The sequence below is a fragment of the Mesorhizobium sp. AR02 genome, from assembly GCF_024746835.1.
Lineage (GTDB): Bacteria > Pseudomonadota > Alphaproteobacteria > Rhizobiales > Rhizobiaceae > Mesorhizobium.
The window spans coordinates 7,250,176-7,306,545 of record NZ_CP080531.1; the positions used below are offsets into that span (position 1 = coordinate 7,250,176).

The following is a 56,370-nucleotide window of genomic DNA, read 5'->3' on the forward strand; positions in this document are numbered from 1 at the left end:
GCTATGACAACTGAGCCCATGGGACGGCTTTCCTAGCCTTCCACATTGTCCCGCAATGCCGCCAGCACCTGTGCAAACTCGGCCAGGCGATCGTCGGGCAGTCCTGTTCGAAGCCGCCTGTCGAAGACAAGTGCGGCTTGTCGCAATGTCTCGAACAGCGCTTCTCCCGCCTCCGTCAATTCGACCAGATGAACCCGGCGGTTAACGGGATCGCGGCGCCGGGTCAGCAGGCCCTGCGCCTCCATCGCGTTGAGGTGGTGGGTGAGCGTCGCGCCCTGGATGCCGATCATGCTGGCGAGCTCGCGCTGATTGGCTAGCCCATTCGACTTAACCGACAGCAGCGTCAGCCAGACCGGCAATGTACCGCCGGCCTCGACTAGAGCGGCGTCGAAGGCCTGCGCAACAAGCTTGGCGGTGCGGCCGAGATTCATGCCGACTGGCGGGCGTTCAAAAGGCGTCATTGCTGGACACTAGAGCCTTTCACGTTTTGACGGAAGCGTATCCGGCATTTACGAAGTAGTTCTTGCATTCGGCTGCCTCGATGGTTTCGACGAGGTGGCCGATGTGGCGCCACGTGTCCTCGATGGTGCGTTTCTGAGCTTGGCGCATCCAGTGTTTGATCTTGGCGAAGGCCTGCTCGATCGGATTGAGGTCCGGAGAGTAGGGCGGCAGGTACCAAAGCCTGGCGCCGGCAGCCTTGATCATCTGCCTGATGGCTGTCGATTTATGACTTCCGAGATTGTCCATGACGACAATGTCGCCAGGCTTCAGCACGGTGAGGAGCTGCTGCTCGACATAGGCGCGAAAGCATTGGCCGTTGATCGGTCCGTCGAAGACGCAAGGAGCCGCGAGCCGATCCCAGCGTAGCGCGCCAAGGAAGGTCAGCGTGCGCCAGTGGCCGTGCGGAGCCAGGCCGCGCAGCCGCTTGCCCTTCGGCCCCCAACCTCGCAGCGGAGCCATGTTGGTCTTGATCCAGGTCTCGTCGATGAAGACCAGGCACTGCGGATCGAGGCCGCTCTGCCAGGATCGCCATCGCTGGCGCCTGCGGGCAATATCAGCCCGCGCCTGCTCGAGGGCGAACAGCGTTTTTTTTGAAGCTCAGGCCCTCGCGGCGCAGGAACAGCCACACCGCATTGTGCGAGACCTTGACCCCGCGACCGGCCAACTCATCCTTCAGACCGTGCAGTGTCAGATGCGGCATCTCACGTATGCGTGCCTCGATGAAGGCACGGTGCGGCTCCAGCACCCTCTTACGATGTCCACCCATCTTGCCTGGTGCCACCGAGCCCGTCGTCTCATGGCGCTGCAACAGCTTCACAGCGGCTGAAATCGAAATGCCAAACCGTTTGGCGGCCGACCTGCGGCTCTCGCCACCCAAAACCGCAGCCACAACCCGCTCGCGAAGATCATTGGAAAGAGGTCGAGTCATCAGATGCTGGCCTCCACTCCAGCCAGCATCTTGAATCACAAAACCCACAAATCCGGAATCCCCGTCGATTACATCAAGGCGTGAACCGCTCTAGACGGTGTTTTTCCCAGATGGAACTGACTCCTTTCTTATACATTGACATCTAACAGTTAGATATCTAACTGTTAGCGCACCATCAGGCGAGCGAGGAGAGCCGGCATGCAATATGTCTACATCGTGGTCATCGGTCTTCATGTCCTGGCAGGCGTATTCTGGGCCGGCACCACGGTCACGCTGGCGCGCGATCCCGAGATCCGGGCCGAGCGCTTCATCCGGCCACAGTTGGGCGCCGCCGGCATGGTTTTCCTGACCGGGGCGCTGCTGTGGTATTTCTTCCACGGCGCCTATTTTGGCTCGACGGAGATGGTACTGGCGCTTGGCATTCTGACCGCCTTCGCCGCCGCCGGCGTTCTCGGCGCCATGGTCAGGGCGCCCAGCCGGCGGCTTGCCGGCGCCAATGCGGAAATCGAAACGCAACTGCGCGCGAGAATGGCGACGGGCGAACGCATCGCCGCGCGGCTGCTGGCCATCACGGTGCTGTGCATGGCTGTCGCCAGGATGTTCTGAGACGCAGCACCAGCTCACGAGACCGTACGTCGTCTGGCATCGAGCCAATGACGTGCGGGCGCGCGGTCAGGCCAACGTACACGGGCTCTCGTACGCAGGCTCGGCCGCGCGCCACCAACGGTGCGAATTGCAGCAGCTGCCTTTCTCAGGTCAGCTTCTGGCGCGCCTGCTTCTCGAGCGCCTCCACGAAGACGGCCGGTTCCCAACCTGCATCCAGTGCGCGATGGAAAAGCGCCTGCTGTGTTTCCGGTGCAAGGCCGCCGAGCGGCGGGTCGCGATCGAGATTGGTCGGAAAAGAATAGCCTTCCGCCGACGACGCTATAGCATTCTCAGCCGCTTGCCTGGTCAGGCTGCCATCGCCCAGCATGCGCTGGACAATTGGATAGAGGGCCGCGCTCATGCGGGTCCGGTCCACACTCTCCATGGCGCGGCCATAGGCCGATGAGACCTGCAACAGGTTCGCCATGCGCTGGATGTCGGCCGACCGGTTGGTGCCAGCGGCGTGGAACAGCGCCGGATTGAAGAACGCCGCATCCCCTTTCTTCAGGGGCAGTTGAACATGATGCGAGGTGAAATAGGCTTGGAATTCGGGGCGGTTCATTGCCAGGTATCCAGGCAGATAGGTCTGCGAATAAGGCAGGTAAAGCGTCGGACCGCTTTCCACCGGCATGTCGCAATGAGCGACCGCGCCCTGAAGCGTCAGCACAGGCGAAATCCGATGGACATGCACCGGATAGCGTTCGATGACCGATGCGGTCTGGAAGCCGAGATGATAATCCCGGTGCGCCGACTGGGACGCGCCGCCCGGCCTGACATTGTTCACCTGCGATGTGACTTGATAGGCCGGACCGAGCCAAGCCTCCGATATCAGCGCGATAATGTCGTTGCCGTAATAGGCGGCAAAGGTTGCGGGGTCGCGCAGGCAAAGCTTCTCCAACGCGTTCCACACCCGGTCGTTGGCGCCGGGCTTGGCAAAATGATCGCCGCCGCCTGCCCCGGCCGCGCGCTCCTCGGCGATGATGGTGTTGAAAGCCTCGGTGGCGGCATCGACTGGAGCCACATCTTCGAAAGCGCCGCGAAAGACGACGACACCCGGGCCGTCGGTCATCGCCTCGACCCATTCGGCGAGAAGCGCCTTGCGCCGGGCCGGATCGGCAGCGGCCGCGCGCACCGCCGCACCGTCATAGATCAGGACGTTCTTCTTCACCTCGGACGCGAACGGATAGTCCGCCAGATTTGTGGTCCGTTGCGTGGACGCCGCAAAATCGTCGATGCTGCACATATCGGCGGTTAGCCAGACACGATCGGATCTGAGCTTGGCAAAATTGTCGGCCTTCACGGCATCCTCCCCATGGTCTTGTTTCGACTGGATGGCGGAAGTATAGCTCCGGCTGAGAGGTGTCATATCGCTGAAACACCTCAAAAACACCTCAGGATTGATCGAGGCAGCTGATGTCGCATCCATTCCTGGTGAAGGACATCGCCCAGCAGGCCGGCGTCAGCATCGCCACGGTCGACCGCGTCCTACATGGGCGCAGCGGCGTGCGTCAGCACACTGTTCGCCGCATCGAGCAGGCGATCCGCGACCTGGAAACGCAGCGCTCCCAGCTCGGCTTGTCCGGCCGCAAATTCATTCTCGATCTTGTCATGGAAGCTCCGTTGCGCTTCACCGAGGCGGTGCGCGCCGCGCTGGAGGCCGAGATGCCGGGCCTGCACCCGGCCGTGTTCCGGTCACGCTACCACCTTGCCGAAATGAGAGCGGCTTCGAACACCGTCTCCCTGCTCGAAGCGATTGCCCGCCGCGGCAGCAACGGTATTTTCCTGAAGGCACCTGATATTCCGGAGATAGCAGCCGCGGTGGATCGAGTCGTTCAGTCGGGAATACCTGTTGTGACGCTGGTCACCGATCTGCCGAACAGCCGGAGGCTGGCCTATGTCGGCGTCGACAACCGCGCCGCCGGCGAAACGGCTGCCTATCTGATCGGCGCATGGCTTGGCGGACGTCGTGCCGATGTCCTGGTCACCTTGAGCAGCAACCGCTTTCGGGGCGAGGAGGAGCGCGAAATCGGCTTTCGCCGCGCCTTGCGCGACAACCTTCCCGATCTTGGGATCGTCGACATCAGCGAAGGGCACGGCATCGATCGCGCGACGGGCGAGTTGGTCCGCACCGCGCTGAAAAATCATCCAAACATTGCGGCTGTGTATTCCATCGGCGGGGGAAACGCCTCCATCGTGCAGGCATTCGCCGAGTTGAAACGGCCCTGCCGGGTGTTCATCGGCCACGATCTCGACGCCGACAATCTCGACTTGCTGCGAAGCCGACGCATTTCGGCCGTGCTGCATCACGATCTCAGGCAAGACATGCGCACGGCCTGCATCCACATCATGCGGGCACAGGGCGCGTTGCCGAAATCGGTCGCGCCAAGCGCGTCCAACATCCAGATCATCACGCCGTTCAACATGCCGGCCTGAGTGGGCCGTGCGTTAGATCCGCAAGCCGAACCTTATCCCGTCATAGATGGCGGCATGGATGTTGCGCGAAGCGACCGCATCGCCGATGCGCAGCAGCACGAAGCCGGCCTCTGGATTGCGTGCCGGGAAAATGTCGCCACCGTTGACCAGACGTTCGTAGTCAACCGCGCCGCCATTCTTCGACGGCGGTTTGAGGCTGAGGTAGAGATCGTCGAGCGGCGCTGTGCCATGCTCGACCACCACCTGGTCGACCCTGCGCTCCCCGCGCCAGCCATCGGCAAAATCCGAAGCGAGTTCCGCAACCAGTTGATTGCCCTCGCGCCGCACCGAGCGCAGGCGCGTGTTGATGGTGATGGTGACGCCCTTTTCCTGGAAAGCGCGCATATACGGCACGTGGTTCATGCCGCCCATTTCGGGGGCGAAGAAACGCTCCGGCGACACCAGTTCCAGCCTCACGCCGCTGTTGGCGATCAACTCGGCCGCGCCCATGCCCTGATGACCGCCATTGTCGTCATAGAGCAGAACGTTCTCGGCCGGCTTGACGCTGCCGGCCATGATGTCCCAGCTCGACGTGACGAGATTGTCGCCCGCTGTCAGCGGCGGGTTCTGCGGCAGGCCGCCGGTGGCGATGACCACCACATCGGGCGCCAGCGCCAGAACATCGTCCTTTTCCGCCCAGGTATCGTAGCGGATTTCGACGCCGAGCCGGTCGAGTTCGGCCAGCCGCCAGTCGATGATGCCGATCAATTCCTTGCGGCGTGGGTTCTGCGTCGCCAGCCGCACCTGGCCGCCCGCTTGCGACGATGCCTCCAGGATCGTGACATGATGGCCGCGCTCGGCTGCGACACGCGCCGCCTCCAGCCCGCCGGCGCCAGCACCGACGACGACGACTTTCCGCTTGGGGCCTTCGGTCTTGACGATGATGTGCGGAATCTCGGCCTCGCGGCCGGTCGCCGCATTGTGGACGCACAGCGCCTCGCCGCCTTCGTAGATGCGGTCGAGACAATAGGTGGCGCCGACACAGGGGCGGATCTCGTGCTCGCGGCCCTCCATCACCTTTTTGATGATGTGCGGATCGGCGATATGCGCACGGGTCATGCCGACCATATCGAGCTTGCCGGTGGCGATCGCATGGCGCGCGGTGGCGACATCGGAAATGCGCGCCGCATGGAAGGTCGGGAATTTCGTCGCCGCCCTCACCTCGCCGGCGAAATCGAGATGTGGCGAAGACCGCATGCCGGTCACCGGAATAACCTTGGTCAATGCCGCGTCGCTCTCGATCGACCCGCGGATGATGTTGAGGAAATCGACCTTGCCGGAGCCGGCCAGCCGCTTGGCGATCTCGACGCCCTCTTCCTTCGACAGGCCCTGCGAAAAGTCCTCGTCGGCGACCATGCGGATGCCAACGACGAATTTCTCGCCGACCGCCGCGCGCACGGCATCCAGTACCATATTGGTGAAGCGCAGGCGGTTGTCGAGCGAGCCGCCATACTCGTCGTCGCGATGATTGGTGGCCGGCGACCAGAAGCCATCCATCAGATGGCCGTAGGCCTCGAACTCGATGCCGTCGAGGCCGGCGGCCTGGCAGCGCTGGGCCGCCGACGCATAATCGGCGACAATGCGTTCGATGTCCCAGTCCTCGATGGTTTTCGGGAATGCGCGGTGCGCCGGCTCGCGCACCGGCGAGGCCGAGAGCACCGGCAGCCAGTCGGCCTTGTTCCAGCCCGTGCGGCGGCCAAGATGGGTGATCTGGATCATCACCTTGCAGTCATGCTCGTGGCAGGCCTCAGTGAGTTCGGCCAGCCACGGCACGATGCGGTCGTCATAGACATGCAAATTGCCGAAGGCAGCCGGGCTGTCGCGCGAAACGATCGCCGAGCCGGCGGTCATGGTCAGCGCCATGCCGCCTTTGGCCTTTTCGGCATGGTAGAGCCGGTAGCGCTGTTTCGGCATGCCATCCTCGGAATAGGCCGGCTCGTGGCTGGTCGACATCACCCGGTTCTTCAGCGTCAGATGCTTGAGCTGGTAGGGCTGGAGAAGCGGGTCGTTGCTGGTCATCGTCTTCCTGCTGTTTCAAATTGTGTGAAGCAGCATGTGCTGCTCCTTTTCCCATTCAAGCACCGGATTTGTCCGAAAACCGCTGCGCATTTGTCGATCCGATGCTAATGAGCGGCAAATTCGAAGGAACCCCGCTCATGATCGATACCAAAACCCTTACCCAGCTCGGCGCGCACGTCGAGACGCCACAGAGCCCCGAAGCAGCAGTCCTGGAGACCGTGCCGTTTTCACGCGGCGACGGCCCGCCGGCGATCGTGCGCTTCACCTGTCCGGAATTCACCTCGCTGTGCCCGGTGACCGGCCAGCCGGATTTCGCCCATATCGTCATCGACTACGCACCCGATGCGGCTCTGGTGGAATCGAAGTCGCTGAAGCTGTTCATGACCTCATTTCGCAACCACGGCGCCTTCCATGAAGATTGTACCGTCATGATCGGCCGCCGCATCGTGACAGCAACCAAGCCGCTGTGGTTGCGCATAGGCGGCTATTGGTATCCGCGCGGCGGCATTCCGATCGATGTGTTCTGGCAGACCGGCGCGCCACCGGAAGGCGCCTGGCTGCCCGACACCGGTGTGGCCCCCTATCGCGGGCGCGGCTAACTCGGCCCCTCATTCGCACTGATACTGGCTGAGCGCCCACTCGCCGGTCACCGAAAGCAGGTCCGATATCTTCCAGTCGCCGTCGACCTTCTTGAGTTTCCATTCAAGACGGTGCGGGTTGCCGGCGACGACGAAAGCGACAATGACCTTGGCCTGGTCGCCATTGATCGCTTCGAGCGTCTTCAGGCTCTTGTCGATCTGGTCCTTGTCGTAATCGGCATTGTCCAGCGCCATGTTGGGATCGAGGCATTCGCCCTGCCCGGATTTGCGCAGCGCGTCGCTCTTGTCGAGCACGGTTTTCGCCGGATCGGTGAAATGGCTGCGCTGCGCCGGATCGATCTCCAGGCCAACCTGATTGTAGAACGGCTGCACCACCGCCGTCGGCGATCCCGGCTGGATGGGTGCTGCAGGTTCGCTGGGCGGCCAGGCAACCGGCGGCGTTGCCGGCTCCACCGCACCGCCCGGTGCATTGGCGGGCGGCGTCCCGCTGTCGGCAGGAGCGCTAGCCGAGGGCGCGCCTTCGGCCGGAGCGTTTGCCGGGGGCGCGCCAAACAAGCCTTGCGCAGCCGTGCCGCTCAAACCCGCCAGCAGGCAAATCGTCGACAGCGCCAAGACCGGGCGACAGGCCATCGCATCACTCCTGGCCGGCCACGCATTCCAGCGCACTGAGCTTCCAGTTGCTGGTCTTGGAAGCAATGTCCGATATCTTCCACTTGCCGTCGATCTTCTTGAGCGACCAGACCATTTCCCGTTTGGAGTCATCGCCTTCCGAGAAAAGGCTGAAGGACGCAGTAACCTCAGCATTGTCGCCATCCACCGTCTCGGACAGTTTCAGCGTCTTTGAGACCGTCTTCTGGTCGAAATCCTGCGCATCCAGACCAGGATCGAAGTCGATGCAGGCAACCTGGTCCGGATTCTTCTTGGTCGCCTGGTCGTTGAGATCGAACAGTTTCGTCACCGGCTCGGTGAAGCGATCCCGGTATTGTGCGTCGGCCTCGAATTTGACCGCCGGAACATAGAAGAACTTGACCGCGTCGGACGCCGGACCGGCAAAGGCGACTGCGGGCAAGGCTGTCGATAGGGCGGCAAGGAGCACTGTCAGTCGCATGCAGAATCTCCGGCTTTTGGTGGCTTGAATCAATCAACACCACGCATCCTGCATACCGGCTTTTTTGCCGCTCATGAAGCCCCGGGACGCCAGCCTCGCATGCCCAGCCAGATGTTCTGGAGGTTCGCAATTGCCGACGATACTGGCCCGATACAATCGCCGCGCGCGTCACAGGATCCTCAGCCTCCGAAAGTCGCGATCGGCGTTTTGAGTTGGGAGCGCTCAGGCTTGACACCGAGCCCTGGCATCTGCGGGACGCGTATATGCCCGTTTTCGATGACGATGGGATTTACGGGATCGATATGCCCTTCGATGTATTCCTGGGCGATCCAGGCCCCCTCAAAGCGTCTCGGCTCGACGGTAGCGGCCAGATGCACGCATGCCGCGGCGATGACGTCCCCACCCCAGGCGTCGTCGCAGCTGTGCGGAAGAGATCGTATCGCACACAGGTCGCGGACCGTGGCCATCTTGGTAAGGCCGCCAAGGCGTGTGACCTTCAATCCGAATCCGTCCGCGATACCTGAACAAACCGCCCGCAGGACAGCATTCAAATCCTCGGTGTTCTCGTCGAGGTAGACCGGGTGGGTAACGCGTCCCTTGAGGCTCGCGACTTCCTCCATGGTGTTGCAAGGCTGTTCGAAGGCGAACGGGATTGCCTGGCAAAGCCGGTCGATGTGCAGCGCCGCCGCGGCGGTGAGGCCACGATTGGCGTCGACGGCTATCCGGGCCTTGAAGCCAACCGCTTCCCATACCTTGTGCACGGTGGCGACGTCCTGTTCGAGATCCCGTCCGGCTATCTTGATCTGGAGCCGTGGGTATCCTGCCTTGACCTTGTCGACGGCAACACGCGCGGTTTCATCCGGTGCGTCGACAATAGTCGAGTAGTAAGAGGGCACACGATCGGTGAGCGCACCCCCCAGAAGTGTTGAAACCGGAACGCCCAGCCGCTGCCCGGCGAGATCGAGGAGAGCTATGTCCAAGGCCGCCTTGGCATAGTTGTGACCGTTCAACCGCTCGTCCATTCTTTTCGCGAGGCGGCGCATGGACGTAGTGTCCTCACCAACGAGCCCAGGCGCTATTTCGGCAATTGCCGCTCTCGCGCCCAGAGCATGTTGGGGCTGATAAACAGGGCCGACCGGGCAAGTCTCACCCCAACCTGACAGCCCGTCCTCGGTGGTTACTTCAACGAGCGTGCTGTCCAGATCCTGCACGGTATCGCTAGCCATCCGGTAGGCACCGCCTTTGACAGGCAGAAGCATCTGATAGACTTTGATCGACTCGATACGCATACGGACCTCAGCCCCTTCGAGCCAAGCGATTCTGGCCATCTTGCCATCCCGGTGCATTACCGCACTCTCGGTCACGAACCTGGATCGAACTGCCCTGCTCAAGCGCGGACGTTGTGCTTGCGCTTCATGAAGTCCTTGGCGGTCTCGACCGCCACCGCGGCATCGCGGCAATAGGCGTCGGCACCGACGGCCTTGCCGAATTCCTCGTTGAGCGGCGCGCCGCCAACCAGCACGACATAGTCGTCACGGATGCCCTTTTCCTTCATCGTGTCGATGACGACCTTCATGTAGGGCATGGTCGTGGTCAACAGAGCCGACATGCCGATGATGTCGGGCTGATGCTGCTCGATCGCATCGAGATATTTCTCGACCGCGTTGTTGATGCCGAGATCGATGACGTCGAAGCCGGCGCCTTCCATCATCATGCCGACGAGGTTCTTGCCGATGTCGTGGATGTCGCCCTTGACGGTGCCGATCACCATCTTGCCCTGCTTCGGTGCGCCGGTGGCGGCGAGCAGCGGACGCAGGATGAACATGCCGGCCTTCATGGCGTTGGCGGACAACAGCACTTCGGGAACGAACAGGATGCCGTCGCGAAAATCCTCGCCGACGATGCGCATGCCTTCGACCAGCGCCTCGGTCAGCACCTTGTAGGGCACCCAGCCCCGCTCGAGTAGGATGCGCGTGCCTTCCTCGATCTCTTCCTTCAAGCCGTCATAGAGATCGTCGTGCATCTGCTGCACCAACTCGTCGTCGGAAAGTTCGGAAAGGATGATCTCGTCGTCGGACATTTTGCCTGTGCCAATTGCCTGTCAGTGATTTACGGGCCGCCGGCACCTTTGTCATAGGTGCCGGCGGCGGTTGATTGCAAGATCTCGGGAGTTAGATCAGGCGTCCAGCCAGACGTTCTGGAAGTCCATTTCGTAGGTCTGGTGCATTCCGTAGTTCTTCACCTTCTTGCTCATGTGGCAGTAGAGTTTCTGCCAGAAAGGCTGGATGATGACGCCGGAATCCTGCAGGATCTGCTCGACGTCCTTCATCACCTCCTTGCGCTTGGCAGGATCTGCCAGCGAAAGCGCCTGCTTCAGCTTGGCGTCGAAATCCGGGTTGGCATAGGCCGTTTCGTTCCACGCCTCACCCGAGCGATAGCCGAGCGCCAGCACCTGCACGCCCAGCGGACGCATGTACCAGATCGTCATGGAATAGGGATATTTCGTCCAGTCGTTCCAGAAGGTCGATCCCGGCAGAACGGTACGCTTCACCTTGATGCCGGCGTCGCGCAACTGGCCGGCGATCGCATCGCCGGTGTTCTTCTGCCATTCGTCCTCGACGGTGATCAGTTCATGCTCGAAGTCGGCCTGTCCGGCGTCGGCCATCAGCTTCTTGGCGGCAGCGGCATCCCGCGTCTTCTTGGGCAGCGGATAGTATTCGGGATGGATCGGGGCGACGTGGTGGTTCTCGCCAACCGTGCCGAGCCCGGCATAGCCCAGTTGCATGACGGCATTGTTGTCGACGGCCATCTGCAGCGCATTGCGCACCCGCTGGTCGTCATAGGGCTTGTGGGTGATGTTGGTGCGGGCAACGAGCGTGGTCGCCGTCGCGACCTCCGATTTCACCAGACCCATCTTGTCGAGGGGGTCGATGAAGTCGGCCGGCGTTTCGAAATCGAGGTCGATCTCGCCGGACTCGAAGGCATTCAGCGTGGCGTTGAAGTCAGTGCCGTAGTCGATGAACTCGACGCTGTCGAGTGGTGCTTCGCCACCCCACCATTTGCCGTTCTCGCGGCGCTTGACCACCGCCTTCGAACCCACGGCATAGGACACCAACTCGAAAGCCCCGGTACCGATCGGCTTCTTGATCGGGTCGGCGCCATCCTTGTCGAAGTCGCGATGCACGACCAGCGCCGGATAGTCGGTGAAGCCCGGTATGATCGCGATGTCGGGTTCGGCCAGCTTCAGCTTGACCGTGAGGTCATCGACCTTGGTGATGGCGCCATCTTTGGCCTTGCCGGTCTTTGTGTCGATCAGCGCGCCGACGCGTGCCGCCATGGAATTGCCGGAAGCACCCTTCTCGCACCAGCGGTTCAGATTGGCGACCACGTCATCGGCGTTGAAAGCATCGCCATTGCTCCAGGTGATGCCTTTGCGCAGATGCAGTGTGTATTCGGTGGCGTCGTCATTGACGTCCCAGCTTTCAAGCAGCACCGGCTCGAAAGTGAACTGGTGCGTGTAGCGGACGAGCGGCTCCAGCCAGCAACGGGTGACGTTTGCCATCTCGGTCCAGTCATAGGTGCGCGGATCCTTCTGTGCCTTCACCGACATCGCGACATGCAGCGTTCCGCCCTTTTTTGGTTCATCGGCCAGGGCCTTTGTCGGCGCGGCAAGACCGATCATACTGTAGGCGAAAGCCGTCGACGCGCCGAAGGCGCTGGCCAGCGCCAAGAATTCGCGCCGGTCCATGCGGCCTGCACACGTCTCTTTCGCCATTGCCTCGATAGCGCCCGGCACGCGGTCGCCATTGCTTCTGAAGAGCGTCATGTTTTCCTCCCTTAGTTGTTCCCGTTAATTGTTCGTCCGTCGCGTCAACTGACGCTGTTTGGCAGCGCCTCCTCGCGTCGCGCAATGAAATCCGTCAGCCCCTCCGCGATACTCTCATCGAGCTTCGGCTCTTCATAATCCGCGAGCATGTTGCGCGCTTTCTCGCGGCCGCGCGTGTCGTGGTCCTTGGCGCCTTCGGCGTTCCACTGCTCGTACGAATTGAAGTCCATGATGGTGGGCATGAAGAAAGCGGACTCGAAATGTTCGAGCGTGTGCTGGGTGCCGAGGAAATGGCCCTGCGGCCCGACCTCGCGGATCGCCGCCATCGCTTCCTTGAAATCGTCGAACGGCAGACCGCCGGCATATTTGTACCACCCGACAAGCTGCTCGCAGTCGGTGGCGAATTTCGAATAGCCGCAAGTGAGCCCCGCCTCCAGCCATCCGGCCGAGTGCCAGATATAGTTGGCGCCAGCAAGGATAGCGGCATGCATCAGCATGTTCGCCTCGTAGCCGGCCTGGGCGTCGTTGAGCTTCGAGCCGACATGGAAGCCCGAGGTGCGCCACGGCAGTTTATATTTCCGCGCCAGCGCACCCATCAGATACATCATCTGGGCGGCCTCCGGCGTGCCGCCCATCGGGGCGCCAGTCTTCATGTCGACGGTCACCATAAACTGGCCGTAGATCTGCGGCGAGCCGGGACGCAGCAGCTGCGTGAAGGCGATGCCGGCCAGCGCTTCTGCGTTGACCTGCGCGACCGCGCCGACGGCGGAGGCCGAGGTCGAGGCGCCACACAGCGCGAAGGGCGCCAAGATCAGCGGCTGGTTGCTGCGCGCGTAGACCTTCATGGCGTCCAGCATGGTGGCGTCCCACACCAGCGGCGAGTTGCAGTTGGTGATCGACACCAGCACCGGATTGTCTCGGACGTAGTCCTCGCCGAACACGATGCCGGCCATCGCCATCGTGTCTTCGGCGCGTTCCTTCGAGGTGACGATGCCCATGAACGGCTTGTCGGAATGCTTCAGCGCCGAATGGATGATGTGCAGGTGACGCTTCGGCACCGCAATTTCCATCGGCTCGCAGATGACCGAGCTCGACGAGTGCAGCGCCGGCGCCATGTAGGCAAGCTTGTGGAAATTGTTGAGGTCGGCGAGCGAGCCGTAACGCCTGTTGTTGTCGAGGTCGCGCACATAGGGCGCGCCATACATCGGCACGAAGATGGAGTTCTTGCCGCCGACGCGGACGGTACGCTCGGGGTTACGGGCATTGAGGGTGAATTCCGACGGGACCTTGGAGACAAGTTCCATCAAGAGTGCACGGTCGATACGGACGCGCGTCTCGGAGACATCGGCACCGGCCGCCTTCCACAGGGCGATCGCCTCATCGTCGCGGAACTCGCAGCCCACCTCTTCAAGGATCAAGAGCGATTCCTCGTGGATCAGCTCCACCGCCTCGTCCGGAACCATCTGATAGGCAGGAATCTGGCGCACCAGCGTCGGAAACGAGGCTATGGGTGCGCCGCGTATCGCCTTGCGCCCCAGGCGGCCGCCGCTTCTGCGGTTGGCGTGTTCGGTCACTGCAACGGCCGGTGCATTCATGGCAACTCATCCTCCAACAGTCTGTCAACTTAGCGAGACGAAATATAGCTGTGACGCTGGAAAATCCTGATCTCTTGTATAAACTCTGCTTATGCGAAGCCTGCGCCACCTGCTGCCCTCCGCCGGCAGCCTCATCGTCTTCGAGGCAGCCGGACGGCTGTCGAGCTTCACCGCCGCCGGGCGCGAGCTCGGCATGACGCAGGCGGCCGTGTCCTACGCCGTGCGCGGGCTGGAGGAGCAGCTCGGCGCCAAGCTCTTCCAGCGCCGCCACCGCCAGGTTCTCCTGACGGAGGCCGGCGAGCGCTTCCACGCAGACGTCTCGCTCGGGCTGTCGCATATCCGCAAGTCGGCGGAGGATCTGCGCCTGCAGGCGAGCGGCGGCCATGTCACGCTGGCCGCCTCGACCGCCTTTGGCTCGTTCTGGATGATGCCGCGCCTGCAGCAATTCCGCGACGAACTGCCTGGCGTTGATCTACGCATCCAGACCGCCGACCGCGACCTCGACATTATCGCCGAGGGCATCCCGCTCGGCGTGCGCGGCGGCGTGCCGCGCGACTGGCCGGACTATCATTCGCTGTCGCTCTCCGACGAGGAGATCTTCCCGGTCGCAGGCCCCAACTATCTGGCGAAGTTTGGGCTGCCGAAAACCGTCGAGGAACTGGCGACACACCGACTCATCCATCTCGAGGAGCCCTACCGTGAGGCCCCGAACTGGGACGAATGGTTCGCGTCCGCAGGAACCAGCCTCCGTAATGCCGAGCGCGGCTTGCGCATCAATGATTATGCCTTGGTGATTCAGGCGGTCATGGAGGGACAAGGCATCTCGCTCGGCTGGCGACATCTGGTCGAGCGCCTCGTGGCATCAGGACTATTGGTGCCGGTGACGGATCATGTGCTGAGGACCGGCATCGGATTCTACGTCATCTGGCCGAAGAACCGCGAACTCAGCGACAATGCGCGCAAGGTAAGGGATTGGCTGGTGGCGCAGGCGTGATGCCGCTCCATCGCGCAACTGCGATCGCAGCGATTCGTCCCGCCAACGTCCCCATCGTCTGTGAAGGCATCTAAAGCTTCCGCACACGTCTCGAATCCGCCTATAATCACGAAATGCCCATTCGCCAGCTTTCCGAAACGATGATCAACCAGATCGCCGCCGGCGAAGTCATCGAGCGTCCGGCGAGCGTGGTCAAGGAACTGGTCGAGAATGCGCTCGATGCCGGCGCATCACGCGTCGAGGTTGTCACCGCTGGCGGGGGTCTGAACCTGATCCGCGTTACCGATGACGGGTCGGGCATCCCCGAACCGGAGCTGTCGCTGGCCATCGCGCGCCACTGCACCTCCAAGCTCGCCGAGGATATCAACGACATCCGCTCGCTCGGCTTTCGTGGCGAAGCGCTGCCGTCGATCGGCTCGGTGTCGCGACTGTCGATCCGGTCGCGCACGGCTTTGGGCGACAGCGCCGCGGAGATCGGCATCGAGGGTGGCCGCGTGCTCCCCGTCAGGCCGGCGGCGGCCAATCGCGGCACGACCGTGGAGGTGCGCGACCTGTTTTTTGCCACGCCCGCCCGGCTCAAATTCATGAAGGGCGAGCGCGCCGAAAGCTCGGCGACCAGCGATGTGGTCAAGCGCATCGCCATCGCCTTCCCCGCCGTGCGTTTCACGCTCGCCGGCTCCGACCGCTCGACGCTGGAATTGCCGGCAACCGACGACAGTCCGGAGGGTAGCTTGCGCCGTGTCGCCCAGGTGATGGGGGCCGAGTTTCCCGACAATTCCATCGCCATCGACGCGATGCGCGAAGGTGTGCACCTGACCGGCCATGTGTCGATCCCGTCCTTCACCCGCGCCAATGCGCTGCAGCAATATGCCTATGTCAACGGCAGGCCGGTGCGCGACAAGCTGATCGCCGGCGCCATTCGCGGCGCCTTCGCCGATGTCCTGCCGCGCGACCGCCACGCGGTGACGGTACTGTTCCTGACTCTCGATCCGGCCATCGTCGACGTCAATGTCCACCCGGCCAAGGCCGATGTGCGCTTCCGCGACCCGGGCCTGGTGCGCGGGCTGATTGTCGGCGCCATCCGCCAGGCACTGGCCGATGCCGGCATCCGTTCGGCCACCACGGGCGCCGCCGGCATGATGGCGGCATTCCGGCCAGGTGCCGCCTCCTATAACCATGGCGGCCCGGCCAACGGCCACCGCAGCTACGAAGCAGCGTACCGCGCGTCCGGCTCCACCGGCTTCGACCCCGCGCGCTCGCCGCAGCGGCCGCTCGACATGCAATTCGAAGGTGCGGGCTTTGAACGCGCCGGCGCAAGGCACGGCGGGTTTGGTGAACCCGGCCAGGCGGCGTTCGATGCCGGAGAGCTCGCCAGCGCCGATGCACGCGCCGGGCAGAGCGAGGCGGCTGAGACGTTGCTCGGCACGGTGCTCGGTGCGGCCCGCGCCCAGGTGCATGAAAACTACATCGTTGCCCAGACCAGGGATTCGCTCGTCATCGTCGACCAGCACGCGGCGCATGAGCGGCTGGTTTACGAAGCCCTGAAGAACGCCCTGCATTCGCGCCCCGTGCCCTCGCAGATGCTGCTCCTGCCAGAAATCATCGATCTGCCGGAAGAGGATGCCGAGCGGCTAGCCATGCATTCTGAAACATTGGCTCGCTTCGGGCTCGGCATCGAGCGTTTCGGCCCGGGCGCCGTTGCCGTGCGCGAGACGCCGTCGATGCTTGGCGAAACCAATGTCCAGCAATTGGTGCGCGACCTCGCCGACGAGATCGCCGACAACGACACGGTCGAGACGCTCAGGGAAAGGCTGGACAAGATCGCCGCCACCATGGCCTGCCACGGCTCTGTCCGCTCCGGCCGCCTGCTCAAGGCCGAGGAGATGAACGCGCTGCTGCGCCAGATGGAGGCCACGCCGGGTTCGGGCACCTGCAACCATGGCCGCCCGACCTATATCGAGCTCAAGCTGGCGGATATCGAGCGGCTGTTCGGGCGGCGGTAACGGCCAATGGGCAACGCCGTTACTTCTTCTGCTGATATTTCCGGGTCGTGCGATTGAAGACATAGTCCGTCGTGTAGCCGGCGCCGGCGCCGCGAAAATTCACGGAAATGATGTCCTTGCCGTGCTCCACCCCCTTCTGGACATTCATGTAGATGGGCGTCATCAGCATGCCTGCGTTGCAATCATCGTCGCCGAAGCGGATTTGCTGGACGATCTTGCCGCTGCTCTTTTTGATGACCTGCATTTTCGTCATGCAGATGCCGGCGCTGGTGTTCGCGTAGACGCCGGCGAACCTGTCGGCGGCGGTCTCCGCCCAGAAGGGTATCTCGACGGTGCCGTCGATCTTTGCGTCGCCAGTGTCATCGAAGCTCGCGACCTTCTTGAGAAGGACGGGCAATTTGTCGGCGCCCTTGCTCCAGCTTCCCGACGCGCCGTCCGCGTTGACATCGAGAGTAAACGGGCAGCCGGCGGTATCGACTGGCGTCTTTGATCCCATCACCAAGACCCGGTCGAATTCCTTGTCGTCCGCGATCTCGCAAAGCGAGATTTTGGTGCCGTTGACGGTGCCGTACAGGGCAATCGGCCTCTGCTTTGCGTTGTAAAAGTAACTTCCCTCGACGGTAATGCCGCTGCCGAAACTGTCATATCTCTGCAGCGACAGATGGACCGGATCAGGCCCGACGGTTCCTTCGTAGTTTTCGACCTGATACCAGCCCGCGACGGCTTCCCCGGTCAGCAACAAAACGCAAAAGAGTGCCGATATGAGCCGTTTTCCCATTCCGTCCCCCAGTGAAAGCGGCTCACCATAACGGCCCTTCCTCTGGGTGTCTGCATGCCGGCGGATACGGTTTCCACTTTGAGTCTGCAGACGCCTCCAACCTTCTATTCTACCTCTTCAAATTCACCACGATGACGCCGCCGAGCGCCAGCGCACCGCCGAGGATGCCGAGCAGCGTCGGCACTTCGCCCAGCCAGAAGAAGCCGATCAGGGCGGACATCGGCGAGACCAGATAGAGAAAGTTCGATGCGCGCGCTGCCGGCAGGCGCGACAGGGCCGTCGCCCAGGCGGCGTAGGCGATCAGGCTCGGCACGATGCCGAGAAAGATCACGGCGCCGAGGCCGGCGGTGTTGGCAACTGCAGCCTGTGCAAAGCCGCTTGGCAGAAACGGTGACAGGCAAAGTGCGCCAAGGATCATGTTCGAGGCCGAGATGGTCAGCGGGTGATGACGGGCAAAGAGCGGCTTCTGGACGATGGTGTTGACGGCCGAGCACAGCGCGGAGCCAAGAACCAGCAGCGCACCGGCATTGAAGTGCAGGCCATTCCCGTCTGCCATCGCTATGACCCCGATGCCGGCGAAGGATATCGCTGTACCGGCCCAGGCCCACCTTGAAAAGCGTTCGCCGAGCAGAGCCATCGCCATGATGGCGGTGAAGATCGGGCTGACATTGATGATGAAGCCGGCGGCACCGGCCGAGATAGTCAGTTCGCCGAAGTTGAGCATGACAGTGTAGAGCGCGACGAAAATTGCCCCGCCAAAGACGAGGCGCCACACCTCGTCGAGCCTGGGCAGCGCCGGACGCTTGACGGCAAGGAAGATCGCCGCCGGCACCGCGGCGATGGCAAAGCGCAGGGCGCCCAGTTCCAGCGGCCCAAAGGCTGCGAGGCCGGCGCGGATCGCGGGAAAGGCGGACGCCCAGCCGACCACAGTCAGCGCCACGGCGATGGCGGCCGTGGTGTCCATGCGCTGTGTCTGTTTCAACGTGCCCGTCATCGCGCTCATCTCACTATCCTCGTGCTCTTGCGTCCTGAAACGCACAAAACGCCTTTTCCAGCCTGTTGACAAACGACCAAATCGAGGATCACCTGTGACTATGGATCACAGCTCGGACACAATGGTGCCGCTCGAAACCTTGCGCGCCTTCGACGCGGCGGCGCGCACGGGCAGTTTTTCGGCGGCGGCCGAAAAACTCAACATCACCCATGGCGCCGTCAGCCGGCAGATCGCCAAGCTCGAGGACTGGCTCGGGCTGAAAGTGTTCGACCGCGGCGCGCGTGGCGTCTCGCTGACGATCGAAGGAAACCGGTTGCATCTGCGCACGGCGGAAGCTTTCGCGCTGATATCGAGCCATTCCGACCGCTGGGTCGAGCCGCGCGGCACGGCGGTGGTCCGGCTGACCTCGATCCCCTCGGTCAGCGGGCTGTGGCTGATGCCGCGCATGGCGGCACTGGAGAACAATCCCACCAAGCTGCGCATCGTGCTCGATGTCGACATCCGCCAGGCCGACCTTGCCGATGAAGGCATCGACCTGTCGATCCGCTGTGGCCGCGGCGGCATTCCGGGCCGCATTTCGGTAAAACTTTTCGAGGAGCATGTCTTTCCCGTCGCCTCGCCGGAACTGGCACGCGAGATCGGCCGCGGCGACCCGGCCCGGCTGCTCAAATTTCCGCTGATCAACGATTCCGATGCCTCCGGCTGGCGTGCCTGGTTCGCGGCGCAAGGCATGGACTATCGCCCGCGCCCGCAGGACCGGCGATTCGAGGACTATAATCTGGTGCTGGATGCCGCCGCCTATGGGCTCGGCATCGCCTTGGCGCGTCCGCCGCTGACCGGGCATCAGCTGCAGTCGGGCCGCATCACCGCGGTCGACGAACGCACCGCGCTCAATCCGGTGTCCTATTGGCTCGACCGGCCGCTGGGACGGCCACGCACTGCCGCGGCCGACCTCGCCCGCCGCATTGCGCAGCAGGCCGGATTGGCGCCGGACAACATCGAGGCGTTCATCGAAGCCGAGCGATAGGTCTGCTGGCCTATCCCCGATTCGACGCTCAGCGAAGCAACAGCAGAACGAACCCAAAGATCATGGTTGCCAACAAACCGGTCATGATCGAGACAAAGCCGATCCTCACCAGCAGGCCCTCGGGGTTCGGTGCCCGCGTGGGATTGGCTGGCAGGCCTTCGCCGTCCCGCCGGCGTAGCCAGGGCAGCGGCGTTTTGCGGGACTGGCGCCTGTGGCGGGATGAACGACAGCAAGGACACCCCCGCGGCCCTGACGGGAGCGTTGTCATTGGCCGTTGCCGAGGGCGGCAAGGCGCCACGCTGCGTTTCGGCTTGCGGCTCAGCTCTCCTCGTCACGACCGTTGCCAACACCGCCTCGTCCCTCGCCTCAAGCTGGGCCTGATAGGCCTCGACGATGCCGGAAGAAGCAATCTGCTGCGACTTGACCGCCATCGGTGCTGCGGGCATCGCCAACAAAGCGGGCGCCGCGCGTTGGGCAAACAAAGAGGGCGCGGCGGGCTGGACCAGTTCCCTGACCAGCGCCGTCCTGACCGGATCGGCTTTCGCCAACGGCACAGGTTGCGGCGTCATCGCCTCCTTGAGCAAGGAAGCCAGGCGGGCGGAAGAAATATCCATCATGCCCCCGATAAAAGCGCTTTTCAGCGTGTCCTAGCGCCTCAGCATTGTCCGAGGCTTGTCGCAAGCTTGACCTGGCCGGCGATTTGTGGCGATGAAATCTGCATGAACCTCGGCACCACCGCATGATGAACCGTTTCGAAGGCCCGGGCGGCAAGGAAGCCCGCATCCGCTACCTCGATGGCGATTTCCAGGTCACCAGCCCCGGCTCGTTCGTGCGCTGCGCGGTGACTGGGGAAAACATCCCCTTGGATGAGCTGAAATACTGGAGCGTCGCCAGGCAGGAGCCCTACGCCAGCGCCACCGCTTCGCTGCGCCGGGAAATCGAGATGCATCCGGAGCTGCGAAAGCGTAGCTAACCCCGCAGCTTGCGCTGGCGCCAGGCATCGAGCGTTTCCTCGATGATGCGTTCGGGCACGTGGTCGAGCTCGAAAACCGTATCGATTTCCAGCACCTCGAGTTTGTCGAGAAAATCCTGTGAGGCGCCGTGGCGTAACCGGGCAGCGTCCTTGGCCGTGGTGATGAGCCCGAGACCTTCGGCGCGCGCCGTCGTCGCCAGTTCGGCCAGCTCATCCTCGGCGTAGAAATGATGGTCCGGAAAGGGTTTTGGGAGAACCACCTCACCGCCGGCCTCGCGCACCGTGTCGAAGAATTTGTCGGGATGACCGATGCCGGCGAAGGCGAGGAACCGCTTGCCGGCAAGCCCCGCCTTGCTGCTTGGCTCCGTATGGGCCTCGAAGATCGGCCGGCCTGCGCGCGCCGCCTGGCGCACCACGGCGTCGGCCGCGCTGCCTTCGCCCATTTTCAACAGCCCGCTGGTAAAGACCAGTTGGTCGACGATTTTGGCCCGAAGCGGACCGCCCGGAATGACGCGGCCATTGCCGATGCCGTAGCGGGCATCGACCACGACCAGCGCGTAGTCAATATGGATGCGCGCGCTCTGAAAACCATCATCCATGATCAGGAAATCGCAGCCGTGCTTTTCCAACAGCAGCCGGGCGCCGGCGGCGCGGTTCGGTGTCACCGCAACCGGGGCGTGTTCGGCCAGAAGCAACGGCTCGTCGCCGACATGCTTGGCACTGTCGTGGTGGGAATCGACGACATGCGGCTCGGCAAACGAGCCGCCATGGCCGCGCGACAGGAAACCGGGTTTGAGATGCATGCGCTTGGCCTGTTGCGCGAGCGCGATGGCGACCGGCGTCTTGCCGGTGCCGCCGACGGTGAAATTGCCGATGCACAGGACCGGCGCCTCGATCTTCTCGCGCCGCGCCCGCCGCATGCCGCGACCGGCAACAAGCGCATAGACGGCCGACAGCGGCGACAGCGCCAGGACTTTCCAGTCCGGCTCTTCCCACCAGAATGGTGGTGCTTCGGAGGCCACGTTAGCGCCCGTTGGCGCCCTTCAGGCGCGACTTGACGACCAGCGGCTGGATGTAGGGCTCGAGCGATTTCAGCGTGCGCGCCAGCGCGCCGCGCATCTCATCGACGGTCGCGATCCCCGCCGCCATCATCTCGTGACGCGCCACTTCGTTGGTCAAAAGGAAGTTGACGGCGCCGGCCAGCATGTCGCGATCGCGCACCAGCTTGGCGCCGCCGCTGTCGATCAGGCGCTGATAGGCTTCACGGAAATTCTGCACATTGCGCCCGGCAAGAACCGCGGTGTCGAGCATGGCCGGCTCAAGCGGATTCTGGCCGCCCTCTGAGGTCAGCGAGCGGCCGACGAAGGCGATTTCGGTCAACCGAAGATAGAGCCCCATCTCGCCGATCGTATCGCCGAGCAAAATATCGGTGTCCGGCCCGATACGGTCGCCCTTGCTGCGCCGCGCGACCTTCAGCCCCATGCCTGAAATCTGCGCGGCAAGCGCCTCGGCGCGATCGGGGTGGCGCGGAACGACGATCGTCAGCAAGCCATGGTGACGCTTGTGCAGCGTCGCGTGGACCTCCGCCGCGACCACTTCCTCGCCGTCATGGGTCGAGATCGCCGCCCAGGTCGGTCGGCCACCGATCTGCCGCTGCAAACTGGCCAGTACCCGTTCGTCGACCGGCGGCGGGTTGGTGTCGACCTTGAGGTTGCCCGACACCGTGACCGGCCGGGCACCGAGCGCGCGAAAACGCTCGCCGTCGACATCGGACTGGGCAACGACATGGGCAAGGTTCTCGAATAGCGCCTCGGCGATGTTGGCGCGCTTCTTCCACGAGGTGAACGAGCGGTCGGACAGCCTGCCATTGACCAGCACCTGCGGCACGTGGCGCGCGCCAAGCTCGAGGATGGTCATCGGCCAGATCTCGGATTCGGCGATGATCGCCAGGTCCGGCCGCCAGTGATCGAGGAACCGGCTGACCGCCGGCTTCAGGTCGAGCGGCACATATTGGTGGATGATGCGGTCGCCGAGCCGCTCGTCGGCAACCTGGGCCGATGTCACGGTGCCGGTCGTCAGCACGATGTTGACGCCATAGTCGAGGATGCTTTCGACCAGCGGCACGACGGCTATGGTCTCGCCGACGCTCGCGGCATGGATCCAGATCACCGGCCCTTCGGGGCGCGGGCGGCCGGCGACGCCGTAGCGCTCGCGGCGGCGGTTGCGGTCTTCCTTGCCGCGCGAGGTGCGCCAAGCGACGTACGGTCCGACCAGCGGATAGGCCGCGGCACCGGCGAAACGGTATGCCGTCAGCATGGCGCGCGCCCAGCGACCGCTCATCGCCGGCCATCCACGAGACGGTAGGCCTCGGCCGTCGCGGCGTTGAGCGCGGTCGTGACTTCCTGGCGCTTGCGCTCCATTTCGGCGTCGTCGGCATCCGCCGCGACAAAGATCGGCGCGCCGATGGTCACGGCGGAACGGCCGAAGGGCAGGTTGATGGTTGTCTTGTCCCAGCTCTTTTCCAGCACCTTGCGGCGGCTGGTGGCGATGGCGACAGGCAGCAGCGGCCTGCCCGAGAGGCGCGCCAGGAGAACGATACCGAGCCCTGCGTCGCGCGGCGTGCCGTGCGGAATGTCTGCGATCATGGCGACGTTCTTGCCTGCGGTGAGCGACTTTTTGAGGGCGATGAGGGCCTTGGCCCCACCCTTGTCGAGATGCCTGGCATTGTCGCGCCCGCCGGAACCGCGCACCGCCTCGATGCCAAATTTCTCCAGCATCAACGCGTTGAGCTCGGCATCGGCGCTGCGCGACACCATGGCGACCAGCGGTTTGCGCTTGGGATAATAGGCCGGCGTCAAAAGATGCTGGCCATGCCACAAAGCGATGATGCCGGGCTCGAATTCGGCATAGGCGCCGCCCGAAAAGCGCGCAGATCCGGCGACCAGGGGGCTGGTCAGGCGAACTAGCCGCACGAACTGCGCGAGCAGGCTGGCAATGGCGTTCTTGACGAATCGCGACTGCGCGAGCGGTTCACGCACCTTGCGCCAGAACGCCTTGGTCGCGCGGCTGCCGCCCCTGCCGGTGGGCGCGGCCTCGCTCGCTGGCCCTTTCGCCAGGTCATGCTCCATCGAAGTCAACCGACGACCTTGCTGTCGGGATCCAGCAGACGGTGCAGATGAACGACGAAATAACGCATATGGGCATTGTCCACGCTGGCTTGCGCCTTGGCCTTCCACGCCGTGTGCGCGGATTGATAGTCCGGATAGATACCGACAATGTCGAGCCCGTCGAGATCGCGGAACTCCGTGCCGCCAAGCTTCTTCAGTTCGCCGCCGAACACCAGATGCAAAAGCTGTTTCTTCCCGTCTTCCGCGGTCATGTCGGTCCTTCACATATTGTGAGTTTGTGACAGGTCTAGACCAAAGCCGCCGACTTTGGAACCTGCGAATATGCTTTCACAGCCCGGCGATGACATCGACGAGTACCGCCAACAGCTCACCGCTGCCGGCGGCGAGCGCGCCGTGGCGGGTTACCTCGCCGGCAAAGAGCGGCGCGCGACCATGCGGGTCGAGCAACTGGCCGCCGGCCTCGCGCAGGATGAGATCGGCGGCGGCAATGTCCCAGTCATGCGCGTTCGGCTTGACGAAGGTGGCGTCGAGCGTGCCGTTGGCGATCATCGCCAGGCGGTAGGCAAGCGAGGGGCTGTAGGGCGCCCGTGTCAGCCGTTTCTGCCAGCCGGCCGGCACCAGGTCGATCAGCTGCTTCAGCCCGGAGATCTCGGCTTTGTCGCCAAGCGTGCGCACGCCAATACGCTTGCCGTTGCGGAATGCGCCCTGGCCGGGCAGCGCCCAGTAGGTCTCGTCCATCGCCGGACATTCGAGCACGCCGGCGAGCGTGCGGCCTTGTTCGACGACGGCAACGCTGACGCACCAGGTGCGCTGTCCCTCGAGGAAGCCGCGTGTGCCGTCGATCGGATCGACGACAAAGGTGCGGCGCGCTGAAAGCCGGGCCGGGTCGTCGACCGTTTCTTCCGACAGCCAGCCATAGTCCGGCCGCGCCGCCAGCAGCGTGCGGCGCAGATAGGCGTCCGCCGCATGATCGGCTTCGCTGACCGGCGAGGTGCCGCCCTTCATCCAGACTTGCGGGCTGTTGCCGAAGTAACGCATGGCGATGAGACCCGCCTCGCGGGCGGCGTCGCGCAGCAGCGGCAGATCACCAATGGCGCCAGAAGGGGTACCGGCAGCGGTCAGCTCATGCTCCGGCAAGGGTCATGCCTTCGATCAGGAGCGTTGGCGCGGCAGTGCCGAAATTGCGGTCGAGGTCGTTGGCCGGCACCATGTTGAGGAACATCGTCTTCAGGTTCGAGGCGATGGTGACTTCTGCGACCGGATAGGCAAGATGGCCATTCTCGATCCAGAAGCCGGAGGCGCCGCGGCTGTATTCGCCGGTGACCATGTCGACGCCCTGGCCGAACACTTCGGTGACATAGAAGCCGGTCTTGAGCGACTTGATCAGGTCCTCCGGCGAGCGTTCGCCCGGCTCGATGGCGAGATTGGTGGAGGACGGCGAGACGGAGGAACCGCCGCGCGCGCCGCGCCCATTGGTGATCAATCCCAGTTCGCGCGCCGCCGACGTCGACAAGAACCAATGGTTGAGCACGCCCTTTTCGACCATCAGAAGCTTTTCGCCCTCGACGCCCTCGCCGTCGAACGGACGCGAGGCCTGGCCACGCGGCCTGAGCGGCTCGTCGGTGACCGTGATCGCGGATGCGGCCACCTGCTTGCCCATCATGTCGCGCAGGAACGAGGTCTTGCGCGCGACGGACGCGCCATTGATGGCGCCGGCAATATGGCCGGCGATGCCGCGCGCGACGCGCGGGTCGAACACCACGTCGACCGGCCCGGTCGCGGCCTTGCGCGCGCCGATGCGGCGCACGGCGCGCTCGCCGGCCTTGCGGCCGATATCCTCGGGCGCATCGAGATCGGCAAAATGCTGGCGCGAGGAGAATTCATAGTCGCGCTCCATGCCGGTGCCCTCGCCGGCGATGACGCTGGCCGAACGCGAGAAACGCGAGCCGACATAGTGGCCAAGGAAGCCGTGCGAGGTGGCCAGCACCATCCCGCCCAGCCCGGCGCTGGCGCCGCTGCCGGCCGAATTGGTCACGCCCTTGACGGCAAGTGCTGCCGCTTCCGCCGCCAGGGCTGCTTCCTTCAACTGGTCGGCCGACACTTCGGTGCCATCGAACAGGTCGAGATCGCGCGTTTGCTTAGCCAGCAGCGCCGGATCGGCCAGACCCTGATAGGGATCCTCAGGCGAGACTTTCGCCATGGCAACGGCGCGCTCTGCGAGCATCGCCGGGTCGGACGCGGCGGTGGCCGAGACGCTCGCCACTTTCTGGCCGACGAAGACGCGCAACGAAACGTCCTCGGCTTCCGACGATTCGGTGGCCTCGACCTTGCCGAGCCGAACCGACACGCTGGTGGAGCGGCCGCGCACGGCGACCGCGTCGGCGGCATCGGCGCCGGCCTTTTTGGCGGCCTCGACCAGCGCCGCGACGCGGTCGGTCAGTTTTGCAGCGTCTGATATGTCGGCCATGCCTGTAATCCTGCTTGTCGCGGCCAGCTTGCGGCCGCGCCCACCCATCTATTGTTCCGGTCCGGCTTGTGCAATGGCACAGGCTTCAATCAGAATGCATCGCTACATGGTTCCCACCCAGAACCCTGTGACGCAAAATCAGTCCGCAGCCTGCACGGAGCATCCTTGATGACGCCTTTCCATCTCGCCTTCCCGGTCCGTGATCTCGATGAAACCCGAACTTTCTATGGCGAGGTGCTGGGCTGCGCGATTGGCCGCTCGTCGGCGACCTGGGTCGATTTCGATCTTTACGGCCACCAGATGTCGGCACATTTGCGGCCGCAGGCCGCGCAAGCCGCCAGCGACGGCAAGGTCGACGGCATTCTGGTGCCGATCCCGCATTTCGGCGCCGTGCTGCTGATGGACGACTGGCAGCGCCTGGCGACGCGACTGGAAGCGCGCGACGACATCGACTGGCTGGAACGGCCAATGGTCCGCTTCAAGGGCGAGCCGGGCGAACAGGCGACGCTGTTCATCCGCGACCCCTCCGGCAACGCGCTGGAATTCAAGGGTTTTCGCTCGCTGGAGCAGGTTTTCGCGCACTGAGATGAGAAGGCCTGCAGCGGGCGTGCCGTTCAGGTTGCCGCGACCGGCGTCCAGATGACATCCTCGATCTTCTGCGCGCCGGTCGCCAGCATGACCAGCCGGTCGAAGCCGAGCGCTATGCCGCTGGCCTGCGGCATGATGGCCAGCGCAGCCAGAAAATCCTCGTCCAGCGGATAGCGCTCGCCATAGATGCGCTCTTTCTCGTCCATCTCGAGGATGAAGCGCCGGCGCTGCTCGGCGGCATCGGTCAGTTCGCCAAAGCCGTTGGCGAGCTCGACGCCGCAACAATAGAGTTCGAAACGCTCGGCGACGCGCGCATCGCGCGGGCTCGGCCGGGCTAGTGCCGCCTCGGCGACCGGATATTCGCACAGGATGGTCGCGCGGCCGAAGCCCAGATTGGGCTCGATCTTTTCCACCATCACCCGGCTGAACAGGTCGGCCCAGCTGTCGTCGGGCGCCGTGCGCAGGCCGGCTTGAACGAGCGCAGCATAGAGCGCGTCGCGATCGGTGCCACCATCGGCGGCAACCGTGGCCAGGAGATCGATGCCGGCATGACGAGAGAAGGCGTCCGCCACCGTCAGCCGTTCCGGCTCACTGAGCGGATCGCAATCGCGGCCACGGAAGGAAAATCGCGTCGCCACTGCCCTCGTCGCGGCCAGCGCCAGCAGATCAGCGCAATCGCGCATCAGGCTCTCATAGGTCTCGCCCACCCGGTACCATTCGAGCATGGTGAATTCGGGATGGTGCAAGGGGCCGCGCTCGCGGTTGCGGTAAACCGGACCAAGGCTGAAAATGCGCTCTTCGCCGGCGGCGAGCAGCTTCTTGCAGGCGAATTCCGGTGATGTGTGCAGATAAAGTGGCGAACGCGCGCCATCCGGCCCGACCGCCTCGGTGGCGAAAGCCGCCAGATGCGCCTCATTGCCGGGCGAGACCTGCAGGGCCGCCGTTTCCACCTCGATGAAATCGTTGCGGGCAAACCAGTCGCGCAAGGCGGTAGTGAGGCCGTTGCGCTGCATCAGCCGCGGGCGGCGGTCAGCATGGACATGCGGCGTCCACCAGGGCGAAGCTGTGGTCATGGGCGGATTGAAGGCGTGCTGGCGCGCCTGGGGGGCTGGCGGTTCGCGACAAGATGCGCTACCAGCGCCGCACAAGCCGGCAAACGCCCGTCAACTCTCGCAGGATTTAAAACCGTGGTGAAAGTCATCGCCAGTTCGCTCCGCAAAGGCAATGTCGTCGACAAGGACGGCAAGCTTTATGTGATCCTCTTTGCCGAAAACATCCATCCAGGCAAGGGCACGCCCGTGACGCAGCTCGACATGCGCCGCATCGGCGACGGGGTGAAGGTTTCGGAGCGCTACCGCACCACCGAACAGGTGGAGCGCGCCTATGTCGAGGAGCGCGAGCACACTTTCCTCTACGCCGACGGCGAAGGCTACCACTTCATGAACCCGGAAACCTACGACCAGGTGGCGGTGACGGAAGCCGTGGTCGGCGACGCAGCACCCTATTTGCAGGAAGGCATGCCGGTTCAGGTCTCACAGTTCAACGGCATCGCGATCGCCCTGGTGCTGCCGCAGCGCGCCACCTTCGAAGTGGTCGAGACCGAGCCGACGACCAAGGGCCAGACGGCATCGTCCTCCTACAAGCCGGCCGTGCTCTCCAACGGCGTTCGCACCACGGTGCCGCCCCACATCGCGCCAGGCACCCGCGTGGTGGTGATGACGGCGGACGGGGCTTATGTGGAGCGGGCGAAGGACTGAGGGCGACCCTGTCCGTCAGCTATTTGGCCTGGCAGCTCGCTGCCAGAAACCGCACCGCCCTGTCTAATACTCCGCCTCACTGTTACCATCAGTCCGCATTATGAGTTGGGAATCGCAACTCACTGGGCGGCTGAGCATGCGGATCAAGATCGTTGGAACCGGGCGCGCAGTGCCTGCCCTATGCTTGACATCGCGCGGCCTCGACGAGCGGCTGGGATTTGGCCAAGGCCAGATCGAAGCCGCCACCGGTGTCATCGAGCGCTATGTCTGCGAGACCGAATCGCAAATCGATCTGGCCTGCACGGCGGCGCGGCTGGCACTGGCTGATGCCGGGATAGAGCCTGATGCGGTCGACCTCATCATCGGTGGATGTGGCGTGCCTTACCAGCCACTGCCTTCGACGGCACCGCTGGTGATGCAGCGCCTGGGGTTGGCCGATGGCTCGGCCGCAGCCTTCGACGTCAACAGCACCTGCCTTGGCTTCCTCACCGCTTTCGAAACCGCCGCCCGTATGATTGAGGCCGGGCAAAGCGAAACCGCGCTGGTGTTCTCGGCAGAGATTGCCTCGCGCGCGCTGCCCTGGAAAGAACAGCCTGAAATCGCCGCCCTGTTCGGCGACGGTGCGGCCGCCGCGGCGCTGCGCAAGGCGGCGCCAGGAGAGGGTAAGGTGCTGGCCAATCTCATGCGCACCTATCCATCGGCTTACGAGGCTTGTAGCATCGGGGCCGGCGGCACCCGCTTCGACTTCCACCACCAGCCGGAGGAGTTTTCCCGCCATGCGCTCTTTCACATGGACGGCAAGGAGCTGTTTCGGGTGACCGCGCGCCATTTCAATGGCTTCGTCGGCGAACTCCTGCAACGTGCCGGCTGGCGGCATGAGGAAGTCGACCTCGTCGTGCCGCACCAGGCGAGCCCGTTTGCGCTGGCGCACATGGCACGACAGACCGGGTTCGCGACACAGAAGCTGGTCGACATTTCCGCGCGTTACGGCAACCAGATCGCGGCGTCCATTCCCTTCGCGCTCGATATTGCGCGCCGGCAAGGCCGCGTCATGCAGGGTACCAAGGTGCTCTTCCTCGGCACCTCGGCCGGTGTCTCCTTCGGCGGCATGGCGCTGGAGGCGTGATGGGACGCGTGCTCGTCACCGGCGCTAGCGGCTTTCTTGGCGGCCATGTCGTGGCGCGGCTGGCCGCCGCGGGCACGCCGGTGGTGGCGCAAGGCCGCGATACCAGGCGAAGCGCCGCACTCGAAGCCGCCGGCCATACGGTCATGCGTCGCGACCTGTCGCAGCCGTTCGATGCGAAGTCCGACGCCGGATTTGGCGAGATCGATGCCATCGTCCATTGTGCAGCACTGTCTTCGCCTTTCGGCCGGCTCGCGGATTTCGAGGCCGCCAATGTCACGGCGACCCGCAATCTCGTCGATTTCGCACGGCAGCTGGGTGTGCAGCGTTTTGTCCAGATCTCCACCCCTTCGGTCTGTTTCGCTTTTCGCGACCAGCTCTGTGTCACCGAGAAGAGCCCCTTGCCCGATCCGGTCAACCACTACGCCCGCACCAAGCGGCAAGGTGAAGACATCGTCCTGGCGGCGGCGGACATAGGGCCAGTCGTGCTCAGGCCACGCGGTATCTACGGAGCAGGCGACCGAGCGCTGCTGCCACGCCTGCTGCAGGCAGCGCGGCGGCCGCTGCCGCTGTTTCGCGATGGCCAGGCACGCATCGATCTCACCCATGTCGACGATGTCGTCGATGCGGTGTTCGCGGCGCTGTCGGCCGGCAGCGCCGCCGAAGGCCAGATATTCAACATCTCGGGCGGCGAAGTGCTGGCGGTACGCCACATTGCCGACAGTGCCTGCGCCCGCGCCGGGCTGCAAACGCGATGGCGAAAGACGCCGCTGGCGCCAGCGATGCTGGCAGCGGGCGTGATGGAGGCTGTGGCGCTGCTTCTGCCCCGCCGGCCCGAACCGCCAGTCACCCGTTACGGCCTCGGCTTGTTCGCCTATGCCCAGAGCCTCGATATTTCCAAGGCCAGGCGGATCCTTGGCTGGACGCCGAAAGTGCCGTTCGAGGATGGGCTCGACCGCACGTTTGCCAGAGGGCGCGAAGCCTGGGGGACAGCTTGAAGATCGTCTTCGCCAACAGCGCCTGGGTCAGCGCCGCCGAAAAACTGATCCTGCGCGGCGGCGGCTGGCAAAAAATCCGGCTGCGCGTGCGTTACGGGCTGATCATCCATCCGCAGGCCGGCCCGGTGCTGATCGATACCGGCTATACGCCGCATGTGACCACCGGAGCCCGGCGCAGCGCCATGCTGCGCCTCTATGGCGCGGTGCTCGGGCCCGAACTCGTCGAGGCCGGGCAACCCATGTCTGTCCTGGCCCGCTTTGGCCTGACACCGCGCGATATCAGAACCATCATCGTCACGCATTTTCACGCCGATCATATCTCGGGCCTGCCACTGTTTCCCAATGCGCGTTTCATCGCCAGCGATGCCGCCTGGTCGCGGCTGAAGGCGCGGACAGCCCGGCAAAACCTGCGTCATGGTGCCTTCACCGAGCTTTTTCCGGCGGATTTCGAGACGAGGCTCGACGGGCTGTCAGCGATGAGACAGATCCCCTCGCGCGGCGACATTCCCGGCGGAGCCGATCTGTTCGGCGACGGCAGCGTCATCGCGGTCGACCTGCCAGGCCATGCCGATGGCCAGTTCGGGCTCCTGTTTCCTGAAATGGATCGGCCGCTGCTTTATGCGGTCGACGTGCAGTGGCTGCTCAAAGCTTTGGTCGAGAACCGGACGCCGGGCTTTCCTGCACGCCTGCTGGCCGAGGATTTCACCGCCATCGATCGGACCAGCGCGGCGTTGCGCCGCTTTCTGGCAGCCGGCGGCGAGGTGATCTTCTGCCACGATCCAGGGCTGACACCATACGACCTGACGCCGGAGGGCGGATGACCAGGTTCGGCGAAGCGATCCGCTCATTTGCCCGCACCTTGTGGGTGTCACGCAAAAGCCGCGAAAACTTCGAACGCTGGCAGGCGCGCGCCTTGCGGCGCTGGCTCGACCGCGACCTGCCGCTGGCGCCGTTCTATGGCATGGCGCCACACCACCTCAGTGACCTTCCGGTGACCGACAAGGCACTGCTGATGGCTGATTTCGAGCGCTTCAACATTGCCGGTGTGTCGTCCACGGACGCCTGGACGGCGGCAGCTGGTGACGGCCGTCTCGGCGTGCTGACGGTCGGCGCCAGCACAGGCACCTCGGGCAATCGTGGCCTTTTCGTCATCTGCGAAGCCGAGAAATACCGCTGGCTGGGGACAATCCTGGCGAAAGCCATTCCTGACCTGCTCTGGCGCCGGCAGCGCGTGGCGGTGATCCTGCCGCAAAACACCGGCCTTTATGATACCGCTCGCCAGTCGAGGCGCATCGACCTGCGCTTCTTCGACCTGACGCTCGGGCCGGAGCGTTGGCGGTCGGCCCTCGAGGCGTTCGCGCCGACGGTGGTCATCGGCCCACCCAAGATTCTGCGGCACTTTGCGATCGAACGCTTCCGGCTTTCGCCGCTGCGCGTGTTCAGCGCCGCCGAGACGCTCGATCCGGTCGACCGGCCTGTTATCGAAGCATTCTTCGGACGCCGGCTCGACCAGATCTATATGGCGACCGAGGGGTTGTTCGCGGTCACCTGCCGGCAAGGCAACCTGCATCTGGCCGAGGATTCCATCTTCTTCGAGTTCGAAACGGCTGGCGACGGGCTGGTGACGCCGCTGGTCACCGCCTTCCGCCGACAGACCCAGATCATGGCGCGCTACCGGATGAACGATCTGCTGCGCCTGTCGCCCACACCATGCCGATGCGGCTCGCCGTTGCGCATGGTGGATGAAATCGTCGGCCGCATGGACGACGCCTTCCGTCTTACTTCTGCGCAAGAGCCACTCCTGATCACGCCTGATATCCTGCGCAATGCCGTGCTGAAGGCGGACCGGCGCATCGACGACTTCCGGCTGATCCAGACGGCGCCCGAGACGGTCGAGTTGCACCTCAAGCCCGACCTGGCCGGGGATGCCGCACAGGCCGCACTGGAGGCGGTGCGAGGGCTGTTCGCCTCGCGCCAGGCAAGGGTCGCGGTCGAACCCGTGCGCTCGCCTTTGCCGCTGGAAACCGGCCGCAAGCTGCGCCGTGTCGAGTGCCGGCTTCCCACCGGGGCCGCCAGGTGAGCCGGGTCGTGGCAGCAGCCGCCAAGCGGGGGCCGGAGCAAGCGGACCGGGTCGAGAACGACCTGCATAAGGTCGACGCTTTCGCACAATTGTTCAAGGCCATGCCGGTGCACGATCTCATCGCCAACCTGACCGTTCGCGTCGAGACTTGCGACATTGCAGGCCGAGCCTTTCCGCTGACGTTGAACGACGCCAGCGAGGCGCCGAACTGCTACATCTGCTGCCCGTCCAGTGCCTATATCGACTATGCGATCGACGAGACCCGCAATTTCGCTTCAAACCCTTGGCTGCAAAAAACAATCCGGATGCTCATCGGCCTGTGTGGCCCGCTGGTGAAGGCAAGCGGCCTCGATCATCAGGTTCAGGTCAACAACTGGCTCTATTCGACCAATCCAGTGCCGCTGCTCGACCGCAGCTCCATCGCGGCGATGCGTACGGATCTGACGGGCCGGTTTCCCGACCGCGCCATCGTCATCCGCTCGCTGAACGACATTGCCGATCCCTCGACCATCGCGTCACTCAAGGCGGAGGGATTTCATATGCTCGCCGCACGTCAGGTCTACATTTTCGCCGACCGCAGTTCAGCACCGCCGATAACACGCGACATGAAGCGCGATCGTGCCCGGCTGCGCGCGACATCGTTGCGTATCGTCGGCGATGACGATTTCACGCCGGCCGATTATGTCAGGAGCGAAGAGCTCTACGGCATGCTCTACATCCGAAAATACACGCCACTCAATCCGCACTATACGGCCCGCTATATCAGTGAAATGCACCGGCGTGGCATCTTGCGGCTTGCCGGCTTGCGAGACGAAGCGGGGCAACTTGTTGCCGTCACTGGCCTGTTCGAAAACGGCGGGACGCTGACGCAGCCGATCGTCGGCTACGACACCAGCCTGCCGATCAGCGACGGCCTCTACCGGATGGCGATGGCAATGGCGCAGGACCACGCCACGGCACGCGGCCTGTTCTTCAACATGAGCGCCGGTGCGGCCGGTTTCAAACGCCGTCGCGGCGCTGTGCCGGCGATCGAGTACAACGCCTGCTATGTCGGGCATCTGCCACGCCGCCAACGCCTCGCTGTGTGGACAATGGGGCGGGTTCTGGCACTGGTCGGGATACCGCTGCTTCGGAGATTCGAACTTTGAGCAAAGCCGCGCGAAAGGATTTTTGGCAGGCTGTGGCGCTTTCAGCCGATGTCGGCGCCAGACCGAGGCGCATCCTGTTCGAAGGTTCGCCGGTGGTGCTGTTCCGTTCCGACAAGGGCATCGCGGCACTGTTTGACCGCTGCGTTCACCGGCTGGTCGAATTGTCGACCGGCAAGGTCGTCAATGGCGAGATCGAGTGCCCCTACCATGGCTGGCGCTATGATGGCGAAGGCCTCTGCACCGCCATTCCTGGCCATGTCGGCGAGATGCCGCGCTACCGGGTGCGACGCTACGGCGCGATCGAGCGTGATGGCATCGTGTTCGTCTCGGCGGGCACGCCAGAGACGGAGCCGTATCTCCACTGCATGCAGGACCAGGACGTGCTTGTACGGCGCGTGCGTTCCTCGACGCAATCAACCGTGCTCGACGCGGCCGAGAACATCCTCGACGCAACCCACACGCATTTCACCCATAAAGGCCTGCTGCGGGGCTTGAGCGCCAGGCGCCATCTTGTGCGTGTCGACGTGACCGGCGGCGAAGGTTGGGTCGAGGCTTGCTATACCGGCGAGGAGCGGCAGCAGGGCCTGATCAGCCGGCTACTGGAGGGTGAACGCACGAAAACCATCGGCCGTTTCCGCCATCCAGGCATCGCCGAACTGGAATATTGGGGCAAGGACGGGCTGGCGCTGGCCACGACGTTCCATCTGCGCCAGGCGGATGAGAACATAGTCGAGGGTATCGGCTGGCTCATCGGCCCGCGTCAGGGCCTGCTCGGCCACCTCAAGGCGTTCGCCTTCAAACCGCTGTTCAACATCGCCTTGGCACAGGACCGCAAGGTGCTGAAATCGGCTAGCGACAATGCACGCCACGCTCCCCTTGCCCCGCCGGCGATCGGCCCGCTGGATTTCCTGCGCCGCGACATCGCGGCCATCATGGCAGGCGAAATGCCGCCGGCAGCTGCAACGCCACGCGTGTATCAGATCGAGCTTTGAAGCGGCCCGTTCCATTCGATGTCGCGCGTCGAGGCGGCCTGCAGACTGATACGCTGGCGCAGCGCTTTGCTCGCGATCTCTGCAAGCGCCCGCCACTGCGCCCGCTTGGGCGCAGGATCGTTCGGCCAGTCGAGCAATTCGTCCGCATCACGCATCGCCTGGCGGAAGCTCCCGATCTGACCTGACCGAAGAGCTGACGGCAGGCCGTAGACCCACATGGCCAGTCGCACCGTCTGCGGTCTGCCGACATCAGGCCTCACCCCAGCGCCTTCAAATAGCGCAGCCGTGAAGGCTTCCGGATCGCGGAAGAAGTGCAGGCCGCTGACGGCGCGCGGATTGCACTCCAGCGGCAGCACCGTGCCGTCGCTTTCCCGCATCAGGTCGAAGGAAATCTGGCCGGTCCAGCCGGTGCCGGCAACGAAAGTTTCGACGAAATGGCGAGCAGCGGCATCATCGACCTGTTCGAACCAGATGCCGGCGCCCTTGCCGGCGCGGTAGCGCGAACGATAGAGCGCCAATGCCTTGAGCTTGCCGTCATGTGCCAGCGCATAGGCGCTGATCTCTTCGCCGACGACGAAACGTTGCGCCACCCACGGCACCGCTGCCGAAGGGCTGATAGCATCGAGCGCGGAAGGCGGCGGCCGCAGCAGCACATGACTGGCAAAACGCGACCAGACCGGCTTGAACACCAGCTCGCGCGAACGGCCACGCACGGCCTCGATATCATCGTCGGATCGCAGGAGCGTCGTTTCGGGCACGGCAAGGCCAAAACCTTGCGCCAAGCCGATGAACGCGTGCTTGTCATGAACCCGGGTCAACAATTCCATGTCCGGCGCGAGCAGACGGGCCGGCATGGCCCGGTCTCGCCACAGTGCGCCGAGGTAGAAGACTTCTTCGCAAGTCGGGATGACCAGTTCCACCGCCTCGGTGCGAACAAGGTCCGCCACGGCCTGGGAATAGGCCTGCGGCGCAAAACGCGGCGGCGGCAGACGATGATAGGAGGCGCAGGCGGCGCTCGCCGCGGCAATCGGACAGGCCGGGCTGTCGGCCAGGATCACCTTCAGGCCGGCGCCATCCAGCAGCCGCGCCAGATGCAGCGCCACCGGCGCCCGAGCGCCTGTGATCAGCACCGTGCGCATCAGAGCAGGATCAGGGCCACAGGCATTGGCCGCCCCAAGACTCAGTCCAAACCGCGCTTACCGCGCTTGAGCCTGGTGGCGCCGGAGCGCGCCTCCAGTGCTTTTTCCACCTCCCGCTTCAGCTGATCCTTGATGTCCACCGTCTCGCTCATCAGCGCATCAATCTTCAGGAAGTCGAGCACGCGGTATTTCGACACTGCCGGGCGGACCAATATGTCGGGGCGGCACTGTTTGAGCTTGTTGGCGATGATCGACTGCATCATCAACTGCGTGGCGCCGAACATCAGGTCGACGGAGGTCGGCTGCTTGCGGTCGGCTTCCTCTGGCGCACCGACCACGTCGACGCCGATGATGATGTCGGCGTCGTTCTCGATCAGGTCGAAGGGCACGGGGTTGTAGATGCCGCCGTCGATCAGCAGCCTGCCGTCGCGCGTCACCGGACGGAAGACGGCGGGAATGGCGGCCGAGGCTGCAAGCGCGGAATGCAGGTCGCCGTCGTCGAAGACGGCGAGCTTGTGGCCGAAATAGTCGGTCGCAGTCACCTTCAGCGGGATTTTCAGCGCGGCGAAGGTTTCGGGAATGGCCTCGGGCAGAAAGGCCTTGAGGATGCGCTCGACATTGAACTGACTGACCCGGATGCCGTTTTGCATGGCTTCCGCGATCGTGCCCGGTCGCGCACGCCACATGCGGCTCGCCACCTCGGCGCGGCGGCCGAGGATCGAGCGGGCGTAGTCGTGGATGTCCTTGCCGGTCATGCCCGCGGCCATGCCGGCGCCCATGATGGCGCCGATCGACGAGCCGGCGATCGCCACCGGCTTGATGCCGAGTTCGTCCAGCGCCTCGATGACATGGATATGCGCCAGACCGCGCGCGCCGCCGCCGCCGAAAGCTATGCCGAAGGTCGGGCTCATCCCTTGCCGGCCCCGGCCAGCGGCGGCCCGACCACCATGATGGTCGGCTCGGCCGTCAGCAGCTTTTTCGCCGCCGCCTTGACCTGGTCGAGCGTCACCGCGTTGATGTAGCCGGCGCGGCGCTGCATGTAGTCGATGCCGAGATCGTCGATCTGCAATTCGACCAGCGTCGCGGCGATGGAACTCGAAGAGTTCAGATTGGTGATGGCATAGGCGCCGATCAGGTATTTCTTGGTCGCCGCCAGTTCGGCCTCGGTCGGGCCGTCCTGCGCCAGTTGTCTGGCGACATCGCGCACGATGCCGAGCGTCTCGGCCGCGCGGTCGGAACGCGTTCCGGTGGTGACGATCAGCGCGTCGGCATGGTCCTGGTTGACCAGCGAGGAACTGACGCCGTAGGCCAGCCCACGCTTTTCGCGCACCTCCTGGAACAGGCGCGAGGTGAAGGTGCCGCCGCCAAGAATCTCGTTCATCAGCACGGCGGGGAAGAAATCCGCCGACTTGCGTTTAACGCCCGGCCAGGCAAGCTGCAGCGAGGTCTGCGGCAGGTCGTAATTGACCTCGAGACGCTGCGCGAGCTTCGGCTCGACATCGGCGACCGGGGCGAGCGCCTGGCTTTGCGGCAGGTCGCCGAACACCATGTCCAGCTTCTTCCTCAGCGTCTCGGCGTCAATGGCGCCGACCACGGCGACATGCAGGCCGCCGCGCGCGAAGACAGCCTTGTGCAGCGCCTTCAGATCATCCTGGGTGATGGCGGCGATGCTCTGCCTGGTGCCCTGGTCGGAGCGCGAATAGGGGTGGTCGCCGTAGACGGCGCGCGCCCATTTGTTCTGCGCCACCGTATCGGGATCGTTCTCGTTGGCGATGATGCCGGACAGGATCTGGGCGCGGATGCGGTCGATCGGCGCCTGGTCGAAACGCGGCTCGTTGACCGCCAGCCGCAACAGGTCGAAGGCCTCGTCGCGCTGCTCGGACAGCATGCGCATGGAGCCGTAGATGCCGTCACGTGTCTCGTCGAAACTCATCTCGGCGCCGGCATCGTCGAGCCTGATCTGGAAGGCTTCCGAATCGAGAGGCCCGGCGCCTTCGTCGAACAGGCCGGTCATCAGATTGGCCAGACCTTCCTTGCCCGGCGGATCCTGCGTCGAGCCGCCGCCGAAGACGAAACGGAGGGCGACGACCGGCACGGAATAATCCTCCACCAGCCATGCGGTGATGCCTTTTGGCGAGGTGACCTGCTGGATGTCCATGGCCCGGGCCGCCAGCGCCGGCAGGATCAGGAAGAGGATGGAGAGGAAGAGGGTTGCGAGGGCGTGCAGGGTCTTGCCTTCTCCCCTTGTGGGAGAATGGGGAGCTTGGCGGGGAGAAGTCAACGCGCCGCTAAACTGGTTCGTCATCATCAATTCCCCGCCTGTTGCTGCGGCAAGAGATAGCCTGACGTCGAGCGGGCCAGCACCAGATAGCGCGCGGCGGCGGTCTTGACCTCGTCCGCCGTGACCTTGCGGATGCGGTCCGGCCATTGCTGGACATCCTGCACATTGCCGCCTGTAGCCAGCGTCGAGCCATAGATTTCGGCCATGGAGTCCTGCTTGTCGCGGGCAAAGACCATCGACCTGATATAGCGGTCCTTGGCCTTTTCGAGCTCATCGGATGTCACGCCGCCGCTGGCGATGCGCGCCACCTCGGCATCGACCGCGGCCTCGACGTCGGCAAGCTTGGCGTCGCCGCGCGGCGCGCCATAGACGGTGAAATTGGTGTCGTCGAGCATGGTGCCCTGGAAATAGGCGCCGGCGCTGGAAGCGATGCCTTGCTGGACGACCAGCGCCTGGTAGAGCCGGCTGCGGTTGCCGCCGCCGAGGATTTCGGCCAGCAGGTCGAGCGCTTCCGCCTCGCCAGGCTTTGCGGTGTGATAGGACGGCACCACCCATTGCGTCGAGAAACTCGGCACGCTGACGCGGGCGTCGGTGAGCGTGACGGTGCGCTTGGTGTTCTGCTCCGGCTCGACCGGGCGGATGCGGGGCGGCAGGTCCGGCCCGCGCGCCACCTTGCCATAGGTCTTCTGCGCTAGCGCCTTGACCGTATCCGGTTCGACATCGCCGGCCACGATCAGCACGGCGTTGTTGGGCCGGTAGTATTTGTCATAGAAGGCGGTGGCATCGATGCGGTTCAGCTGCTCCATCTCCTGCATCCAGCCGATGACCGGAATGCGGTAGGGCTGGTTCTGCCACAGCGTCGCATCGACTTCCTCGTCGAGCACCGCCTGCGGGTTGTTGTCGATGCGCGAGCGGCGCTCCTCGAGGATGACATCGCGCTCGGTCTTGATGACGTCGTCGGTGAGGATGAGGTTGCGCATGCGGTCGGCTTCAAAACTCATCATCAACTCGAGCGCCGAGGGCGCCACCGTCTCGTGGAAAGCGGTGTAGTCGTAGGAGGTGAAGGCGTTGTTGGAGCCGCCAATGTCGGAGACGGCGCGGTCGAACTCGCCGGCTGCGTGATGGGTCGTCGCCTTGAACATCAGATGCTCGAAGAAATGGGCGATGCCGGATTTGCCCGGCGGCTCGTCGGCGCTGCCGATCTTGTACCAGACCATATGGGTGACGATCGGCGCGCGGTGGTCGGGAATGACGACCACTTCCATGCCGTTGTCGAGCAGGAAATCCGTCACCTTGAACTCGGCTGGCTTGGTGTTGACCGGCACGGCGCCATCTGCCAGCGCGGAGCCAGTGAGCGTGAAGGCCAGCGACGTTGCCAGCAGTGTTCCGCGCAGCCATTCAGCCTGAAATGTCATCAATGGCTCCGGTTCGTAGAGCAGTTCACCGTTTCACGGAAACGCTGAACTGCTCTATCTCTTTGTTCTGACGCAATTCCGGACGGAAAACCGCATAACACTTTTCCTGGAATTGCTTGGGTACAACGATAGGGCAAGGTGCTGGCGACAAGCAAAGTGAATTGTTGTTGCCGGCAAAGGCGGCGGCAAAGAGGCCGGCGGATCAAGCGACCTCGATGAAGCGGATGATGGTTTCGCCATAGTTGCGTTCATCCAGCACGGAAAAGCCGGGGCCAGGCTCGAAGGGCGCCGCCGCCGTCTCCTCGACCACGCAGAGCGCGCCGGGCCGCAGCCAGCCGCCGGCTTTCGCTGACTGCAAGGCACGCTCGCCAAGGCCCTTGCCATAGGGTGGGTCGGCGAAGATGAGGCCGAACGGCGCCAGCGTGCCCGCCTCGCCGAGGCCGGTGGCGTCACGGCGAAAAATCTTGGTGCGGCCGGTCAGGCCGAAGGCCTCGACATTGTCGCGGATCAGGCCTCGGCCTTCGGCCGATTCCTCGATGAAAACGCCATAGGAAGCGCCGCGCGACAGCGCCTCCAGACCGAGCGCCCCTGTGCCGGCGAACAGGTCGAGCACGCGCGCGCCGTCCAGCTGTTCGGCAAAGCGATGCGCCAGCACGTTGAAGACGGCCTCGCGGGTGCGGTCGGTCGTTGGACGGATGGCGCTGCTGCGGGGCGTCGCCAATGGACGCCCGCGAAACTCACCGCCGACGATTCTCATCTTGTCCGGGGGCCCTTGGGGCCGCCACGCGGCCGTTCACCGCCACCGGCCGGACGCTCGCCACGCGGCTTGCCGAACGGCTTTGCGCCGCCTGGTTTGCCACCGGGTTTGCCATAGGACGGCTTGAACGAGGCCTTGCGCGCTTTGGCATCCGCCGCCTTGGCGGCGTCGGCTTCCGCCCTGCCCTTGCCGATCGGCCGGGCACCTGGCGCCATCCAGACATTGGCCTTGCGCTGGCCGGGCGGCTCGATCGGCCGCTGCTCGCGCTCGGTTTTCTTTCCGCCAAAACCGCCACGCGGCTTGTCGCCGAAGCCGCCGCGCGGCTTGTCGCCAAAACTACCGCGGGGCTTGTCGCCAAAGCCGCCACGTTCGGGCCTAGGGCCGCGTTCGCCAAAGCTCTTTTCCGGCCTCTCGCCTCTGTCGGGACTAGTCGACAGCTTGCCCAATGCCTCGTCGCGGCTGCCTTCGCGGCGCTTGCGGTTCTTGATCAACCCGCCCTCGCCGATCGGCCGGCGCTCACCATCGCGGGTGAATTTCGGCCGTTCGGGTTCCGGCTCGCGAACTTCAGTGCGCCGCACCGGCTTGTTGGAAAACGGCTTGGTGACCTCGGCGTCGAAATTGGCGCCGGATTCTTCGACCAGACGCTCGCCAAGCTGGTCACGCAGCACCCGGCCCTTGATCTCCAGCACGTGCCCCTCGGCGAGGTCGTCGAGTTGGAACGGGCCGTAGGAGATGCGGATCAGCCGTGTCACATCGAGGCCGAGCGAGCCAAGGATGTTCCTCACTTCGCGGTTCTTGCCTTCGCGCAGGCCGATCGTCAGCCAGGCGTTGGTGCCTTGCTCACGGTCGAGCGTGGCCTCGATGGCGCCGTAAAAGACGCCGTCAACGGCAATGCCTTCGCGCAGGCCGGCGAGCGCGCTTTCCTCGACCTTGCCGTGGACGCGCACGCGGTAACGGCGCAGCCAGCCGGTGGCCGGCAGTTCGAGCACGCGCGACAGGCCGCCATCATTGGTCAGCAGCAGCAGACCTTCGGTGTTGATGTCGAGCCGGCCGATGGTCATCAGCCGCGGCAGTTCGGCCGGCAGCACGTCGAAGACGGTCTTGCGGCCCTCGGGATCGCGGTTGGTGGTGACGACGCCGGCCGGCTTGTGGAACAGGAACAGGCGCGTGCGTTCGATCGGCGGGATTTCCATGCCGTCGAGATGGATGATGTCGCCCGGCATGACGTTGAAGGCCGGTGAAGTCAAAGCGCGGCCGTTGACCTTGACGCGGCCGGCGGCGATCAATTCCTCGGCGTCGCGGCGCGAGGCAAGCCCGGCGCGCGCCAGCCGCTTGGCGATGCGTTCGCCGGCTTCTTCCGTTGCCTCGGTGGAACGCGGGCGCGGCTTGAAACCGCCGCCCGATGCGCCCTGAGGCCGATCACTGAAATCACGCTTGGGTCTGTCACTGCCGAAGTCGCGCTTGGGCCGGTCCGCGAAATCACGGTTGGGACGGTCGAAGCGCTTTTCGCCACCCTCCGCCGAAGCAGCAACCGGACGGTCGCCACGCGGTGCATAGGGTTTGCGCGGTCCTTCGCGCTTCTCATACGGCTTGCGCTCGCCTTCCGCTGCCATCGGACGGTCGCCACGTGGCGCATAGGGTTTGCGCGGTCCTTCGCGCTTCTCATACGGCTTGCGCTCGCCTTCCGCTGCCATCGGGCGGTCGCCACGCGGCGCATAGGGCTTGCGCGGCCCTTCGCGTTTTTCATATGGCTTGCGCTCGCCTTCCGCAGCCATCGGGCGATCGCCACGCGGCGCATAGGGTTTGCGCGGCCCTTCGCGTTTCTCGTAGGGCTTGCGTTCGCCTTCGGCGGCCACTGGGCGGTCGCTGCGCGGTGCGTAGGGCTTGCGCGGGCCTTTGCTGAAGGGCTTGTCGCCGCCCTTGAAGTCGCGTTTCGGCCGCTCACCTTCGGCGGCCATCGGCCGGTCGCCGCGAGGGGCATAAGGCTTCTTCGCGCCGAAGGACGGCTTGCCGCCCCTCTCGCCTCGCGGAGCCGCAGGTTTCTTGCCCGGGCCTTTTTGGCGCGGAGATTTCTTGTCGTTGTCGTCCATGTGGCCTTTGTCCGTTTGCGCTGCTACAGCGTGGCGCATCCTTTCGGGCGCGCAACGAACGCTGTAGCACTTTGATTTGGCGCATGATCTTTTCCGAAAATCGAGTCCGATTTTCGGGTTGATGCGCTCAATAACAGGATCACGCCTGAGTGGCGAGGAGATAATCGGAATGGAAACCGCTTGAAGCGGCCTGATTTCATGACATTGGCGCTAAAGGAGGCCGAAGCGGCAGCCTTGCGTGGCGAAGTGCCGGTCGGCGCCGTCATCGCCACGGGCAACACAGTCGTTGCAAAAGCCGGCAACCGCACCCGCGAGCTTGCCGATCCAACGGCGCATGCCGAGATGCTGGTCATCCGCGAAGCCTGCGGGAAACTCTCGAGCGAGCGGCTCACTGGCCACGATCTCTATGTGACGCTGGAACCTTGCGCCATGTGCGCCGGCGCCATTTCCTTCGCCAGGCTGCGCCGTCTCTACTTCGGCGCCGCCGACGAAAAGGGCGGTGCGGTGGTCAATGGCGTGCGCTTCTTCGCCTCGCCGACCTGCCACCATACGCCCGACATCTATCCGGGCATGGGCGAGACCGAAGCGGCCCTGCTGCTGAAGGAATTTTTCAGGGAACGGCGCGACTGAACCGCGCCATGCCCTCCGAAAAGGGCAGCGTGGCCGTTCTTAGAGAAGTTCACCGTTTCTCCGAAACGGCGGGCTGCTCTAACTCTTTGTTTTGACGCAATTCCCCAAGGAAAACGCTACGCGCCTTTCCCGGGAAAACCGTTTCACACTTTTCCTGGAATTGCTTTACAGCGACGGCAACCAGTCGAACCAGCCGCTCTTCTTGCCTTCCGCCTCTTTCTTCAGGCGGCGTTCCTTCTTGTACTCGTCCTCGCCGAGTACGTTCTGCGGCGCTGTGTCGGACGCGACACGGTAGGCCAACGGCGGCTCGCTCAGATATTTGCGAGTGTTGGGGTCGCCCTGCTTGGAGTCCGCAAGACGGCGCTGAATTTCGGCGGCGCGGCCCTTGTCGGAGTCCGCGGGGGTCCACGCCGGCGGGTGACTGGAACCTGAATCCGCCATCGCCTTCTTGACCGAGGCCGGATCGGTCTGCACATCGTCGACGATCTCTGACTGATAGCTCGGATCATTCTGGTGGGCGGTGGCGTCGGCGCGCAGCCGCGCGCGACGCTGCTCGGGCGATTCGGGCCACTCGGCGCTTGCCGACTGGATGCTGTCCTGCGGTGCAGGCAGCGCTTCCTTCTGTCCGGGAGCGGGCTTCACCAAGGTGGGGCGCGGCTTGTAGTCGATCGGGTCCTTGCGCTTGGGCGCGAAGGAAACGGCGCCGGTGAGATCGCCGACCAACTGTTCGCTGGCGGTCTTGTCTGTTCCGTAAGTCGGAGAGCCCATGCAGCCGGACAAAGCGAGGCCCGATGCGACAAGCGGCGCCAGCAGCGCAAGGCGCGCATTATATCTCTCGGTCATGCCAAAAAGTCCCACTCTAGACAGCCTCTCGATCGCCACCGGTCTTATGACCGATCCCCATCGTCCAAGCACTTGCGACGGAAATCCGGCGACAATTTGTCTTCCGGAGTTTCGCGTGTTTACCTCAACCACTCGTTAAGGGCAACGCACGGGCGGATTTGCACCGCCCGGCGTGGCATTTGTGCACTATTGGGTAGTGTGCTGAGAGTTCTGCAAATTCGCTGAGAGAGGGGCGGTCATGGCAGGCTGGTGATTGTTCACGTCACCGATTCCCGCGAAGGAACGCCACCATGACCAAGATTGAAAGTAAGACCGCCAGCGCCTCCGTCAAAGACATTCTGCTTTCGAACCCGGACGGACTTCACGAAGTGATCCGTGCGGTGATGCAGGAGGTGCTCGAGGCCGAGATGGATGAGGCGCTGAGTGCTTCGAAGGGCGAACGCACGCCCGAGCGGCTTGGCTATCGCTCGGGTTACTATGGCCGCACCCTTGTGACGCGCGTCGGCAAGCTTGAGCTGCGGGTTCCGCAGGACCGCTCGGGGCGCTTCTCGACCGAGTTGTTTGAGCGCTATCAGCGTTCGGAACGGGCTTTGGTGGCGACGCTGGCCGAGATGTATGTGCAGGGCGTGTCGACCCGCAAGGTGAAGGCGATCACCGAAGAGCTGTGCGGCCATGCTTTCTCGGCCTCGTCGATCTCGGCCATCAACAAGCGGCTGGACGAGAGCCTCGCTGCCTTTGCCAGGCGTCCCCTTCAAGAGCCGTTTGCTTACCTCATCCTCGATGCGCGCTACGAGAAAGTGCGTGAAGCCGGCGTCGTCATGAGCCAGGCGGTGCTGATCGCGGTCGGCATCGACTGGGACGGCCGGCGCCAGATCCTGGCTGTGGAGATGGCCAATCGCGAGAGCCGTTCGGCCTGGAAAGACTTTCTCGTCTCACTGAAGGCGCGCGGCCTCAAGGGCGTCGAATTGGTCGTGTCCGACGATCACGCCGGCCTGGTGGCGGCGATCGGCGAGGTGATCCCGGAAGCCGCCCGGCAACGCTGCTACGTGCACTTCCTCAGGAACGCGCTCGATCATCTGCCGCGCAAGCACGGCGATGACTGCCTGCAGGAGCTGCGCTGGCTCTACGACCGACGCGATCTCGCCGAGGCCAGGGCCGATCTCGCCGCATGGCTTGCCAAATGGTCACCTCGCTATCCGCGCCTGACAGGCTGGGCCGAAGATGCCATCGAACAAACTCTGACCTTCTTCAGGCTGCCGAGACAGCACCACAAGCATCTCAAGTCCACCAACATGCTCGAGCGCCTCAACGAGGAAATCCGCCGGCGCACCTATGTCGTACGCATCTTCCCCAACGCCGAAAGCTGCCTGCGCCTTGTCAGGGCCTTGGCTGTCGAGACCAACGAAAACTGGATGGAGGCCAACCGCTACATCAACATGGACGACCTGCGCGAGCACAAAAAGCTCGCTCTACGCCAAGCCGCATGACCAGCACTATGGCCGCCCCTTTTTGCAGAACTTGACGCACACAACCCACTATTGATCGGGTGCATGTCGTTTTCCCAAAACCGCGGCACACTTTTGGGCGACATGCACTATTGATCGGGTGCATGTCGTTTTCCCAAAACCGCGGCACACCCTCGGGTCAGGCCCGAGGGCATGCTTTTGGGCGACATGCACCTAAAGCCGGCCGAGCGCCTTCAGTTCGTGCAGCACGGCGGCATCGCGCGCCGAGACATCGGGAAACGCGGGATCCTGCCCGACATCGGCCGTGTAGCGCCAGGAACGCGCGCATTTGACCAGGCCGCGGTCCTCGGCCTTCTCGACCACCACGGCGACGCCCTTGACGTCGTCGAGCGTGAAGGCTGATCCCGGCGCCTGGCCATGGGCAATGACAAGATCGCTGGTGATCGCCATCTCGGCCATGTCGACGTCCGATATCGCCGCCTCGAGCGCTGCGTCGTTGATGGTGACGACCGGCACCGCCTCCAGCGAGGAGCCGATCACCTTCTGGGCACGCGCGATCTCGAGCGCGCCGGTGACGACGCGGCGCACCTGCCGCACCTTGCGCCATTTCTCCGCCAGCGCCTCGTTCTTCCAGTCCGCCGGGATCTCAGGGAACTGGTCGAGATGCACCGACACGGCATCGGGATGCCGGTCGAGCCAGGCCTCTTCCATGGTGAAGGGCAGCATTGGCGCCAGCCATTTCACCAGGCACTCGAAGAGATGGCGCACCACTTGCACCGAGGCCTTGCGCTTCAGGCTCGACGGCGCGTCGCAGTAGAGCGCGTCTTTGCGGATGTCGAAATAGAAGGCCGACAGCTCGACGACCATGAAATCGAGAAGCGTGCGGGTGATGCGCTTGAACTCGAAGGCGTCGTAGCCAGAGCGCACGACTTCATCCAGTTCGGCCAGCCGATGCAGCATCAGCCGCTCCAGCTCCGGCATCGCTTCCAGCGGCACGGTCTCGCCATCGTCATGGGCGAGTGTGCCCAGCATCCAGCGGATGGTGTTGCGCAGCTTGCGGTAAGCGTCGATATTGGTCTGCAGCACGTTCTTGCCGAGCCGCTGGTCTTCCCAATAGTCCGTCGTCACCACCCACAGGCGCAGGATGTCGGCGCCGGACTGCTTGATGACGTCCTGCGGCACGACGGTGTTGCCGAGCGATTTCGACATCTTGCGCCCGTCCTCGTCCATGGTGAAACCATGGGTGACGACGGTGTCGTAAGGCGCCCTGCCCCTGGTGCCGCAGCTTTCGAGCAGCGAGGAGTGGAACCAGCCGCGATGCTGGTCGGACCCTTCGAGATAGACGTCGGCCGGCCATTTCAGGTCAGGACGGTCCTCCAGCGTGAAGACATGCGTCGAGCCCGAATCGAACCAGACGTCGAGGATGTCCATGACCTGCTTCCACCGGGACGCATCGTGATTGCCGAGGAAACGCTCCTTGGCGTTCGCCGCGAACCAGGCATCGGCACCTTCTTCCTCGAAGGCATCCATGATGCGCTGGTTGACCGCCTCGTCCTTCAAGACCTTGCCATCCTCGTCGGCGAAGACGGCGATCGGCACGCCCCAGGCGCGCTGGCGCGACAGCACCCAGTCGGGGCGTTCCTCGATCATCGCGCGAATGCGGTTCTGGCCCGCAGCCGGCACGAAGCGCGTGTCGTCGATGGCCTTGAGCGCGCGGCTGCGCAGCGTCGTGCCGTCGCCGAGGTCCTTGTCCATGTAGACGAACCATTGCGGCGTGTTGCGGAAGATGACCGGCTTCTTCGATCGCCAGGAATGCGGATAACTGTGCTTGAGGCGGCCACGCGCGAACAACGCGTTGCGCTTGATCAGCTCGTCGATGACGGCCTGGTTGGCGTTGCCTTTCTTGCCGTTGTCATCGATGACGCGCGCGGCTCCACCCTCACGGTCGGGGCCAAAGCCCGGTGCATCCTTGGTCAGGAAGCCGGCATCGTCGACAGTGAAGGGAATGGCCGCATCGATGCCGCGCGCGCGCAGATCCGCCGCCGCATCCGTCCAGGCATCGAAGTCCTCCCGGCCATGGCCGGGAGCGGTGTGGACGAAACCGGTGCCCGCGTCATCGGTGACGTGGTCGCCAGCGAGCATCGGCACCGGAAACTCGTAGCCGCCGCCGAGGCCCTTGAAGGGGTGCGAAAGCGTAAGGCTTCCAAGCTCTTGCGCTGAAACACTGCGAAGGCGATTCAAGGTCACCTTGGCCTTCGCCGAAGAATCTTCAGCCAATGCATCGGCGAAGATCAGCTTTTCGCCCGGCTGTGGGCCAAAAGCATTCTCGGCAGCCGTAACCTCGTAGAGGCCATAGCTGATACGCGGCGAATAGTTGACGGCGCGGTTGCCAGGGATCGTCCAGGGAGTCGTCGTCCAGATGACGACATGCGCCTGCAGCAGATCGAGCGCGCCCTCCGTCAGTTTGGCCTCACCGTCATCGATCGGGCGGACCAGGCTGGCGACGGGGAACTTCACCCAGATCGTATCCGACTCGTAATCCTGATACTCGATCTCGGCCTCGGCCAGCGCGGTGCGCTCGACGACGCTCCACATCACCGGCTTCGAGCCGCGATAGAGCTGGCCCGACATAGCGAATTTCAGCAATTCGCCGGCGATGCGCGACTCGGCATGGAATGCCATCGTCGTATAGGGATTCTTGAAGTCGCCGACGACGCCGAGCCGCTGGAACTCGCCGCCCTGCACCGTGATCCAGTGCGCGGCGAACTCACGGCATTCCTTGCGGAATTCGTTGACCGGCACCTCGTCCTTGTTCTTGCCCTTGGCGCGGTACTGCTCCTCGATCTTCCATTCGATCGGCAGGCCGTGGCAGTCCCAGCCGGGCACATAGTTCGAATCATAGCCGCGCATCTGGAACGAGCGGGTGATGACATCCTTGAGGATCTTGTTCAGCGCATGGCCGATATGGATGTTGCCGTTTGCGTAGGGCGGGCCGTCATGCAGTACGTATTTCGTGCGGCCAGCGGCACTCTCGCGCAGCTTGCGGTAGAGGTCCATGTCCTGCCAGCGCTTGACCAGCACCGGCTCCTTCTCGGGCAAGCCGGCGCGCATCGGGAAATCCGTCTGCGGCAGGTAAAGCGTCTTCGAATAGTCGATCGTTTCAACAGTGTCGGTCATTGATCTGCCATCTGCGTAGCCCGTCGGTACAAAGCCCGGGGCGTTGAAGTCTTTGATTGACGCATATCGTTTTCCCAAAACCGGACCCACTTTTGGGCGATATGCGTCGATGTTCTGGAAAAAGCGCGAGGGCGCGCGCGAAACTCCCGGCGGCTCCGGCGGCGCTCAGGCCACCCGGAACACCGGGCCAGTAATTCGTATCGCGATCGCGAAAAGGCGCGAAAAGCTCATCATCGCGTGGCTTTTAGCGGAGATGGACGCAGGAATAAAGCGTCTCGTTCGATTCGCTTACATCTTGAAGTCGAAGCGATAGGTGGTCGACACACCGACCATGAACTGATTGCGGTCACCGCGCTCCCTGACCAGACTGGAATCGGCCGCCGGACCCTCCAGGCGCGAATATTCGCCGAACAGGCTGGCTGTCATCGGATCGGTCACCTTCCAGGTCACCGCGCCGCCGAGGCCGACGGATTTCAGGCCGCCACCGGGATTGTATTGGCTCAGACCCGAGGCCACGGCTTCCTGCGCATTGACGCCATAATAGGCGTCGAAATAGTTGGCCGAGGCAAAGGACACGCGCGGGCCACCCGAAATCCTGACGGTTGGCGTCACATCATAGAAGGCGTCGGCGGCGATATCGGCGACAAAGCCATTATGGGCACGGATGCCATGCCGCAATTCGGCACGCGCGCGTAGCCAGTCGGTCGGATAGAATTCGAAGAAGCCGCCGACTTCGCCGCCCCAGCGCACCGGATCGAGGCCCTTGAGTTCGTCGGCATTGCTGTCATCGCGTGAGAACAGGAACTTGCCGGTCAGGCCGGCGCGAACGCCGCCATCGTCGACCAGCGCCAGCGAAATGTTGTCGTTGCGCGAGGTGAAGCGCGCCTGGGGGCCGGCCTTGCCCAAGGATATGATGGGCTGGGCGCTAAGCATGTATTTCTTGCCGCCCTCGAAATTCGGCGCGACCAGGCCTGTGGCGCCAACCGTCAGATACCAGTCGCCGGACAGCCAGCCGAAAGCGCCATCGCCGGCCTCGGCCGCGCCTGACGTGGCCAGCATTACGGTAGCCAAGGCTGCAGAAATCTTCACGACCGGACTCATGGCCACTCCACTAACACGATACAACTGTCCTTCGGTGACAGCTTTGACGAGGCTTTGGTAAAATTTGATTTAAGGCCGAGACATCCGCCTCGCATTGCCTGCACCATCGGACCCGCCATCGGCTGGACGCGGACCGGCACCGGGGGTAACTTCGCTGCATGCTGGCGGTCCTCAATGGAGGTGGCGACATGACCTTGCACGGCGACACACTGAAGAACGCGATCGGCCAGACGCGGGACAAGTGGGGATGGTTTGTCGGTCTGGGCGTGTTGTTGCTGATCCTCGGCGGCATTGCCTTCGGCAATCTGTTCATCGCCACGGTGGCTTCCGTCTATGTCGTCGGCTGGCTGATGCTGGTGGCCGGCATCATCGAGATCATGCATGCTTTCGGCGTCAAGACCTGGGGCCGCTTCTTCTACTGGCTGCTCAGCGGACTGCTCTACGCGGTCGCCGGATTTTTCGCTTTCGACAATCCGCTGCTGGCCTCGGCGGTGCTGACCTTCCTGCTGGCCGTTGCGCTCGTCGCTTCCGGCGCGCTGCGGGCCTGGGTCGGCTACAGCCATCGTCCGGAAAGCGGCTGGGGCTGGATCGTCGCGGCGGGTCTTATCAGCGTGCTTGCGGGCCTGATCATCGCCATGGGCTGGCCGGTCAACAGCCTGTGGGTGCTCGGATTGTTCCTGGCGATCGACCTGATCTTCCAGGGCTGGACCTTCATCGCCGTCGGCCTGGCGCTGAAAAAGTAAGTCAGAATGCAATGGCGGCGTCGAGCTGCGAAAGCGGCTTGACGCCGGCAAGCAGCGCCCTCGCCTCGGCTTCGTCGCGCTTCATCTGCATGACCAGCGCATCGAGCCCGTCGAATTTGATCTCGCTGCGCAGGAAGCCGAAGAACGAGACCTGGCAGGTCTCGCCGTAGAGATCGCCGGAAAAATCGAAGACGAAGGTTTCCAGCAGCGGTGCGCCATTGTCGTCGACGGTCGGGCGGCGGCCGAAGCTGGCGACGCCGTCATGCAGCGTGCCGTCGGCGCGCCGAAAGCGGACGGCATAGATGCCCTCCTTGAGGGTGGCTTCCGCGGGAAGCCTCATATTCGCCGTGGGAAAGCCGAGCGTTCGTCCAAGCTGCTGGCCGCCGACGACCTCGCTTTCCACCGTGAAGCGATAGCCGAGCAGACCGGCGGCCTCGGCCACCTCGCCATCGCAGAGCAGAGCCCGGATCCGGCTTGACGAAACCACCTCGGCGCCCTCGTCGCGAAAAGCGTCGACAAGCGTGACGCCGAAGCCATGGCGTTCGCCGGCTGCCATCAGATAGGCCGGTCCGCCCTGGCGGTCCTTGCCGAAATGGAAATCGAAACCGGTCACGGCGTGGGTGATGCCAAGTGTCCTCTCCAGCACGTTGGTGACGAAAGCTTCCGCCGACTGCGAGGCGAAGTCGCGTGTAAACGGCTGCTCGACGAGTGCGGCAAAGCCCAGCAAAGACAGCAGCCGCGCCTTCATCGACGGCGGCGTCAGCACGAACAGCGGTATGTCAGGCCTGAAGACCTTTCGCGGGTGCGGTTCGAAGCTCAGCACCAGGGCCGGCACGTCACGCCGCACAGCCTCGGCCAACGCCCGTTCGAGCACCGCCTGATGGCCACGGTGGACGCCATCGAAATTGCCGATCGCGACAACGCCGCCACGCAGATCGGCGGGCAGCGGCGAGGTTGCCGAGAGATGCTGGAAGGCTACCATTGACACCTACTGCAGTCTGACCATGACGGCCACCGGACGATAGCCGTGCCGTTCCAGGAAGAGCCCGAGCTTTGCCGGATCTGGCCGGGATGCATCGCCATAGTCACGGGCATGAATGCCGCCAGAGATATAGAGAACGTCGAAACCATTGTCCGCCGCGCCCTTCACGTCGGTCATCATCCCGTCGCCGATGGCCAATATCTGAGAACGCTCAACCGGCCGGCCAAGCACCTCCGCCACCTCCTTCATCGCCACGTCATAGACAGGCGCATAGGGCTTTCCCGCGATCAGCGTGCGGCCGCCAAACTGGGCATAGTCGCGCGCCAGGGCGCCGGCGCACCAGATGATCCGTTCGCCGCGCTCCACCATGATATCGGGATTGGCGCAGATGAATGGCAGGTTCCTGGCCCGCAATCGGCGCAAAAGGTCCGCATAATCCTGAGGCTTCTCGACCTCGTCGTTGAACAGCCCGGTGCAGACAACGCCGGCGGCTTCGAATTCCTCGACGAGATCGACATCGAGGCCGTCATAGAGGGTCAGATCGCGGTCGGCGCCGATGTGAAAGACCTTGCGTGGGCCCTCCGCGATCAGGTCACGGGTCACGTCGCCCGAGGTCACCACACGGTCGTAGGCTGACGGCGGAACGCCGATTGCGCTCATCTGAGCCACGACATCGGCGCTGCGGCGGGGCGAATTGGTGATCAGGACAACGGGGATACCGGCTGCCCTCGCCCTGGCCAGCGCCGCCGCGGCCGCCGGAAAATGCCATTCGCCATTGTGCACCACGCCCCAGACATCGCAAAGAATTGCAGAATAGGCCTTCGAGACGTCTTCGAGCGCGTCGACGATTTCAGGCGAATCCGCCATGCCGTTTCCTTCAATATGCGCGTTGCGAGTGCCGCGCGGCCGACGGTTCGCCGCAGCGGATTCGAATTATCCGAACCGATCCATGCTGTCACCAGCTTTCACCTGGAGATCGACGCGAAGGCGTCCCTGTCCACCCGATCGGCGCCATGTGTCGGCGCCAAAAGCCGCGACTGGACAGCGTTTGGTTAACGGGCGTTGAAGGGGCAGCTCGATCTTGGACATATTACGGCAACCTGAAATTTAACGATTTATGACACGGTCCTCACCAACAATTGATTTGGCGGGGGTGATTCAAGGCAATGATCCGGAGATTCGGAAGCGATCGGCGTGGCAATTATGCGCTGATGACCGTCCTCGCCATGGTACCACTCATGGGTGGCCTGGCGCTTGGCGTCGACTATACGGAAATGGTGCGTCAGCGACAGAACACCTTGAACGCCCTGGACGCCGCCGGTATCGCCACCGCCCAGCAGATCGTCGCTGGTGCCAGCGACGCCGACGCCAAGGCCTACGCCAAGAATTTCTTCGAAGCCAATCTCATGCATATCGATCCGGCCAACACCTCGCTGGCTGTGACGCTGCCCAACAACAACACCGGCGGCGGCACCTTAAAGCTTTGCGGCACACTGACCTACAAGCCCTACTTCCAGCCGACGGCGAGAATACTGCTGGGCGGCAGCGCCGGCGTCACCGACATCGCCTTCAACACATGCTCCGAAGTCCGCCTGAAGAATACGCTGGAAGTGTCCCTGGTGCTCGACAATTCCGGCTCGATGACCGACCTCGGCAAGGGTTCCAACAAGGTGCGGTTCGATCTTCTCAAGGATGCCGCCAAGCAACTGGTGGACCAGTTGGCCGGCCAGGCGCAGATGATGAAGCAGGTCACCAAACCGGTCCAGTTCAGCCTGGTTCCCTTCGCCGCTTCCGTCAATGTCGGCCCTGACAACGCCTCGGCGTCCTGGATGGACACCACCGGGATTTCGCCGATCCATCATGAGAATTTCGACTGGGCGAGCATGAGTTCGACCTATTCGTCCACCAAGTACGCGCAGAACATTGCCGGCGTCTGGTACGCCAAAGGCAGCGGCTGGGACGCGACCCAGAAAGACCTGCCGCTGACGCGTTTCTCCATCTACAATCAGATGAAGCGCACGGCGACGGCCACCTATGTCGCGCAATTCAGATGCACCGCTACCTATTCCAACGGCTCATGCAGAACTTGGCAAAGCGGCTACAACTACACCTACGGAAACGTCGCTTCCTGGGGCGGCTGTGTCGAGTCACGGCCCTATCCCTACAACATCAACGACACCGCGGCGGCGACCGGGACGCCTGCGACGATGTTCGTGCCGATGTTCGCACCCGATGAAACTGACCTCACCGACAACAACAACCCGGCTCGTCCCGCCAACAACAATTGGCTTACCGATGTGTCGACGGGCACGAGCGCAGTACGTCAGCGCTTCATGCCGAAATATTTTACCGATCCGGGCACCACGGTTACTCCAGCCTATGGCATGGATGCCGGCCCGAACACGAGTTGCAGCACCACGGCGATCACGCCGCTGACCGACGTTTCCACGACAGCTGGCGCGACCGCGGTGAAGGCGGCGATCGACGCCATGGCCGCTGACGGCGCCACCAATGTGCCGGAAGGCATGGCCTGGGGCTGGAGGACCCTTTCCAGCACTGCCCCGTTCACCGAGGGCAGGGCCGAGACGGAAAGAGGCAACGACAAAGTCCTGATCGTCCTGACCGATGGTGCGAACACGTATTACACACCTACGTCAGTGACGGCCCAGACCTACTCTGGAACCAACTGGGCCTACGGCGGCAACGATCTGGCGGGCAGCAAAGCCATCTATTCGGCGCTCGGCTACATCTTGCCTTTCAGCAGCGCTTACACCTATGGCCGGCTGTTCCTTGGCACCAGCAATAGTGTCACCAAGACCGACTATTCCAACGCCAATTACACCAAGGCGATGAACGAGTATTTCACCACGCTGTGCAACAACGCCAAAGCCGCCAACATCATGGTCATGACCATTGCGCTTGACCTGGATGCGACCAAGACCGCGGAAAAAACACAGATGGATGCGCTGAAGGCCTGCTCTTCGGATTCCCGCTTCAGCAAGGACCCAACCGACCCGAGCAAGCCGATGAAACTGTTCTGGAATTCGACCGGGGCAACGCTGTCCGACGACTTCAAGGCGATCGGCAACGAGCTGTCCAACCTGCGCATCGTCAGCTGATCCACCGATCTCGCCTATGAACGCCCTGCCTCGGCAGGGCGTTTTGTTTTGAACCGCATCGCGGCCGCTGCCCTTGCATTGGTTAGCGGTTGGTGAAGCGCCAGCCAAGCAATAGAGCGGTTTCCCAAACCCGTCCTTCAGCGTTTTGTGGAAAGCTGGCGCCGATCGAGAATCCGCCGGCGGGGGCCGCTGCAAGACATGCATGAACTTTGGCGCCAGTTCCGCCGCGACAGACGTGGCAACTATGCTCTTATGACTGCTGTGGCGATGGTGCCGCTGATGGGCGGCCTGGCGATTGCGGTCGACTTCACGGAAATGAACCGTGAAAAGCAGATGGTGACGAATGCACTCGACGCCGCCAACTTCGCCACGGCGCGACGGCTGACGGAAGGCGCGACCGACGACCAGTTGAGAGCCTATGCGCTCGACTTCTTCAATGCCAACCTGAACGATATCGATCCGGCCAGCGCGACGCTCAACGTCACCTTGCCGAGCAACACCAGCGGCGGCGGCCTGCTCACGATGACGGCGCAGCTTGCCTACAAGCCCTATTTCTATCCGGCCTTCGCCCAGCTCGTCGGTAAATCCGCAACCGATGCGAACCAAAGGATCAACTTCAACGTCACCTCCCAGGTGCGGCTGAAGAACACGCTGGAAGTTGCCCTGGTGCTCGACAATTCCGGATCGATGACCATGCTCGGCACGGGGTCGGGACAAAAGCGCATCGATCTTCTCAAGACCGCGTCCAAGCAGTTGGTCGACACGCTGGCCCAGCAGGCGGTCATGATCAAACAGGTCGACAAACCGGTGCAATTCGGACTGGTGCCCTTTGCCGCTTCGGTCAATGTCGGCCCCAGCAATGGCAACGCATCCTGGATGGACACCGAGGGCCTGTCGCCGGTGTCGAACGAGAATTTCGACTGGTCGACGCTGAACGCCGCCAACAAATACGCGCAGCAGACCAACGGCATCTGGTACAAGCGCGGCACAGGTTGGGGCAGCGAAGAAGGCCAGATGCTGACCCGGTTTTCACTCTACCGGGACATGAAGGTCGTCACCAACCACCAGCGTGTCGTCAACAGCAAGCGCGTGGTTTGCGACGCATACAATTCGAACAACACCTGCAAAAGCAGCCACGACGAGTATGACTACATCGATTCCTACGGCCCGTTCGCCAGCTGGCAGGGCTGCGTGGAGGCCCGGCCCTACCCCTACAATGTCAACGACACCCCGCCGTCAGGCGGCTCGGCCAACACCGGCATAGGTGTCGGCGATCCGGCAACGATGTTCGTGCCCATGTTCGCCCCCGACGAGCCCGGCAATCACTGGAAGCTCACCCAGAACCCCAACGAGGCCGCACCGGTGACCTACGGGGCGGTGAACAGCTGGTGGAATGACGATCCTTCGAGCAGCACCGGCCAATCACGGCTGCGCAACATGGCCAAATATTTCCAGCCGCGGCCGATCGATGCGCCGGCTCTGCCCACTGGCAACGGCCCGAACTACAGCTGCACCACCGGTCCAATCACACCGCTGACCGACGTCAGCGTCGCCGATGGGCAAACCGCAATCAAAGCCGCGATCGACCTGATGCAGCCGAATGGCGGCACCAATGTTCCCGAGGGCCTGGCGTGGGGCTGGCGGGTCGTTTCAAGCGGCGAACCGTTCACGCAAGGGCGCCCGGAAACGGAAAAAGGCAACGACAAGGTGGTGATCGTGCTGACCGACGGCGAGAACACCTACTATACGCCGTCCTCGCTGGGTTATTCAGATCCCGCCAACTCGAAATCGACCTATGCGTCCTACGGCTACCTCAACCCCGGCTACAACGGCACCTCGGTCGGCCGCATGTTCATGGGCACGTCAAGCGCCATCGGTCAGTTC

52 protein-coding genes (2 of these 52 cut by a window edge) are annotated in these 56,370 nt (G+C 63.7%); 22 read left to right on the top strand and 30 right to left on the bottom strand.

The genetic code is table 11. The features are described 5' to 3' along the window. Positions 1-14, top strand: the 3' portion of a protein-coding gene (locus DBIPINDM_RS39610; protein ID WP_258584451.1) for a polysaccharide deacetylase family protein. The gene continues 691 nt to the left of window position 1, outside the view; only the last 14 of its 705 coding nucleotides appear in the window; its start codon lies beyond the left edge, outside the window; its stop codon occupies positions 12-14. Positions 15-32: 18 nt separating this feature from the next. Here DBIPINDM_RS39610 and DBIPINDM_RS39615 read toward each other — a convergent pair whose 3' ends face one another. Both DBIPINDM_RS39615 and DBIPINDM_RS39620 read right to left on the bottom strand, forming a co-directional pair. Beyond that, positions 33-461, bottom strand: a complete 429-nt coding sequence (locus DBIPINDM_RS39615; protein WP_258584452.1) for a MarR family winged helix-turn-helix transcriptional regulator — start codon at positions 459-461, stop codon at positions 33-35. A 19-nt stretch (positions 462-480) separates the two neighbouring features. Then, positions 481-1,429 (bottom strand): IS630 family transposase gene (locus tag DBIPINDM_RS39620; protein WP_258584453.1). Its coding sequence is split into 2 segments (ribosomal slippage): positions 481-1,092 and positions 1,094-1,429, totalling 948 coding nucleotides; the frame shifts between segments, so codons are not numbered across the junction. Between the two features lie 198 nt (positions 1,430-1,627). Between DBIPINDM_RS39620 and DBIPINDM_RS39625 the strand changes: the two genes are divergently transcribed. Continuing rightward, positions 1,628-2,035 (top strand): hypothetical protein, encoded by a 408-nt coding sequence (locus DBIPINDM_RS39625; RefSeq protein WP_258584454.1) that lies wholly within the window; start codon positions 1,628-1,630, stop codon positions 2,033-2,035. Between the two features lie 145 nt (positions 2,036-2,180). On the opposite strand, the gene DBIPINDM_RS39630 is transcribed toward DBIPINDM_RS39625, so the two are convergent. Further along, positions 2,181-3,374, bottom strand: a complete 1,194-nt coding sequence (locus DBIPINDM_RS39630) for a phytanoyl-CoA dioxygenase family protein (RefSeq protein ID WP_258584455.1) — start codon at positions 3,372-3,374, stop codon at positions 2,181-2,183. A gap of 113 nt (positions 3,375-3,487) precedes the next feature. On the opposite strand from DBIPINDM_RS39630, the gene DBIPINDM_RS39635 reads away from it, so the two are divergent. Then, complete coding sequence (locus DBIPINDM_RS39635; protein ID WP_258584456.1) at positions 3,488-4,507, top strand: LacI family DNA-binding transcriptional regulator; 1,020 nt, start codon at positions 3,488-3,490, stop codon at positions 4,505-4,507. 12 nt (positions 4,508-4,519) lie between these two features. Here DBIPINDM_RS39635 and DBIPINDM_RS39640 read toward each other — a convergent pair whose 3' ends face one another. Beyond that, positions 4,520-6,565 (bottom strand): NADH:flavin oxidoreductase, encoded by a 2,046-nt coding sequence (locus DBIPINDM_RS39640; protein ID WP_258584457.1) that lies wholly within the window; start codon positions 6,563-6,565, stop codon positions 4,520-4,522. A 137-nt stretch (positions 6,566-6,702) separates the two neighbouring features. Here DBIPINDM_RS39640 and queF point away from each other — a divergent pair, with 137 nt between their 5' ends. Further along, the gene (gene queF, locus DBIPINDM_RS39645; protein ID WP_258584458.1) at positions 6,703-7,164 is read left to right on the top strand and encodes a preQ(1) synthase; all 462 of its coding nucleotides are present in this window, start codon (positions 6,703-6,705) and stop codon (positions 7,162-7,164) included. A 9-nt stretch (positions 7,165-7,173) separates the two neighbouring features. Here queF and DBIPINDM_RS39650 read toward each other — a convergent pair whose 3' ends face one another. The 6 genes from DBIPINDM_RS39650 to DBIPINDM_RS39675 form a co-directional block, all read right to left on the bottom strand. Continuing rightward, a complete protein-coding gene (locus tag DBIPINDM_RS39650) occupies positions 7,174-7,794 on the bottom strand; it encodes a hypothetical protein (protein WP_258584459.1) in 621 nt (206 codons plus the stop codon). A 4-nt stretch (positions 7,795-7,798) separates the two neighbouring features. Beyond that, entirely contained in the window at positions 7,799-8,272 is a 474-nt protein-coding gene (locus DBIPINDM_RS39655) for a YbjP/YqhG family protein (protein ID WP_258584460.1), read from the bottom strand. Between the two features lie 179 nt (positions 8,273-8,451). Next, positions 8,452-9,561, bottom strand: coding sequence for a mandelate racemase/muconate lactonizing enzyme family protein (locus tag DBIPINDM_RS39660; RefSeq protein ID WP_258589454.1), 1,110 nt, complete (start codon positions 9,559-9,561; stop codon positions 8,452-8,454). Between the two features lie 98 nt (positions 9,562-9,659). Then, positions 9,660-10,352 carry a corrinoid protein gene (locus tag DBIPINDM_RS39665; RefSeq protein ID WP_258584461.1) on the bottom strand — a complete coding sequence of 231 codons (693 nt, stop codon included), beginning with the start codon at positions 10,350-10,352 and terminating at the stop codon, positions 9,660-9,662. 96 nt (positions 10,353-10,448) lie between these two features. Then, the gene (locus DBIPINDM_RS39670) at positions 10,449-12,098 is read right to left on the bottom strand and encodes an ABC transporter substrate-binding protein (RefSeq protein ID WP_258584462.1); all 1,650 of its coding nucleotides are present in this window, start codon (positions 12,096-12,098) and stop codon (positions 10,449-10,451) included. 44 nt (positions 12,099-12,142) lie between these two features. After that, the gene (locus tag DBIPINDM_RS39675) at positions 12,143-13,693 is read right to left on the bottom strand and encodes a trimethylamine methyltransferase family protein (protein ID WP_258584463.1); all 1,551 of its coding nucleotides are present in this window, start codon (positions 13,691-13,693) and stop codon (positions 12,143-12,145) included. Positions 13,694-13,784: 91 nt separating this feature from the next. Here DBIPINDM_RS39675 and DBIPINDM_RS39680 point away from each other — a divergent pair, with 91 nt between their 5' ends. Next, positions 13,785-14,687: a LysR substrate-binding domain-containing protein gene (locus DBIPINDM_RS39680; RefSeq protein ID WP_258584464.1), complete on the top strand. Its 903-nt coding sequence runs from the start codon at positions 13,785-13,787 to the stop codon at positions 14,685-14,687. 113 nt (positions 14,688-14,800) lie between these two features. Beyond that, complete coding sequence (gene mutL, locus DBIPINDM_RS39685; protein WP_258584465.1) at positions 14,801-16,690, top strand: DNA mismatch repair endonuclease MutL; 1,890 nt, start codon at positions 14,801-14,803, stop codon at positions 16,688-16,690. Between the two features lie 19 nt (positions 16,691-16,709). Here mutL and DBIPINDM_RS39690 read toward each other — a convergent pair whose 3' ends face one another. After that, a complete protein-coding gene (locus DBIPINDM_RS39690; RefSeq protein ID WP_258584466.1) occupies positions 16,710-17,468 on the bottom strand; it encodes a hypothetical protein in 759 nt (252 codons plus the stop codon). 109 nt (positions 17,469-17,577) lie between these two features. Then, positions 17,578-18,471 carry a DMT family transporter gene (locus tag DBIPINDM_RS39695; RefSeq protein WP_258584467.1) on the bottom strand — a complete coding sequence of 298 codons (894 nt, stop codon included), beginning with the start codon at positions 18,469-18,471 and terminating at the stop codon, positions 17,578-17,580. A gap of 91 nt (positions 18,472-18,562) precedes the next feature. Between DBIPINDM_RS39695 and DBIPINDM_RS39700 the strand changes: the two genes are divergently transcribed. The 3 genes from DBIPINDM_RS39700 (at position 18,563) to DBIPINDM_RS39710 (ending at position 20,462) form a co-directional block, all read left to right on the top strand. Beyond that, positions 18,563-19,489, top strand: a complete 927-nt coding sequence (locus tag DBIPINDM_RS39700; protein WP_258584468.1) for a LysR substrate-binding domain-containing protein — start codon at positions 18,563-18,565, stop codon at positions 19,487-19,489. 393 nt (positions 19,490-19,882) lie between these two features. After that, a complete protein-coding gene (locus DBIPINDM_RS39705; protein WP_258584469.1) occupies positions 19,883-20,140 on the top strand; it encodes a hypothetical protein in 258 nt (85 codons plus the stop codon). A gap of 88 nt (positions 20,141-20,228) precedes the next feature. After that, positions 20,229-20,462, top strand: coding sequence for a DUF2093 domain-containing protein (locus DBIPINDM_RS39710; RefSeq protein WP_258584470.1), 234 nt, complete (start codon positions 20,229-20,231; stop codon positions 20,460-20,462). Here the strand turns inward: DBIPINDM_RS39710 and lpxK are convergent. The 6 genes from lpxK to DBIPINDM_RS39740 form a co-directional block, all read right to left on the bottom strand. After that, a complete protein-coding gene (gene lpxK, locus DBIPINDM_RS39715; RefSeq protein ID WP_258584471.1) occupies positions 20,459-21,484 on the bottom strand; it encodes a tetraacyldisaccharide 4'-kinase in 1,026 nt (341 codons plus the stop codon). The two genes, DBIPINDM_RS39710 and lpxK, sit on opposite strands and share 4 nt — an antisense overlap. Before the next feature lies 1 nt (position 21,485). Continuing rightward, entirely contained in the window at positions 21,486-22,802 is a 1,317-nt protein-coding gene (gene waaA / locus DBIPINDM_RS39720) for a lipid IV(A) 3-deoxy-D-manno-octulosonic acid transferase (protein ID WP_258584472.1), read from the bottom strand. After that, positions 22,799-23,590, bottom strand: a complete 792-nt coding sequence (locus DBIPINDM_RS39725; protein WP_258584473.1) for a lysophospholipid acyltransferase family protein — start codon at positions 23,588-23,590, stop codon at positions 22,799-22,801. Before DBIPINDM_RS39725 ends, waaA begins: the two co-directional genes overlap by 4 nt. Positions 23,591-23,595: 5 nt before the next feature. Then, entirely contained in the window at positions 23,596-23,841 is a 246-nt protein-coding gene (locus DBIPINDM_RS39730; RefSeq protein ID WP_027054955.1) for a DUF4170 domain-containing protein, read from the bottom strand. Between the two features lie 76 nt (positions 23,842-23,917). After that, the gene (locus DBIPINDM_RS39735) at positions 23,918-24,727 is read right to left on the bottom strand and encodes a 3'(2'),5'-bisphosphate nucleotidase CysQ (protein ID WP_258584474.1); all 810 of its coding nucleotides are present in this window, start codon (positions 24,725-24,727) and stop codon (positions 23,918-23,920) included. Then, positions 24,714-26,057 (bottom strand): TldD/PmbA family protein, encoded by a 1,344-nt coding sequence (locus DBIPINDM_RS39740; protein WP_258584475.1) that lies wholly within the window; start codon positions 26,055-26,057, stop codon positions 24,714-24,716. Before DBIPINDM_RS39740 ends, DBIPINDM_RS39735 begins: the two co-directional genes overlap by 14 nt. 168 nt (positions 26,058-26,225) lie before the next feature. On the opposite strand from DBIPINDM_RS39740, the gene DBIPINDM_RS39745 reads away from it, so the two are divergent. Next, positions 26,226-26,642 (top strand): VOC family protein, encoded by a 417-nt coding sequence (locus tag DBIPINDM_RS39745; protein ID WP_027042200.1) that lies wholly within the window; start codon positions 26,226-26,228, stop codon positions 26,640-26,642. A gap of 29 nt (positions 26,643-26,671) precedes the next feature. Here DBIPINDM_RS39745 and epmA read toward each other — a convergent pair whose 3' ends face one another. Then, positions 26,672-27,718, bottom strand: a complete 1,047-nt coding sequence (epmA, locus tag DBIPINDM_RS39750; RefSeq protein WP_258584476.1) for an EF-P lysine aminoacylase EpmA — start codon at positions 27,716-27,718, stop codon at positions 26,672-26,674. A gap of 114 nt (positions 27,719-27,832) precedes the next feature. Here epmA and efp point away from each other — a divergent pair, with 114 nt between their 5' ends. The 7 genes from efp (at position 27,833) to DBIPINDM_RS39785 (ending at position 34,743) form a co-directional block, all read left to right on the top strand. Continuing rightward, entirely contained in the window at positions 27,833-28,402 is a 570-nt protein-coding gene (efp, locus tag DBIPINDM_RS39755) for an elongation factor P (RefSeq protein ID WP_140768118.1), read from the top strand. A gap of 136 nt (positions 28,403-28,538) precedes the next feature. Continuing rightward, complete coding sequence (locus DBIPINDM_RS39760) at positions 28,539-29,528, top strand: 3-oxoacyl-ACP synthase III family protein (RefSeq protein ID WP_258584477.1); 990 nt, start codon at positions 28,539-28,541, stop codon at positions 29,526-29,528. After that, complete coding sequence (locus DBIPINDM_RS39765) at positions 29,528-30,523, top strand: NAD-dependent epimerase/dehydratase family protein (RefSeq protein ID WP_258584478.1); 996 nt, start codon at positions 29,528-29,530, stop codon at positions 30,521-30,523. The genes DBIPINDM_RS39760 and DBIPINDM_RS39765 overlap by 1 nt, the downstream gene beginning before the upstream one ends. Then, positions 30,520-31,344: an MBL fold metallo-hydrolase gene (locus DBIPINDM_RS39770; protein WP_258584479.1), complete on the top strand. Its 825-nt coding sequence runs from the start codon at positions 30,520-30,522 to the stop codon at positions 31,342-31,344. Before DBIPINDM_RS39765 ends, DBIPINDM_RS39770 begins: the two co-directional genes overlap by 4 nt. Next, the gene (locus tag DBIPINDM_RS39775; RefSeq protein WP_258584480.1) at positions 31,341-32,603 is read left to right on the top strand and encodes a F390 synthetase-related protein; all 1,263 of its coding nucleotides are present in this window, start codon (positions 31,341-31,343) and stop codon (positions 32,601-32,603) included. The genes DBIPINDM_RS39770 and DBIPINDM_RS39775 overlap by 4 nt, the downstream gene beginning before the upstream one ends. Beyond that, positions 32,600-33,751 (top strand): GNAT family N-acetyltransferase, encoded by a 1,152-nt coding sequence (locus DBIPINDM_RS39780; protein WP_258584481.1) that lies wholly within the window; start codon positions 32,600-32,602, stop codon positions 33,749-33,751. The genes DBIPINDM_RS39775 and DBIPINDM_RS39780 overlap by 4 nt, the downstream gene beginning before the upstream one ends. Beyond that, positions 33,748-34,743, top strand: coding sequence for a Rieske 2Fe-2S domain-containing protein (locus DBIPINDM_RS39785; protein WP_258584482.1), 996 nt, complete (start codon positions 33,748-33,750; stop codon positions 34,741-34,743). Before DBIPINDM_RS39780 ends, DBIPINDM_RS39785 begins: the two co-directional genes overlap by 4 nt. Here DBIPINDM_RS39785 and DBIPINDM_RS39790 read toward each other — a convergent pair. From DBIPINDM_RS39790 to DBIPINDM_RS39815, 6 genes are all read right to left on the bottom strand, one after another. Then, the gene (locus tag DBIPINDM_RS39790) at positions 34,728-35,882 is read right to left on the bottom strand and encodes a hypothetical protein (protein ID WP_258584483.1); all 1,155 of its coding nucleotides are present in this window, start codon (positions 35,880-35,882) and stop codon (positions 34,728-34,730) included. The genes DBIPINDM_RS39785 and DBIPINDM_RS39790 overlap by 16 nt on opposite strands. A 41-nt stretch (positions 35,883-35,923) precedes the next feature. Continuing rightward, positions 35,924-36,793, bottom strand: a complete 870-nt coding sequence (locus tag DBIPINDM_RS39795; protein ID WP_258584484.1) for a patatin-like phospholipase family protein — start codon at positions 36,791-36,793, stop codon at positions 35,924-35,926. Next, complete coding sequence (locus DBIPINDM_RS39800; RefSeq protein ID WP_258584485.1) at positions 36,790-38,187, bottom strand: M16 family metallopeptidase; 1,398 nt, start codon at positions 38,185-38,187, stop codon at positions 36,790-36,792. The genes DBIPINDM_RS39795 and DBIPINDM_RS39800 overlap by 4 nt, the downstream gene beginning before the upstream one ends. Positions 38,188-38,189: 2 nt before the next feature. Further along, entirely contained in the window at positions 38,190-39,578 is a 1,389-nt protein-coding gene (locus DBIPINDM_RS39805; protein WP_258584486.1) for a M16 family metallopeptidase, read from the bottom strand. A gap of 202 nt (positions 39,579-39,780) precedes the next feature. Further along, complete coding sequence (rsmD, locus tag DBIPINDM_RS39810) at positions 39,781-40,335, bottom strand: 16S rRNA (guanine(966)-N(2))-methyltransferase RsmD (RefSeq protein WP_258584487.1); 555 nt, start codon at positions 40,333-40,335, stop codon at positions 39,781-39,783. Beyond that, the gene (locus DBIPINDM_RS39815; protein ID WP_258584488.1) at positions 40,332-42,425 is read right to left on the bottom strand and encodes a pseudouridine synthase; all 2,094 of its coding nucleotides are present in this window, start codon (positions 42,423-42,425) and stop codon (positions 40,332-40,334) included. The genes rsmD and DBIPINDM_RS39815 overlap by 4 nt, the downstream gene beginning before the upstream one ends. A gap of 180 nt (positions 42,426-42,605) precedes the next feature. Between DBIPINDM_RS39815 and DBIPINDM_RS39820 the strand changes: the two genes are divergently transcribed. Beyond that, a complete protein-coding gene (locus DBIPINDM_RS39820; RefSeq protein WP_258584489.1) occupies positions 42,606-43,055 on the top strand; it encodes a nucleoside deaminase in 450 nt (149 codons plus the stop codon). Between the two features lie 165 nt (positions 43,056-43,220). On the opposite strand, the gene DBIPINDM_RS39825 is transcribed toward DBIPINDM_RS39820, so the two are convergent. Further along, positions 43,221-43,898 carry a hypothetical protein gene (locus DBIPINDM_RS39825; protein ID WP_258584490.1) on the bottom strand — a complete coding sequence of 226 codons (678 nt, stop codon included), beginning with the start codon at positions 43,896-43,898 and terminating at the stop codon, positions 43,221-43,223. 290 nt (positions 43,899-44,188) lie between these two features. On the opposite strand from DBIPINDM_RS39825, the gene DBIPINDM_RS39830 reads away from it, so the two are divergent. Further along, positions 44,189-45,385 (top strand): IS256 family transposase, encoded by a 1,197-nt coding sequence (locus DBIPINDM_RS39830; protein WP_258584491.1) that lies wholly within the window; start codon positions 44,189-44,191, stop codon positions 45,383-45,385. Between the two features lie 192 nt (positions 45,386-45,577). Here the strand turns inward: DBIPINDM_RS39830 and ileS are convergent, their stop codons facing one another. Both ileS and DBIPINDM_RS39840 read right to left on the bottom strand, forming a co-directional pair. Continuing rightward, positions 45,578-48,541, bottom strand: a complete 2,964-nt coding sequence (gene ileS, locus DBIPINDM_RS39835) for an isoleucine--tRNA ligase (protein ID WP_258584492.1) — start codon at positions 48,539-48,541, stop codon at positions 45,578-45,580. A gap of 288 nt (positions 48,542-48,829) precedes the next feature. Beyond that, complete coding sequence (locus tag DBIPINDM_RS39840; RefSeq protein WP_258584493.1) at positions 48,830-49,642, bottom strand: MipA/OmpV family protein; 813 nt, start codon at positions 49,640-49,642, stop codon at positions 48,830-48,832. A 188-nt stretch (positions 49,643-49,830) separates the two neighbouring features. Between DBIPINDM_RS39840 and DBIPINDM_RS39845 the strand changes: the two genes are divergently transcribed. Further along, entirely contained in the window at positions 49,831-50,385 is a 555-nt protein-coding gene (locus tag DBIPINDM_RS39845; RefSeq protein WP_258584494.1) for an HdeD family acid-resistance protein, read from the top strand. 1 nt (position 50,386) lies between these two features. On the opposite strand, the gene DBIPINDM_RS39850 is transcribed toward DBIPINDM_RS39845, so the two are convergent. Then, positions 50,387-51,367 carry a bifunctional riboflavin kinase/FAD synthetase gene (locus DBIPINDM_RS39850; RefSeq protein ID WP_258584495.1) on the bottom strand — a complete coding sequence of 327 codons (981 nt, stop codon included), beginning with the start codon at positions 51,365-51,367 and terminating at the stop codon, positions 50,387-50,389. A gap of 6 nt (positions 51,368-51,373) precedes the next feature. Further along, complete coding sequence (locus tag DBIPINDM_RS39855; RefSeq protein ID WP_258584496.1) at positions 51,374-52,234, bottom strand: TIGR01459 family HAD-type hydrolase; 861 nt, start codon at positions 52,232-52,234, stop codon at positions 51,374-51,376. A gap of 299 nt (positions 52,235-52,533) precedes the next feature. Between DBIPINDM_RS39855 and DBIPINDM_RS39860 the strand changes: the two genes are divergently transcribed. Continuing rightward, positions 52,534-54,486 carry a TadE/TadG family type IV pilus assembly protein gene (locus tag DBIPINDM_RS39860; protein ID WP_258584497.1) on the top strand — a complete coding sequence of 651 codons (1,953 nt, stop codon included), beginning with the start codon at positions 52,534-52,536 and terminating at the stop codon, positions 54,484-54,486. Between the two features lie 198 nt (positions 54,487-54,684). After that, on the top strand, positions 54,685-56,370 hold the 5' portion of the coding sequence (locus DBIPINDM_RS39865; protein WP_258584498.1) for a TadE/TadG family type IV pilus assembly protein. 300 nt of this gene lie beyond the right edge of the window; 1,686 of the gene's 1,986 nt are visible here — the first part of the coding sequence; the start codon lies at positions 54,685-54,687; its stop codon lies beyond the right edge, outside the window.

Excerpts from the sequence above, each read along its gene's own strand:
- DBIPINDM_RS39675 (WP_258584463.1), bottom strand. The coding sequence starts at position 13,693 with ATGAATGCACCGGCCGTTGCAGTGACCGAACACGCCAACCGCAGAAGC.
- DBIPINDM_RS39860 (WP_258584497.1), top strand. The coding sequence starts at position 52,534 with ATGATCCGGAGATTCGGAAGCGATCGGCGTGGCAATTATGCGCTGATG.
- DBIPINDM_RS39690 (WP_258584466.1), bottom strand. The coding sequence starts at position 17,468 with ATGGGAAAACGGCTCATATCGGCACTCTTTTGCGTTTTGTTGCTGACC.
- DBIPINDM_RS39740 (WP_258584475.1), bottom strand. The coding sequence starts at position 26,057 with ATGGCCGACATATCAGACGCTGCAAAACTGACCGACCGCGTCGCGGCG.
- DBIPINDM_RS39705 (WP_258584469.1), top strand. The coding sequence starts at position 19,883 with ATGCCGGAAGAAGCAATCTGCTGCGACTTGACCGCCATCGGTGCTGCG.
- queF (WP_258584458.1), top strand. The coding sequence starts at position 6,703 with ATGATCGATACCAAAACCCTTACCCAGCTCGGCGCGCACGTCGAGACG.
- DBIPINDM_RS39655 (WP_258584460.1), bottom strand. The coding sequence starts at position 8,272 with ATGCGACTGACAGTGCTCCTTGCCGCCCTATCGACAGCCTTGCCCGCA.
- DBIPINDM_RS39805 (WP_258584486.1), bottom strand. The coding sequence starts at position 39,578 with ATGACATTTCAGGCTGAATGGCTGCGCGGAACACTGCTGGCAACGTCG.
- DBIPINDM_RS39695 (WP_258584467.1), bottom strand. The coding sequence starts at position 18,471 with ATGAGCGCGATGACGGGCACGTTGAAACAGACACAGCGCATGGACACC.
- DBIPINDM_RS39650 (WP_258584459.1), bottom strand. The coding sequence starts at position 7,794 with ATGGCCTGTCGCCCGGTCTTGGCGCTGTCGACGATTTGCCTGCTGGCG.
- DBIPINDM_RS39850 (WP_258584495.1), bottom strand. The coding sequence starts at position 51,367 with ATGGTAGCCTTCCAGCATCTCTCGGCAACCTCGCCGCTGCCCGCCGAT.
- DBIPINDM_RS39775 (WP_258584480.1), top strand. The coding sequence starts at position 31,341 with ATGACCAGGTTCGGCGAAGCGATCCGCTCATTTGCCCGCACCTTGTGG.
- DBIPINDM_RS39815 (WP_258584488.1), bottom strand. The coding sequence starts at position 42,425 with ATGGACGACAACGACAAGAAATCTCCGCGCCAAAAAGGCCCGGGCAAG.
- mutL (WP_258584465.1), top strand. The coding sequence starts at position 14,801 with ATGCCCATTCGCCAGCTTTCCGAAACGATGATCAACCAGATCGCCGCC.
- DBIPINDM_RS39665 (WP_258584461.1), bottom strand. The coding sequence starts at position 10,352 with ATGTCCGACGACGAGATCATCCTTTCCGAACTTTCCGACGACGAGTTG.
- DBIPINDM_RS39730 (WP_027054955.1), bottom strand. The coding sequence starts at position 23,841 with ATGACCGCGGAAGACGGGAAGAAACAGCTTTTGCATCTGGTGTTCGGC.
- DBIPINDM_RS39800 (WP_258584485.1), bottom strand. The coding sequence starts at position 38,187 with ATGACGAACCAGTTTAGCGGCGCGTTGACTTCTCCCCGCCAAGCTCCC.
- DBIPINDM_RS39615 (WP_258584452.1), bottom strand. The coding sequence starts at position 461 with ATGACGCCTTTTGAACGCCCGCCAGTCGGCATGAATCTCGGCCGCACC.
- DBIPINDM_RS39710 (WP_258584470.1), top strand. The coding sequence starts at position 20,229 with ATGATGAACCGTTTCGAAGGCCCGGGCGGCAAGGAAGCCCGCATCCGC.
- ileS (WP_258584492.1), bottom strand. The coding sequence starts at position 48,541 with ATGACCGACACTGTTGAAACGATCGACTATTCGAAGACGCTTTACCTG.
- DBIPINDM_RS39830 (WP_258584491.1), top strand. The coding sequence starts at position 44,189 with ATGACCAAGATTGAAAGTAAGACCGCCAGCGCCTCCGTCAAAGACATT.
- DBIPINDM_RS39680 (WP_258584464.1), top strand. The coding sequence starts at position 13,785 with ATGCGAAGCCTGCGCCACCTGCTGCCCTCCGCCGGCAGCCTCATCGTC.
- rsmD (WP_258584487.1), bottom strand. The coding sequence starts at position 40,335 with ATGAGAATCGTCGGCGGTGAGTTTCGCGGGCGTCCATTGGCGACGCCC.
- epmA (WP_258584476.1), bottom strand. The coding sequence starts at position 27,718 with ATGACCACAGCTTCGCCCTGGTGGACGCCGCATGTCCATGCTGACCGC.
- DBIPINDM_RS39825 (WP_258584490.1), bottom strand. The coding sequence starts at position 43,898 with ATGACCGAGAGATATAATGCGCGCCTTGCGCTGCTGGCGCCGCTTGTC.
- DBIPINDM_RS39670 (WP_258584462.1), bottom strand. The coding sequence starts at position 12,098 with ATGACGCTCTTCAGAAGCAATGGCGACCGCGTGCCGGGCGCTATCGAG.
- DBIPINDM_RS39625 (WP_258584454.1), top strand. The coding sequence starts at position 1,628 with ATGCAATATGTCTACATCGTGGTCATCGGTCTTCATGTCCTGGCAGGC.
- DBIPINDM_RS39760 (WP_258584477.1), top strand. The coding sequence starts at position 28,539 with ATGCGGATCAAGATCGTTGGAACCGGGCGCGCAGTGCCTGCCCTATGC.
- DBIPINDM_RS39840 (WP_258584493.1), bottom strand. The coding sequence starts at position 49,642 with ATGAGTCCGGTCGTGAAGATTTCTGCAGCCTTGGCTACCGTAATGCTG.
- DBIPINDM_RS39635 (WP_258584456.1), top strand. The coding sequence starts at position 3,488 with ATGTCGCATCCATTCCTGGTGAAGGACATCGCCCAGCAGGCCGGCGTC.
- DBIPINDM_RS39790 (WP_258584483.1), bottom strand. The coding sequence starts at position 35,882 with ATGCGCACGGTGCTGATCACAGGCGCTCGGGCGCCGGTGGCGCTGCAT.
- DBIPINDM_RS39765 (WP_258584478.1), top strand. The coding sequence starts at position 29,528 with ATGGGACGCGTGCTCGTCACCGGCGCTAGCGGCTTTCTTGGCGGCCAT.
- DBIPINDM_RS39855 (WP_258584496.1), bottom strand. The coding sequence starts at position 52,234 with ATGGCGGATTCGCCTGAAATCGTCGACGCGCTCGAAGACGTCTCGAAG.
- DBIPINDM_RS39845 (WP_258584494.1), top strand. The coding sequence starts at position 49,831 with ATGACCTTGCACGGCGACACACTGAAGAACGCGATCGGCCAGACGCGG.
- DBIPINDM_RS39660 (WP_258589454.1), bottom strand. The coding sequence starts at position 9,561 with ATGCGTATCGAGTCGATCAAAGTCTATCAGATGCTTCTGCCTGTCAAA.
- DBIPINDM_RS39745 (WP_027042200.1), top strand. The coding sequence starts at position 26,226 with ATGACGCCTTTCCATCTCGCCTTCCCGGTCCGTGATCTCGATGAAACC.
- DBIPINDM_RS39795 (WP_258584484.1), bottom strand. The coding sequence starts at position 36,793 with ATGAGCCCGACCTTCGGCATAGCTTTCGGCGGCGGCGGCGCGCGCGGT.
- DBIPINDM_RS39640 (WP_258584457.1), bottom strand. The coding sequence starts at position 6,565 with ATGACCAGCAACGACCCGCTTCTCCAGCCCTACCAGCTCAAGCATCTG.
- waaA (WP_258584472.1), bottom strand. The coding sequence starts at position 22,802 with ATGAGCGGTCGCTGGGCGCGCGCCATGCTGACGGCATACCGTTTCGCC.
- DBIPINDM_RS39700 (WP_258584468.1), top strand. The coding sequence starts at position 18,563 with ATGGATCACAGCTCGGACACAATGGTGCCGCTCGAAACCTTGCGCGCC.
- DBIPINDM_RS39725 (WP_258584473.1), bottom strand. The coding sequence starts at position 23,590 with ATGGAGCATGACCTGGCGAAAGGGCCAGCGAGCGAGGCCGCGCCCACC.